The following is a 57,671-nucleotide window of genomic DNA, read 5'->3' on the forward strand; positions in this document are numbered from 1 at the left end:
ATGTCAACAATCGCATTGATGTAGAAGAAAAATAGCGAAATATGCCCGAACCACGCCCTGAAAACTCAGGGCGTGGTTCACTATTTCTGCAAGAACCTATATATTCGATTCAATTCCCCATCGGTTAACGAGAATAAACGTGGCGAAACAAATTCAAGCAATTCGAGGCATGAACGACTGCCTACCAACACAATCACCGCTTTGGCACAAAGTGGAAAATACCATTAAGCAAGTAGTTAGCGCATACGGCTATAATGAAATCCGTATGCCAATCGTTGAGTCTACGCATTTGTTCAAGCGTGCTATCGGTGAAGTAACGGATGTCGTCGAGAAGGAAATGTACACCTTTGACGATCGTAACGGTGACAGCCTGACCCTGCGTCCGGAAGGTACTGCTGGTTGCGTACGTGCCGGGATCCAGAATGGTCTGCTGTACAACCAGGAACAGCGCCTGTGGTATACGGGTCCTATGTTCCGCCACGAACGTCCGCAGAAAGGCCGCTACCGTCAGTTCCACCAGTTTGGTGTCGAAGTCTTCGGTCTTAACGGCCCGGATGTTGATGCCGAGCTGATTATGATGATGGCACGCTTCTGGCGCGAGCTGGGTATTTTTGAGCATGTGCGCCTGGAGCTGAACTCGATTGGTTCTCTGGAAGCGCGTGCAAGCTACCGTACTGCCTTGGTGGCGTTCCTTGAGCAGCATATGGATGTGTTGGATGATGACTGCAAGCGCCGTTTGCACAGCAATCCACTTCGTATTCTTGATACCAAGAACCCTGCGGTGCAGGAAATTTTGGTTGATGCACCTAAACTGTCTGAGTACTTAGATGAAGAATCTAAGCAACATTTTGCTGGTTTATGTGAACTATTAGACGCTGCTGGTATCGAATATCAAGTAAATGAACGTCTTGTACGTGGTTTGGATTATTATAACCGCACTGTTTTTGAGTGGATCACCGAAAGCCTGGGTGCCCAGGGCACCGTATGTGCTGGTGGTCGTTACGACGGTCTGGTTGAGCAGCTAGGCGGCAAAGCTACCCCGGCGGTTGGCTTTGCGATGGGTCTGGAGCGTCTGGTCCTGATGATGGAGACGCTGGAGCTGACAGACGTACGTCGTCCGGTAGATGTCTACATGGTGACAGCCGGCGAAGGGACTATGCTGGCCGGGATGAAACTGGCCGAGAAACTTCGCGAGGATGTACCGGGCCTGCGTGTAATGAACCACTTCGGTGGTGGCAATTTCAAGAAACAGTTTAAACGTGCCGACAATGTTGGCGCTGCTATTGCGCTTGTTCTTGGTGAGAACGAGATTGCCGAGAACACGGTGGTTGTGAAAGACCTGCGTGGTGGCGAGCAAACGACCATGGCACAGGACGACGTAGCAGCGAAGCTTGCAGAATTGATTTAAGAGAGGACAGGAAGTGGACGTCAACATCACAGAAGAGCAACAGGTTGAACAGATTAAGGCTTGGTGGAAAGAGAACGGTAAAGCCGTTGTTCTTGGCGCTGTGATTGGTCTGGGTGGCCTGTACGGCTGGCGTTATTACCAGGGTGAAGTACAGGCAGCCAAAGAGCAGGCATCCGATGCTTATACTCAGGTGATAAACCGTCTGGAAAGCGGCAGCGCTGATGCTGTAGCGGATGTTCAGGCTTTCATCTCTGCCCATGAAAGCAGCCAGTATTCGGTACTGGCGGCATTGCAGCTGGCCAAGGCTCAGGTAACACAAGGTGAGCTGGATGCAGCTGCCGAGCAACTGAGCTGGGCAATTGGCAATACCCAGGACGCCGCAATCCTACCGATTGCGCAAACGCGTCTGGCACGTATCTATGCTGAGCAGCAAAAGTTTGACCAGGCAATGGCGGAACTGGACAAGGTCACTGCCGAAAGCTGGCAGGCCAAGGTTGCTGAGCTGCGCGGTGATATGCTGTTGCAAAAAGGCGATGCAGTCGCAGCCCGTGAAGCATATGTTCAGGCTCAGCAGCTGGGTGCCTCGCCTGCGCTGAAGATCAAACTTGACGATCTGGCGCAGTAAGGTTGATACGTATGCAGAAGGTGTTGAAGCAAGCCGTATCCGTGGCACTGGCCGTTGGCATTCTTGCTGGCTGTGCCGGAGAAGAAGATACTATCCAGATGGCCCCGCTGCCGCAGGTTGACAGTGCTTTTTCTCCCCAGCAGAGCTGGTCTCAGACTGTGGGTGATGGCGTAGGGCATTACTTTTCCAAGTTGAGCCCGGCCGTGGGTTACGGCAAGATTTTTGTCGCTGACCGTAACGGTGTCGTCAAAGCGTTGGATCCGGAAACAGGCGAGACGCTCTGGGAACAGAATTTGGAAACCGAGGTCACTGCAAAGCTGGCCGGTGGAATTGCGCTATCGTACGGTAAGCTATTTATCGGTTCCGAGAATGCTGAGGTTATTGCCCTTGACGAGGAGACAGGCGAAGAAGCCTGGCGTACGACTGTCGAAGGCGAAGTGCTTGCCAAACCTCTTGTAGACGAAGGCCTGGTTGTCGTGAATACCAGCCGCGGTATCCTGCAGGCGCTGGATGCCGATAGCGGTGAAGCCAAATGGCAGCTAAGCAGTGAAGTGCCGAATCTGACACTACGCGGTGACAGCTCGCCGGTTTCGATCTCTGGCGGTATTTTCTGGGGGCAGGCCAATGGTAGACTTGCCGGGGCATTGATGAACAATGGTCAGGTGTTATGGCAACAGTCTGTCGGCTCGCCAAAAGGCGGGACAGAGATTGATCGTCTGGTGGATGTGGACGCGACACCGGTGATTGCCGGCGAGCGCCTGTATGCAATTGGCTATAATGGCAGCTTGGTATCAATCGAACTGCGTACTGGCCAGGCAGCCTGGAAGCGTAGTTACTCATCAGCCACAGACTTTGTTATTGATGGCAGTCAGCTATATTTAGTAACAGATAAAGATCATGTGGTTGCTGTTGATATCCGCAGCGGCACCGAGTTGTGGCAGAACCAGTCTCTGGAGCACCGTTTGCTCAGTGCGCCGTCAGTCATTAATGGCTATGTCGTACTTGGAGACAGTGAAGGCTATCTGCACTGGCTCGATCCGGTTAGCGGTGACTTCGTGGCCCAGCAGGAAACGGATGGTAGCGGAATAGCGATTCCACCTCAGCCGTTGAATGATGGTTATCTGCTAGTAACACGGGACGGCCGTATTAACAAAATGCAAATGCCGTAAATTGTCGGTATAATGCGCCCGTATTAAATTTGTCGGCTCCTGCTGTGTTATACAGTCAGGAGCCGTTATCGTTATATCCATTCCCTATATTATTGTCGGATGAAGGACGCCCACGGAGGCTTCTGGAGGCAAGAATGAATGGAAAGTATGTCATTAAGACTATGAAAAGTAAGAGGTAGTTATGATTCCTGTTGTTGCCCTTGTCGGGCGCCCGAACGTGGGTAAATCGACGTTATTCAACCGTCTTACCCGTACGAGGGATGCGCTGGTTGCAGATTTTCCTGGCCTAACAAGGGATCGTAAGTACGGTAAAGCTGAGCTCGAAGAGCACGAATTTATTGTTATCGATACCGGTGGTATTGATGGCACCGAGGAAGGTGTGGAAACCAAGATGGCCGAGCAGTCACTGGCTGCCATCGAGGAGGCGGACGTTGTTCTGTTCCTGGTTGATGGTCGTGCAGGCCTGACTGCGGCGGATGAAGGTATTGCCAAACACCTGCGCAGTCGTGAAAAACCGACCTTCCTTGTCGTTAACAAAATTGACGGTATTGATGCCGACAGTGCCTGTGCTGAATTCTGGCAGTTAGGTGTGGATGCGATGTATCAGATCGCTGCGGCGCAGAACCGTGGTGTAACCGCCCTGATGGAGCGAGCGCTGGCTCCGTTTGCCGAGACGCTGAAAGAATCTGAAGAAGGCGAAGAGGGTGAGCTGGTCGATCTGAGCTCGGTTGAAGATATCGAGAAAGCCAACTTGTCAGAAGCTGATGCAGAAGCCGCCTACAAGCGCCTGCAGGAGCAGCCAATCAAGCTGGCAATTATTGGTCGTCCCAATGTCGGCAAATCGACCCTGACCAACCGGATCCTGGGTGAAGAGCGTGTTGTGGTTTACGATATGCCGGGAACAACGCGTGACTCTATCTATATTCCGATGGAGCGTGACGGTCAGGAGTATGTCCTGATTGATACCGCCGGTATTCGTCGTCGTAAGAACATGCACCAGGCGGTCGAAAAATTCTCGGTGATCCAGACCCTGAAAGCGGTTGAAGATGCCAACGTGGTACTGCTGGTCATTGATGCCCGCGAAAATATTTCGGATCAGGATTTGAGCCTGTTGGGCTTTGCCCTCAATGCCGGTCGTTCGCTGGTGATTGCCGTCAACAAGTGGGACGGTCTGGACAACGAAGTGAAAGAGCGTGTTAAGTCCGAGCTGGACCGCCGTCTTGGTTTTGTTGATTTTGCGCGTATCCACTTTATTTCAGCCCTGCACGGTACAGGCGTTGGCCACCTTTACGAGTCTGTACAGGAAGCCTATCAGTCGGCGACCAAGCGTATCAGTACCTCGATGCTGACCCGTATTATGCAGATGGCACAGGATGACCACCAGCCACCTATGGTTCGCGGTCGTCGCGTTAAGCTGAAATATGCTCACGCCGGTGGTTACAACCCGCCGATCATTGTGATCCACGGTAACCTGGTGAACGAGCTACCTGGCTCTTACAAGCGCTACCTGATGAACTACTACCGCAAGTCACTGGAGATGATGGGGACGCCGATCCGCATTCAGTTCCAGAGCAGCGACAACCCGTTCGAAGGCAAGAAGCAGAAGTTGACCGTGTCTCAGGAGCGTCAGCGCAAGCGACTGACCAGCGCCATCAAGAACCGGGACAAGTAAGTCCGGCCCGTTGCCAAGAAGCGATCGTTATTGCTGATAAGATTGACAAACCCAGCCTGAGGCTGGGTTTTTTTATGTGTTTGCATATTGGTACAATGCCAGCATCAATGTCGTTGCAAAGGAAAGAAGATGTCAGTTGTTACCCCGACCCAGGTGTTGTTTGCCCAGCCACAATGGCAAGCCAAGGCTGAAATCCAGCTATGTCTCCCGGCCGAATGTGGAGGAAGTTGGCTGGTAACGGATCGGACGCCTTTTCATCCGGTCAGCCATATTTGGCCGGATCATCCCGCCGATCAGGGTGAAGTCATAATTGACGGCCGTCGCTATGCTGTTGCCGGTTGTTATACCGGCGCCGTCGAGTTGGCAAGCGGCAACCTGTTTGTCGGTAAGGATATTCCTGTAAAGCGTGATACCGACGGCTGGGCTTTTGTTGTAGTGCATCATACCGAACATGCTCTGGAGCTGGCTGCCGGTGCACTTGTTGAGCTGGATGTCGATAAAGTTCGCCAACAGGCCCTGAGCCGGGGCCACAGTGGTGGCCACCTGTCGTCACTGGCACTCAACAAGGTGCTGCATCATGATTTCTGGCGCAAAGATGCCTCGCGCAAGGATGAGATGGGTCATTACGACTTTCATAGCTATGCGCAAACCGAGAGCCAGGTGTCGGAAGACTGCAGTACAGATACCTATCGGTTGGGCAAAACGCTGCGTAAACGTGGATTGAACAGTGCAGATCTACTGCAACGCCTGGATGAAGTCGAGGCCAGGATCAATCAGCAGCTGGAAGCCTGGCGTATGGCCGGGGCTGCCGTGGTAATGCGTTGCGAAGGAAAGGCGCTGACCGATTCACGATACTGGCAGTGTGAGCTTGAAAACGACGTACTGATTGAAATTCCCTGCGGCGGAACACACATTGGCTCACTGGCCGATTACAGTAAAATTACTGTTGAATTTCAGATTGTTAGCGACCAAGAGTTAGTAATGATAACGCGAACAGCAGCTTAAATGACCGCAGGGCGTGTATCAGGCAGCACATTGTTGATGCCCCGTTGCCTGATACCGTCAATTGTCAGCCAAACGATAGTAAGTGGTTTTATTTTTTGCTTGATCTTCCCGTGTACAGCGAAACGATAAGATGTATATATCGTTTAAAATCCAAAAACAGAGCATGTAACTTATGCTTTCGGGATGTGTATTGATAAATGTTCTTTTGATACCTGATCGCTGATCACGATGGCTTTTGAGGTTGATCAACAGATTCACGCACGATCAAGCTGCCTGAAAATAACTCGGTAGCGCTGATCTTTTCACCTTTTAACAGTAACAGCGTCTGTTCGACCGCAGCTTGCGCCATGGCCTCTACCGGAAGCATGACGCTAGAGAGGCTAGGGATTAAGAACGGGCCGGCTGGATCGTTGTCAAAGCCCATCACAGAAACCTCTTCCGGCACCTTAATGCCAGCTTCGTGCAGTGCACGGATAGCGCCCATTGCCATACTGTCGTTGGCAGTAAATATTGCGCTGAAAGCGTGCCCACGGGCTAGCAAGTCCTGACAGGCACGATAGCCGCTCTCGGTGTAATAGTCGCCGTGGTAAATTCCGCAATGGTCTAACTGATGTGTTGCCAGTGTATCTTTGAAGCCCTGTAATCGCAGGCTGGAGTTAACCGAGTCTTCGGGGCCGCTGATACAGGCAATATTGCGGTGGGCTTTGGCGATCAGGAACTCCGTTGCCTGGCAGGCGGCCTTGTACTGGTCAAAACAAATACAGCGTTCTTTGAAGCCATCAACCATCTGGTTGATGACAATCAGGGGAACCGGTAGCTTCTCCATCAGCGATTTCAGTGTGGCGGTTGGCATTTTCCGGGTGTAGAGAATAATCGCATCAACCTTGCGTTCCACCAAGCTGTTGATCGCAAGCTCTTCGGATTCGGCGCTGTGGCCGCCGTCCATGATCAGCAGCTGTTTCCCGGCACAGGCGCTGGTTTCCGATGCTGTGCGCATCAGGCCGCTGAAATAGGCTCCCTCGAACGCAGAAACCACCAGTCCCAATGTATTGGTGCAGTTTGTTGCCAATGCCCGGGCCAGGCTGTTGGGTTTGTAGCCTAGGGTGTCCATAGCGTGATATACGGCGTCTGCGGTGGATTTTTTGACTTGTCCGGTGTTGTTAAGCACACGGGAAACCGTGGCCTTGGAGACACCGGCAAGTTTACATACATCGTTAATCGTTGCCATGGGGGAATCGATTCCTGAAAATAATGCCAAACTGAAAAGGTAAAAGCCCGAGCAATGCGCGAGAGGCGTATTGTCGGGCATGATCCCTCTTTGGATCAACAAGGAATTATTGTCGTTGTATGCCGTTAGCGCGTGGCACCGTTCGACTCAATCACCCCCTGATACCAGAAGAAGGACTTCTTGCGTTTACGGGCCAGGCCATTCTCGCGGTCGACATAGACGAAGCCATACTGTTTCTGGTAACCGTTCAGCCAGCTGAGCAGGTCAATAAAAGACCACGGATAGTAACCGCGAACATCGATACCTTGTTTGATGGCGTCTTCAGCGGCGGCAATATGGCCTGAAAGGTAATCGATACGCGGATCATCGACGACCTCGCCGTCAGTGATAGGATCTTTGGCACCCAGGCCGTTTTCGGTGATATAAAATGGGATATCGCCATAGCGCTCTTTTAGTCGCATCATTCCGATGCACAGTCCTTGCGGATAAATTTCCCAATCCCAGTCGGTATAGGTTGACTCGGGATTACGGACAAACTTGAACAGTCCTTTGAAGCCGAACGCCTGTCCCGAGCCTTTTTGGCCTGTGGTATTGATCTTGGTGTTGTCGGTATCTGGGTTGGCTGCCACCCATTCGCGTTTGTAGTAATTGACCCCGATAAAGTCGCAGATATTGTCCTTGAGTAGGTCTTCATCTTCGGGGGCAAACTCGGGAACGCCCCAGGTCAGCTGTGCCATGTTCAGGATGTGCGGCGGATACTCTCCCTTGAGCACAGGATCATAGAGCCAGTGGGTTAGCAGATCATCGGCCATCTTGCAGGCGGCGACGTCTTCCGGGCTATCGGTGATCGGGTCATGGGGTTGCATGACGTTAACAAAGCCAATTTGGCCGCTGGTCGGCACGCGGCCCTGTGCCTGATAGTGGCGGAATAACCTGACGGCCTTGGCATGGGCAATAAACACGTGATGGCAGGCCTGGATACCGCGCTTGGGATCGGTCAGGCCCGGAGGGTGCGCACCGGTAAAATAGCCCATACCGATAAAGATCAGGGTCTCGTTGAAGGTTGACCACAGCTCGACGCGGTCACCAAACGCCTCGTAACACAAACGGGCATAGTGCTCGAAAGCCTCAATGGTCTCGCGATTTTCCCAGCCGCCGATATCTTGCAGAGCCTGCGGCAGGTCCCAGTGATAGAGGGTGATCATGGGTTTGATGCCATGCTTGAGTAGCTCATCAATCAGCTCACTGTAAAACTGAATACCGGCCGGGTTGGCTTCGCCGCGGCCTTCGGGAAGCAGGCGTGGCCAGCTGATAGAGAAACGGTAGCTTTTCAGGCCTGCTTCAGCCATCAGGGCAACATCTTCTTTGAAACGGTGGTAATGATCGGCCGCAATATCGCCGTTGGTACCTTCATGGGTGGTTCCGGGCTGGTGAGAAAAAATATCCCAGATTGACGGTCCTTTGCCGTCGGCGTCATGGGCTCCCTCGACTTGGTAGGCCGCAGAGGCTGCGCCCCACAAGAAGCTCTCAGGAAAGGCTGATGCTCTTTTTTCGCTCGTCATAGCTGGATTACCTTAGTGTTTGGTGAACAGGACCCAGTCACTGTAATAGAAAAATGAAACCGGTTACAGTAACCGGTTTCATTCTTGATGGGTAACGTGATCTGGATCGAAAGGATCCAGAAACTGAGGTGGATCAAAGGATATTTTGAAGCGTGTGTTTTTTCATTGCGCCAGGCTGATGGATCGCAGATGATTTGGTCATTGAAGTGATAATGGAAGAATAGTTATGAGCGAGAATCGATGTCCCGCCTGTCAGGACGAACTGAACTGGAAGGACGGTCAGTACTATTGTGATACCTGCCAGCATCCGGTCAGGAAGCGGGCGTTTTGTCCCGACTGTGATAGTGAGCTGGAAAAGCTACAGGCATGCGGTTCGGCAAGTTATTTCTGTAATAGTTGCAACGAGTTGAAGTCCAAGTCGCGGGTCAGAGTGGTCTTTGAGAAAGCCTGAGTTAATACTTAACAGTGGTAAATCTTGTTTAATCACGGTAATCTTCATTGATAATAATTATCATTACGATATTTGTATTCACTGATAGGGATTATTGGTATGACATCAGCTTCTCCACTTTTGCAGGTCAGCAACCTTTCTGTTTCATTCCGCATGGAAGATGAAACCGTCGAGGCGGTGAAGAATATTTCATTTCAGCTCGAAAAGGGGCAGACGCTGGCGCTGGTCGGTGAGTCCGGCTCAGGCAAGTCTGTATCCTCCAGCAGTATTATGGGTCTGTTGCCACCCAATGCGGTTATCTCGCCTGACAGCTCAGTGCGCTTTCAGCAACAGGAAATTCTGTCGATGTCTGAAAAGGCATTGCGGAGTGTCCGTGGCGATCGGATTGCCATGATATTTCAGGAGCCGATGACCTCGCTTAACCCCTACATGCCGGTGGGGGAGCAAGTTGCTGAAGCGATAGTGTGCCACCGTAAGGTGTCGCGCAAGGAAGCGGTAGCCCAAACGCTAGCGCTGTTTCATAAGGTGCAACTGCCCGAGCCGGAAAAGCGGCTCAATCACTACCCTCATGAGTTCTCGGGCGGTCAGCTGCAGCGGATCATGATTGCGATGGCGTTATCCAATAAGCCCGATATTTTGGTGGCCGACGAGCCTACCACGGCACTGGACGTGACGGTACAGGCTGAAGTGCTCAGATTGCTGAAAGATATCCAGGCCGAGATGGGGATGGCAATTTTATTCATTACCCATGACTTGGGGGTGGTAAAACACTTTGCCGATGATGTTGTGGTGATGTGCAAAGGGGAAGTGGTCGAAACGGGGAGTGTTCATCAGATATTTGAACAGCCTCGTCACAGCTATACCAAAATGCTGTTGGATGCCGAACCTAAGGCCCATGGACCTTCCGAGGAAGCGCACTCGTCATATGTACTGGAAGCCGAAGATGTCAGGGTGAAGTATGTCCTCAAAACCAACTGGCTCGGTGTCGATACAGAATACCTTGAGGCTGTTAAAGGGATCAGCCTGGCGGTACGTCCGGGTCAGACGGTCGGTATCGTTGGCGAGTCAGGCTCCGGTAAATCGACCTTGGGTCGAGCATTGATGCAGTTGCTCCCGTCTACCGGCAATATCCTGTTTGAGGGTCAGAGCATTCGTTCGATGACGGATCGGCAGCGCTACGAGCTGAAGCGGAACATGCAGATGGTGTTTCAGGATCCCTATGGGTCACTGTCACCAAGGATGACGGTTGGTGAAATTATAACTGAGCCACTTACCGTATTTTCCGAATTGAGCAAGCAAGAGCGTATGCAGCGGGCACGCAAGGCGTTGGAAGAAGTGCGTCTCGAGCCGAGCTGTATTAACCGTTATCCCCATGAGTTTTCGGGTGGACAGCGGCAGCGAATCGCGATTGCCCGGGCCTTGATTATGGAGCCGCAGTTTATCCTGCTTGACGAGCCGACGTCGGCGCTTGACCGGTCGGTACAGCTGACGGTGCTGGAGCTGCTGAAGGATATTCAGAAGCGACACAATATCGGCTACCTGTTCATCAGCCATGATCTGTCGGTAATACGGGCGATTTCAGATGAAGTGATCGTGATGCAGCGCGGTGAAGTGGTAGAGCGGGGGACTGCCCAGCAAGTGTTTGAAGCACCGCAACAGGCTTATACCCAGCGCTTGATTGATGCCTGTATGCTGGTTGATGATGTGGCCTGATAGCCGAATTTAGTCTGTATATTCAAGGTATAAAATAAAAAAACGCCGCTATTGCGGCGTTTTTTTATTCTGGCGCGGCCATCTAGTCGCTGACGACGGAGCGAATTTCCCCGTCAGCCACTTTGGTATTCAGGATATCTCCGGCGCTGACCTGATCGGCTCGGCGGATCACCTTGCCCTTGTCATTGCGGGTGATGGAGTAACCGCGCCCCAGTGTGGCCAGCGGGCTGACCGTTTCCAGTTTCTCTGCGGCCATGGCCAGTTTGTGGCTGGCATTGAGCAGGCGGCGATCCATGGCATCGAGCAGGCGATGTTGGGCTTTTTCCAGTCGGTTGCTCTGCTGTTTGAGCGTCTGGGCCGGCGAGTGCAGTGCCAACTTGTATTCGGCACGGTTGATATGCTGCTGGTGGTGGTTAAGCAGCTGGCGCATCGCCCGCTCCATCCGGCTCGACAGCTCGTCGAGGTGTTGCTGCTGTTGGTTCAGACGCACTTGCGGGTGCTGGCGGTCCAGCCTGTGCTGAAGCTTGATCACTGTCGCCTGACGACCTGCCAGGTAGTGGCGCATTGCATGGTGGAGCTGCTGGGTTTTCTGGCTGATTTTCTGGATCTGATGGGTCATATCACGGCTGATCAGCTCGGCTGCTGCCGACGGCGTCGGTGCCCTGACATCTGCTACAAAATCGGCAATTGTTACGTCGACTTCATGGCCGACGGCGCTGACCACTGGGATCTGGCTGGCAACGATAGTACGGGCGACGATTTCTTCGTTAAAGGCCCACAAGTCTTCCAGTGAGCCGCCGCCGCGACCAACAATCAGAACATCACACTCCTGGCGGGCATTGGCCCGGCCGATAGCCTGAGCGATGGAGATTGCAGCCCCTTCGCCCTGTACCATGGTTGGGTAAATGACCACGGGCAAGCCGGGATCACGTCGTTGCAATACATTGAGAATGTCATGCAGGGCAGCGCCGGTTTTCGAGGTCACGATGCCGACCCGTTGTGGCTGCTCGGGCAGGGGCTTTTTCAGCGACTGGGCAAACAGGCCTTCAGCGGCGAGAGACATCTTGAGCTGCTCGAATTGCTGCTGCAGGCGACCGTCGCCTTCCGGCTGCATGCTCTCGATGATCAGCTGATAGTCACCACGCGGTTCATACAAGGAGAGCCTGGCTTTCACCAGCACCTGGGTACCGTTGGCCGGTTTGAAGGTCACCCGGCGGTTGCTGCCACGGAACATAGCGCACTTAACCTGCGCCCGTGAGTCCTTTAGCGTGAAATACCAATGACCGGAGACCGGCATGGACAGATTTGACAATTCCCCGACCAGCCAGACTACGCCCATTTCATTTTCGAGAATGAGACGGACCTGTGCATTGAGACTGGAAACGGTATAGATACGATCGTTGGATTGGGTCTGTTGAGCGAACATGGTCACAAGGCAAGACACCTGTTTTCGAGAGGCTAAGTAGTGCGCGATAACGTGTTGATAAATGAGTAGACAGATCGCTGGACAGATCTTGGTCGTTATCTTATGACCGCAGCACCGGAAACTTAACCGAAATATATTACGCATCAAGCAAAAAGTGTCAACAAAAAAAATTAATTTTTTTGTGGCTAAACGTTTGCTCTCCCCGTATAATTCGTTCGCAATATTTTATCCTCCTTTAAACCACAACTTGGTGTGAGATATTGCAATGTTACGAATCGCTAAAGAAGCTCTGACTTTTGACGACGTTCTACTCGTCCCTGCCCATTCAACTGTTTTACCTAACACTGCCGATCTGCGCACCCAGCTAACGAAGAAAATTACGCTGAACATTCCAATGGTTTCTGCTGCAATGGACACAGTAACCGAAGGCCGTTTCGCGATTGCGTTAGCTCAGGAAGGTGGCATCGGTTTCATCCACAAAAATATGTCTATCGAACAACAAGCGAATGAAGTTCGCATGGTTAAGAAGTTCGAGGCTGGCGTGGTATCCGAACCTGTGACCGTAAAACCAACAGCAACCATTGCTGATGTGAAACAACTGACAATTGAGAACGGTTTTGCTGGTTACCCGGTGGTAACAGACAACAACGAGCTGGTCGGTATTATTACTGGCCGTGATGTTCGTTTTGTTACCGACCTTTCACTCAAGGTTGAAGAGGTGATGACACCGAAGGGCAAGCTGGCAGCGGCCAAAGAAGGTGCCTCCCGTGAAGAAGTTGAAGCTATCATGCAAGAGCACCGTGTTGAGAAGGTGCTGCTGGTAAACGAAGAATTCCAGCTTAAAGGCATGATCACTGCAAAAGATTTCCAGAAAGCGGAGCGTAAGCCAAACGCATGTAAAGATGAGCTAGGTCGTCTGCGTGTCGGTGCGGCGGTGGGTGCCGGTGCCGGTAACGAAGAGCGTGTTAAGGCTCTGGTTGAGGCGGGTGTCGATGTGCTACTGATTGACTCGTCGCACGGTCACTCTGAAGGGGTTCTTCAGCGTATTCGTGAAACACGTGAAGCCTTCCCGGAACTACAAATCATAGGTGGTAACGTGGCAACAGGTGCCGGTGCCCGTGCACTGATTGAAGCCGGTGTTGATGCGGTTAAAGTCGGTATCGGCCCAGGCTCTATCTGTACTACCCGTATTGTTACCGGTGTAGGTGTGCCGCAAATTACCGCTATTTCTGATGCGGCAGACGCGGCAGCCGAGTTCGGCATTCCTGTTATTGCCGATGGCGGTATCCGCTTCTCGGGTGATATGTGTAAGGCAATCGTTGCCGGTGCATCATGTGTAATGGTGGGTTCTATGTTTGCCGGTACCGAAGAAGCACCGGGTGAAGTTGAGCTTTACCAGGGCCGTGCCTACAAGTCATACCGTGGTATGGGCTCGCTGGGTGCGATGTCTCAGGGCTCTTCTGACCGCTACTTCCAGTCTGACAATGCTGCTGACAAACTGGTACCGGAAGGTATCGAGGGTCGCGTTGCCTACAAAGGCCATATCAAGGAAATCGTTCACCAGCAGATGGGCGGCCTGCGCTCGAGCATGGGCCTGACCGGTTCGGCAACGATTGAAGCACTGCGTACAAAAGCTGAGTTTGTGCGTATCTCCGGTGCGGGTATGAAAGAGTCGCACGTGCATGATGTGACCATTACCAAGGAAGCACCAAACTACCGTATGGGGTAATTTTCACCAAGCGCACTTTTGCTTGAGGAAAACGTTTGCCTAAACGGGAAACTTGTATAAGATCGGGGGCGTTTCTAGGCCCCCAAATTTCACTTTTTTTTTGAGACTGCTCGATAATGACCACGACCACAAACATTCATGACCAACGTATCCTGATCCTGGATTTTGGTTCTCAGTATACTCAGCTAATCGCCCGTCGAATCCGTGAAATCGGTGTGTATTGTGAGCTTTGGAGCTGGGATGTTGATGAAGCCGATATCCGCGACTTCAACCCTAACGGTATCATTCTTTCTGGTGGTCCGGAGAGTGTTACCGAGGAGGGTTCTCCGCGTGCGCCGCAATATGTATTCGAAGCGGGTGTACCTGTTTTTGGTGTGTGCTACGGCATGCAGACCATGGCTGAGCAGCTGGGCGGCAAGGTCGCTGGTTCAACACTGCGTGAGTTTGGCTACGCGCAGGTTAAAGTGGTTGAGCCGACAGATTTCTTCAAAAATATCGAAGATGCCATTGCTGAAGACGGCACGGCGCTACTTGACGTATGGATGAGCCACGGTGACAAAGTGGTTGAGATCCCGTCTGATTTTGTGAAAGTGGCTGAAACTGACACTTGTCCGTACGCTGCAATGGCCAATGAAGAGAAGCACTTTTACGGCGTTCAGTTCCACCCTGAAGTCACGCACACTCGTCAGGGAATGCGTATTATCGAAAACTTCGTGCTGAACATCTGTGGCTGTGAAAAGCTTTGGACGTCGGCCAATATTATTGAAGATGCGGTTGCCCGCATCAAAGAGCAGGTCGGTGACGACGAGGTTATCCTTGGTCTGTCTGGTGGTGTTGACTCATCGGTGGTGGCGATGCTTATCCACCGTGCCATCGGCGACAAGCTAACTTGTGTATTTGTTGATAACGGTCTGCTTCGCCTGAACGAAGGTGAGCAGGTGATGGAGATGTTTGGCGATCACTTCGGCCTTAACATTGTTCACGTGAACGCTGAAAACCGTTTCCTTGACGCACTGGCTGGCGAAGCGGATCCGGAAGCCAAGCGTAAGATCATCGGCCACGTCTTTGTTGATGTGTTCGACGAAGAGTCGAAGAAGCTTGAGAATGCGAAGTGGCTGGCACAAGGTACTATCTACCCAGATGTGATTGAGTCGGCGGCGTCTAAAACCGGTAAAGCACACGTGATCAAGTCTCACCATAACGTAGGTGGTTTGCCTGATGATATGGAAATGGGCCTGGTTGAACCGCTCAAAGAGCTGTTTAAAGATGAAGTTCGCAAGATTGGTCTGGAACTAGGTCTGCCATACAACATGCTTTACCGCCACCCGTTCCCGGGACCAGGCCTTGGTGTCCGCGTACTGGGTGAAGTGAAGAAAGAGTACTGTGATCTACTGCGCCGTGCTGATGCAATCTTCATTGAAGAGCTGCACAATGCGGACCTGTATAATAAGGTTTCTCAGGCATTCACCGTATTCCTGCCGGTACGTTCGGTTGGTGTAATGGGCGATGGCCGTAAGTATGACTGGGTTGTATCGTTACGTGCCGTCGAGACAATCGACTTTATGACAGCGCACTGGGCTCACCTGCCATATGATTTCCTTGGCAAGGTATCGAACCGTATTATTAACGAAGTCGATGGGATCTCCCGCGTGGTTTATGATGTATCCGGTAAACCGCCAGCGACTATCGAGTGGGAATAAGTTTACTGCGTTGACAGAAGCTTTGATGCTTCGCCCATTGACTGGGCGAAGCTGTTGAAAAAGGCACCTTCTGGTGCCTTTTTTCGTTTTGATCCTAATGAGCTAGAAGACAGATGCTAATGGGCAATAAAAACGAAGTGCCGGTTTTCTTGTAAGTATTGTTGTTGAGTGAATGATTCCATCCTGTTGCCTGATTGTTGGTGGTATGTTCTATATTAATACTTTTTTACAATATATCCTTGTGGGTTTTGGTTGTTTGCTGGGTTAGTGTGCGTTTTATTTGCCGTCTTTCATTACAATCATCTGATAGCCCGAGAAGGGTATTCATTTGGCGACAAAAATATAAATGCAGCGCCGCAACTATACACATCATCAACAGCCATGGAGTTCCCATGAGTAATGAAGCAGTACAGAAAGCACCCGATGCCCCATCGAGTGCGATGGATAAGTTCTTAAACTTCATAGAACGCGCAGGTAATAAGATTCCCGATCCTGCCCTACTTTTTTTCTGGGGACTCGTCATCGTCTGGGCCTTGTCAGCACTACTTTCTCAGTTCGAATTTGGACTGATCCACCCTGTTACAGGACAAGCCATCGAGATCAACAACCTTCTGACAGGGCAGTCCCTGGCAGGGTTCCTGTCTGGTATGGTTAAAACCTTTACCGGATTTGCACCGCTTGGCATTGTATTGGTAGCGATGCTGGGTGTCGGTGTCGCAGAAGCGTCCGGTTTCATTAACACCGGCCTGAAGAAAATGCTGAACTTCACGCCAGCCAAGCTGCTTACACCAATGCTTATCCTGGTGGCGATCGTTTCCCACACTGCTGCAGATGCCGGTTACGTTCTGGTTATTCCTCTTGGCGGTATTATTTTCCATGCCGCAGGCCGTCACCCGCTAGCGGGTATCGCAGCGGCATTCGCTGGTGTCTCGGGCGGCTTCTCGGCTAACTTTATTCCTTCTGGCATTGACCCGCTATTGGCTGGTTTTACTCAGTCTGCAGCGCAAATTCTTGACCCTGAGTATGTCGTCAACCCACTGTCTAACTTACTGTTTACGGGTCTGTCTTCAATTATCGTTGTTGCGATCGGCTGGTATGTTACTGAGAAAATCATCGAGCCACGCCTGAGCAAGACACCAATTGATGACGATGCGGAAGAAGCGCCGGATCTGGGCTCATTTACCGACATTGAATCAAAGGCTTTCAACCGCGCTGGTTGGGCTATGGTTATCGGTATCGTGGCATTGGTGGCGGCCGTTTTCCCTGAAACCTCACCACTGCGATCGCCGGAAGGGGAAATAACTGCCTTTACCGCACCTTTGATGCAGTCAATTGTGCCGCTGATCTTCATCCTGTTCATTATCCCGGGTGTGGTTTACGGCCGCGTATCAGGTACGTTTAAATCAAGTGACGATATTATCAAGGCGATGTCGGCGACTATGGGGACCATGGGCGGCTATATTGTCATGGCTTTCTTCTGTGCCCAGTTCCTGGCAGCATTCAGCCAGTCTAACCTTGGCACATTGCTGGCGCTATCGGGAGCAGATTTACTAAAAGCAATGAACTTGCCTGGCCAGATCACCATCGTTGGTATGATCCTGCTGACAGCTTTCGTTAACCTGCTAGTGGGCTCGGCATCGGCGAAGTGGGCCTTGATTGGTCCAATCTTGGTGCCAATGCTGATGGCAGTTGGTATTTCTCCTGAACTGACTCAGGCGGCGTACCGTGTGGGTGATTCTGTATCCAATATCATTTCACCACTGATGGTGTTCTTCCCGCTGGTGGTGGTCTATACCCAGCGTTATGTGAAGAGTTCAGGTATTGGTACGCTGGCTTCACTGATGATGCCGTACTCGATTGCCATGCTGATTGGCTGGACAATCTTCCTGTTGGCCTACTGGGCGATTGGTATCCCGCTGGGTATTCAGGCACCGTACACATACAGCATGTAACCAATACTGTTACTGGTTGTTATCAAGCCCCGCACTGCGGGGCTTTTTATTGGTGGGAATGATAATAAATACCCAAAACGTATAAAATTCTAATTAATTGCATTTTTGTAAATTTTTGTTCTAAAAATTATTATTTTGGTAGTTTGTTTTGTGTTGGTTTTTAATGCCAATTTTACGCTGATACTCTTTCCCTATTCTCTGAAATTTAAGTTTTTGGTGGTTTATTAATCTTGCTTGTTGCCTTTTTGTGAGTTTTACGTGTTGCGAGTGATTTGTTACTTTCACCCTCCAAACACAACATATAACTCAATCGAAGTAGTAAGGAAGTACGATTATGAGTGAGACCATTACACCGGCTCCCGCCCAAAAGGGAGTGATAGCGTTTATCGAGCGCGCAGGAAAGAAAATTCCTGATCCTGTTATTATTTTTATGTTCTTGTTTACATTTTCGCTGTTGCTGACCGGGCTGATTGGTGGTTTGCAGTTTGAGACCACCGGGGCTGATGGTGGCGCTGTTACCCATACCATTAAAAACATGATGGCGACTGAAAGTGTCCGCTGGATGTTTGATAATGCGCTGCTGACTAACTGGCTGTCGTTTGGCGGTGGTGTACTGGGGGTGATCCTGATTGTGATGCTGGGTGTCGGTATTGCTGAAAACTCAGGTTTGCTATCGGCGGTGATCAAGAAAGTTGGTTTACGTATCAATGATCGCTGGCTGCCATTAATGGTGGTTTTTCTGGGTATCATGAGCTCAATTGCTACGGATGCCGGCTACCTTATTCTTATCCCGCTGGCAGGTCTGTTGTATGCCGGTTTAGGTAAAAACCCGCTGATTGGTATGGCCGCGGCATTTGCTGGGGTATCTGCCGGGTTTTCTGCCAACCTGATCCCGGCAACACCGGTTGATGTCATTTTGGGGGCGAACGCCCGTATTTTTGCTGAATCTCAGGGTATCCCGTTTGAGACGGCAAGCGGTGAGGCCATTAACCCGGCAACCATGCATTACTTCTTTATCTTTATCTCAACTTTCATTCTGGCGGGACTGGGCGCCTGGGTAACCAGCCGTTTCGTGGCACCGCGCCTTGAGAAGATGTCCTATGAGCTGCCGGAAGATCTGAACCTGAACGATTTTCAGGTTTCGGATGCCGACAATAAAGGTCTGCGTGCTGCTGGTATCGGCCTGGTGCTGGCTCTGTTGGCGGTTGCTGGCTTGGCGATGGGGCCGCTTGCTACGTACACCAATGAGGCTGGTCGCGAAGTAACGCCATTCCTTGATAACGTTATCTTGCTGATTGCGATGGTATTTGCCGTTGTAGGGATTTTCTTCGGTGTCGCTACCGGGAAGTTCAAGTCTTTGCAGGACGTGGTCAAGGCGATGGTAAAGCAGATGAACACCATGGGCTACATTCTGGTGCTGACATTCTTCTGTTATAACTTTCTGGCGCTATTAGGCTTTTCCGGGCTGGGTACGTATGTTACCTACCTTGGTGCCTCTTTCCTCGGCTCGCTGGGATTGCAGGATTATCCAATTTTGCTGATCATCGGCTTTATCATGACAACAGCGGTGATCAACCTGTTTGTCGGTGGCCTGACGTCTAAATGGATGCTGCTGGGACCGATCTTTGTTCCTATGTTATATCAGGTTAACCCGAACATGACGCCGGATCTGGTGACAGCGGCCTACCGTATCGCGGATTCATCAACCAATATCATCACCCCGATGATGACCTATGCAGGTGTTATTCTGGCGTTTATGCGTAAGTATAAGCCTGAGCTGAGTTTTGGTGATGTGATTGCAATGATGGTGCCGTACTCGCTGACGTTCCTGAGCGTGTGGACTGCTGTTCTGGTTGGCTTCTTTGCGTTTAATATTCCGCTAGGTTTCTAATCTAAAGGTTGAAGCTTTAAATAGACATCAAGCCCGGCAATTGCCGGGCTTGTTGGTTTAGTCTGTTTCGCGGGTTACGCTTCGAAGTGTCTGGCATGAAAGCGAAGATGCTCTTCGATAAAGCTGGCAATGAAATAGTAGCTATGGTCATAGCCTTCCTGCATCCGTAATTCGAGCGGGTAGCTGCTGTGCTTGGCGGCTGCCTGCAACATTTCGGGTTTTAGCTGTTCGGTCAGGAAGTCATCTTTGCTGCCCTGATCAACCAGCGCAGGCACATGCTTGCTCGCCTGTTTCATCAGCTCGCTGCTGTCATAGTGTTTCCAGTCATCCTGGTTGTTTCCCAGGTAACCGGTAAAGGCTTTTTTGCCCCATGGGCAGTTGACCGGGTTGGTGATCGGACTGAAAGCCGAGACCGAGGTAAAACGCTCCGGGTTGCGTAGGGCAATCATCAGGGCACCATGCCCGCCCATTGAGTGGCCGCTGATCGCGCGTTGCTGGCTGACCTGGAAGTTGTTTTCGATAAGCTCTGGCAATTCTTTGACCACATAGTCATACATACGATAGTGGCGATTCCACGGTGCTTGGGTCGCGTTAATATAGAACCCGGCACCTAAACCGAAGTCGTAGCTGCCTTCCGGATCATCGCTGACGTCTTCACCACGCGGGCTGGTGTCAGGGGCGACAATGGCGATACCGAGCTCGGCTGCCATGCGCTGGGCTCCGGCTTTCTGCATGAAGTTCTCATCGGTACAGGTGAGGCCGGATAGCCAGTAGAGGACTGGCACCTTAACACCTTTGGCGGCTTGTGGCGGCAGGTAGATCGCAAAGCGCATATCGCAGTTCAGGGTGGTTGAGTGGTGGCTGTATTGTTTATGCCAGCCGCCGAAACTTTTGTTGGCACTTATATTTTCTAAAGTCATAAGATGGTTTGTCTCTGATATGTCAAAAAGCGCTGCCGGAGCAGCGCTGATTTATCTTTACGCCGATAGATGCTATTGGCGATTGGACTACTTGTCGAAGTGGATAACGCTGCGAATACTCTTGCCTTCGTGCATAAGGTCAAACGCGTGGTTAAGATCTTCCAGCCCCATGGTGTGGGTGATGAAGTCATCCAGTGCGAATTCGCCCGCCATGTAACGTTCAACAATCTCTGGTAGCTCAGAGCGGCCCTTAACACCACCGAATGCAGAACCACGCCATACCCGGCCGGTAACCAGCTGGAACGGACGGGTAGAGATTTCCTGACCTGCGCCGGCCACACCAATGATCACAGACTCGCCCCAGCCTTTATGACAGCACTCAAGCGCTGAGCGCATGACGTTGACGTTACCGATACATTCGAAAGAGTAATCGACGCCGCCATCGGTCATATCGACAATCACTTCCTGAATTGGCTTGTCGTAGTCATTTGGATTGATGCAGTCTGTTGCGCCCAGCTTCTTGGCCAGCTCGTATTTGCTTTCATTGATATCGACACCAATGATGCGGCTTGCGCCGGCCATGGTCGCGCCAATGATGGCTGACAGGCCGATACCGCCAAGACCGAAGATAGCAACCGTATCACCTTTCTCAACTTTAGCTGTGTTAAGCACGGCACCCATACCAGTTGTGACCCCACAGCCCAGCAGACAAACTTCTTCTAGTGGCGCGTCTTTGTTGACTTTGGCCAGTGAAATCTCCGGCAGTACCGTGTACTCGGAAAACGTTGAGCAGCCCATGTAATGGAAGATCGGCTTACCGTCTTTATAGAAGCGGGTAGTGCCGTCAGGCATCAGGCCTTTGCCCTGTGTTTCACGCACGGCCTGGCATAGGTTGGTTTTGCCAGACTTACAGAATTTACACTCGCCGCACTCAGCGGTGTAGAGCGGAATGACATGATCGCCAACCTGGACACTGGTTACGCCTTCGCCGACCTGCTCGACAATACCGCCGCCTTCGTGGCCGAGGATAGACGGGAAGATGCCTTCAGGATCTTCGCCAGAAAGCGTGAAGGCATCGGTATGGCAAACACCGGTTGCGACGATGCGTACAAGCACTTCTCCCGCTCTTGGTAGCATGACATCGACTTCTTCGATTGATAGTGGCTGATTAGGGCCCCAGGCAACAGCAGCTTTGGATTTGATAAATTGATCAGTCATTCTGCACTCTCTTCTCTAAGGATTAGGTATCTACAGTGCTCCGTCTTATCGCGCATTGTCCGGTTGAACGAACCAAAATATCGCGGGCGGTATCAATACACTGTAGAAAAGAAATTCGCTATCGACGATAGTGATTGCCATCTAACGTCGCTCGTTGTGATGGCGAGTATTATATTTGTTTCAAAATTAATAATAATTACCATGTTGGGTAAATTACTTTTACCAGCTGGTAATAATGTTATTTGAAGGAGGCGGACAAGGTGTTGATATTTCTGATGGCGTTAACTCATCGGACGCCGGTGGTTGGAGCCAGCTGTGCTTGGCATTATAATGCGCCTCCTGATACTGAAAGTATGATTTGAGAGACCCCGTGACCGATCAGAGCCAAGACGAATTGTTTATGCGCCGCGCCATTGAACTGGCGGCTAAAGCCGAGGAAGAGGGTGAGGTGCCTGTCGGGGCGGTCGTAGTGTATGACGGCCAGGTGATTGGTGAGGGCTGGAATCGCTCCATCGGCCAGCATGATGCAACGGCCCATGCTGAAATTATGGCACTTCGCCAGGCTGGCAAAGTGATCCAGAATTACCGTCTGCTAGATGCTACCTTGTATGTGACGCTGGAACCCTGTCCGATGTGTGCCGGTGCGATGGTACACAGCCGGGTGGGAAAAGTGATCTATGGAGCCTGTGATTTGAAAACCGGAGCGGCCGGCAGCGTGATGAATCTGCTGAGCTATGATCAGGTAAATCACCATGTGGCCTGCGAATCAGGTTTACTGGCTGATGAGTGCCGTGCCCAGTTGCAGGCCTTCTTCAAGCGTCGCCGGGCAGAGAAAAAAGCGGAAAAGAAGGCTCGCCAAGCAGCACTTAACGAACTTCCTGCCAAGGCCTAACGGCAACTACTGCCTATAATCACAACAAAGCCCGGCGATGCCGGGCTTTGTTGTTTAGCTGTGGAGTAATGAAGTGAAACCAGCCTGCAGTTAGCTGACAATGCTGGCTGCAACCACATAGCTGCGCTGGCGCCAGAGGATCTTTTTGCGAATATTGGCATTCAAGCGTTTACGTCGGGTTGCGATCGAGGTCATTCGCTGTTTTAGGCTTTTTACCGCCTTTTTTTGTCTGGAAAATCGCATCGGTTCTTCCCATAAAGCAATGGCATTAGCTGCCGGATATAGAAGGGGATAGGCTTTTTAGGCGAGCCTGATTAATGGTTCGATTGTTACCTAAATAGCGCGGATTATGAATGATCAAAGTCGCAGATTTGCACTTGCTCTTGCATCAAGAGACGCTGTAGGTGCGACTCATAAGCCCTACCGAAGTAGGGCTGTTGGGGAGAGATCGGGATGTTAGTTGTTGGCAGTTTTAGTCGGTTTGGCTTGATCGACAATGTCGGCTTCCGCGTTGCTTCCTGCCTCCTGAGGGGCTACCTCAGGTGTTTTTGGCGGGGTGATGGTGTGGAGATCATCGATCACCGCAATGTCCTGCTGCTGTGGCGGCTGATTATGCGCCTGTTCGTAGCCGATAATACTTTGATAGTAGCGACGAATATTCTCGACATAGTTGAGCGCTTCATCACCGCGGGCATAGCCGTAGCGTGTTTGGGTGTAGTATTTACGCTGGCGTAGCAATGGCAGGCGTTGTTTTACATCGCTCCAGGCATCCGGGTTGCCACCTTGTGTTTTGGTCAGGCGCCGGGCATCCATCAGGTGACCAAAACCAACATTGTAGGAGGCCAGGGCAAACCAGACTTTTTCATGCTCGGCGATGCTGTCCGGGATCCGGTTGATCATCTTCCGCAGGTATTCGGTCCCTCCGCGGATACTCTGCTCGGGATCCAGACGATTGTTCACTCCGACAGACTTCGCGGTCGGCAGGGTAAGCATCATCATACCGCGGACGCCGGTTGGAGAAACGGCTTTGGGGTTCCAGTGCGACTCCTGGTAGGACAGGGCGGCAATCAGGCGCCAGTCAAATTCTTCGGCATATTTCTTGAAAAGTGATTCCCAGCGCGGCAGTTTTTTCTCAATGGCGCGCAGGAAGGCACGGGTGTCGACATAGTCGAAGGTGGCAACATGGCCGAAATACTTTTCCTCCAGCTTGGCCAGTTCGCCGTTTTGCTGCATGTCGCCGAAGAACTCGATGAGCAGCGCATACAGGCTGTCATCTGTGGTTTTGTTGACAAACCAGGCGATAGGTTCGTCTTCGGTCAGTTCCAGGGCGGTGGCGATGTCTGGGTGAATGCGCTGGCTGAGGGCGACATCGACCGAGTCGGCGATGGTGTAGTCCAGCTCGCCTTTGGCAACCATCCGCAACAGGTCGTCGCTGTCGGTTTCCTCAACGGCTTGCCATTTCAGATCCGGGTAGAGCACTTTCAGCGTATTGAGGCTTTTCTCATGGCTGGAGCCTTTAACGACAGTCAGCGAGCCTTTGTTCTGCGAAAGATCCTCGGTATCACGAGGGCGCCACTGGCCTTTTTTATAGACCACAATCTGGCTGGCGTAGTAATAGGCCGGTGCAGCCCGGAAACTTTCCAGCCGATCATCGGTCATGGTCAGCCCGGCTGCGATGATATCCACATCACCCCGCTCAAGGGAGGGAAAGAGACCGGCCAGGGTAAACATCGGCTGCATTTCCAGTTTTACCCCCAGCTTGTCGGCAAATCGCTGGGCAAGCTCGTAATCCAGCCCGGTCGGTCCGTCGGCACCGATAAAATAAGCTAGCTGGTTGTTCAGGGTACCGACACGTAATACGCCGCTCTCGCGGATCTTCTCCAGATCACTGCGCGCAGGAGGTTCTAGCCATTTGCATCCGCTAAGCAGCAACAGGCTCAGCATGATAGCAATCGCGTATCGGGGGGAAGGGATTAATCGAATATTGTTCAACAACATGTGCTCATAATTATAATTAGGTGTTCTTTATACCAAAGCTAGTCATATCAGCAAAGTCGCTCAGTAGCCCACTGTGAGGAATTTTCCGTTTTGAAATACAACTAAGTGTATCTGCTCGATGCTGGTTTTGCGTTGCTATCTTGGAAAGTATCGCCCTCCCGGCGACTTCCTTGAGCAAAAGTTGGCTTTCTTCCTCTTGATTTACACCTGAATGAAAAAAAAACACGCAAACGGTTGCGTCAGGTGTTACGTCACAAAAAAAATTCCCTTATACTACGCTCCATCGTGAGTTACTCGCCTCGGGTCAATTCGGTGAAAAAGGTGGCATTGACGTAATTAGCCCAGTGATTGAGCTGGGTGTTAGGCCAATATCACCTTCATTCAACTGCTAATCGAGAGACGTACGCACATGGAAATTTTGCGTGGTTCACCCGCACTGTCTGAGTTTCGCGTTAACAAGCTATTAGAGCGTTGCCGCGAGTTAGATCTGCCTGTGTCAGGCATTTACGCCGAGTTTATGCATTTCGCTGATGTATCTGCTCCCCTGAATGCTGATGAGCAAAGCAAGCTGGAAAGCCTGCTAACCTACGGTCCAACGATTGCAGAGCACGAGCCGACAGGCACCTTGCTACTGGTTACCCCTCGTCCCGGAACTATCTCTCCATGGTCTTCAAAATCAACGGATATTGCCCATAACTGTGCCCTGGAGACGATTAAGCGTCTGGAGCGCGGTACGGCTTATTATGTTGAAACAAAGACGGCTCTGACCGAGGCTCAGTTTGCGGAGCTGAAGAGCCTGATCCACGACCGTATGATGGAAGTGGTTTTCACCGAGATGGAAGCGGCCAGTGCGCTATTTAAGCAGGCGGAGCCTGCGCCGGTACAAAGTGTCGATATCCTGGTCGGTGGCCGCAAGGCACTCGAAGAGGCCAATGTTAGCCTCGGTCTGGCACTGGCCGAGGATGAGATTGATTATCTGGTTGAAAACTTCACCAAACTCGGCCGCAACCCGAATGACATCGAGCTAATGATGTTTGCCCAGGCCAACTCGGAGCACTGCCGCCATAAAATCTTTAATGCTGACTGGACGATCGACGGTGTTGATCAGGAAAAGTCACTGTTCAAGATGATCAAGAACACCTACGAGCAGAACCACGACTATGTGCTGTCTGCCTATAAAGACAATGCTGCGGTGATGGAAGGCTCCCATGTCGGCCGTTTCTTCCCTAACCCGGACTCGCGTCAATATAACTACCATCAGGAAGCGGCACATATCCTGATGAAAGTGGAAACCCACAACCACCCAACGGCGATTTCGCCTTGGCCGGGCGCTTCAACCGGGTCCGGCGGTGAAATCCGTGACGAAGGCGCAACCGGTATTGGTGGCAAGCCAAAAGCAGGCCTGGTCGGCTTTACCGTCTCTAACCTTCGTGTTCCAGGTTTCGAGCAGCCATGGGAGACGGATTTTGGCAAACCGGGCCGAATCGTCAATGCCCTGGATATCATGCTGGAAGGCCCGTTGGGCGGCGCGGCATTCAACAATGAGTTCGGTCGTCCGAACCTGCTGGGCTACTTCCGTACCTATGAAGAGAAGGTGGACTCGCACAATGGCGAGGAGATCCGTGGTTACCATAAGCCGATCATGATTGCCGGTGGTATGGGTAATATCCGCGACGAACATGTGCAGAAGAAAGAGATCCCGGTAGGGGCCAAGCTCATTGTGCTGGGCGGCCCGGCGATGAATATCGGCCTTGGTGGCGGGGCGGCATCATCGATGGCATCAGGTCAGTCGGCAGAAGATCTGGATTTTGCCTCGGTGCAGCGTGAAAACCCGGAAATGGAGCGCCGTTGTCAGGAAGTGATCGATCGCTGCTGGCAGATGGGCGAAGCCAACCCGATTGCCTTTATCCACGATGTGGGTGCCGGTGGCATCTCCAATGCCTTGCCGGAGCTGGTGGATGATGGCGAGCGCGGCGGCAAATTCCAGCTGCGTGATGTACCCAATGATGAGCCGGGCATGAGTCCGCTGGAGATCTGGTGTAACGAGTCACAAGAGCGTTATGTAATGGCGGTGGCGCCTGAGAATATGGCTGTGTTTGATGCCATTTGTCAGCGTGAGCGTGCACCTTATGCCGTGGTGGGCGAAGCGACCGAAGAGCGTCATCTGACACTCGAAGACAGTCATTTCGACAATACGCCTATCGATATGCCGATGGATATTTTGCTCGGCAAGCCGCCGAAAATGCATCGTGATGTGAAAACCCAGAAAGCGCAAGGCCAAGCCATTGATCGCGCTGGGATCGAGCTAGAAGACGCGACTCACCGTGTTCTGCGTCTGCCGGCAGTTGCCGAGAAAACGTTCCTGATCACCATCGGTGACCGTACGGTAACCGGCTTGGTGGCTCGCGATCAGATGGTGGGCCCTTGGCAGGTGCCGGTAGCAAACTGTGCCGTTACGGCTGCCAGCTACGACACTTACCATGGCGAGGCGATGTCGATGGGTGAGCGCACCCCTGTCGCGCTTCTTGACTTCGGTGCGTCGGCTCGACTGGCTGTCGGTGAGGCGATCACTAATATTGCCAGTGCGGATATCGGTGACATGAAGCGGATTAACCTGTCGGCCAACTGGATGTCGCCTGCCGGTCACCCGGGAGAAGATGCGGGTCTATACGAAGCCGTTAAAGCTGTGGGTGAAGAGTTGTGTCCGGCCCTTGGTTTGACCATTCCTGTCGGCAAAGATTCGATGTCGATGAAGACCAAGTGGGAAGAGAACGGCGAGCAGAAAGAAGTGACTTCGCCGCTGTCTCTGATCATTACCGCCTTCGGCCGTGTTGAAGATGTCCGCAAAACCGTCACGCCTCAGCTGCGCACCGATAAAGGTGAATCGACACTCCTGTTGGTTGATTTGGGTTGTGGCAAGAATCGCCTGGGCGCGACGGCGCTGGCGCAGGTTTACAAGCAGCTGGGCGACAAACCGGCTGATGTCGATAGCCCTGAGCTGCTGAAAGGCTTCTTTACTGCCGTACAGACTTTGGTTCGTGATGAAAAAGTGCTGGCTTACCATGACCGTGGTGACGGTGGCTTGTATGTGACGCTGGCCGAGATGGCATTTGCCGGCCACACCGGGGTTGAAGTTGATATCAATACAACCGATGCCGATGAGTGTGACGATGTTCTTGCTGCGCTGTTTAACGAAGAGCTCGGTGCTGTGCTTCAGGTTCGCACTGACGATCTTGACGACGTACAGTCAGTACTGGCGGCCAATGGCCTCGAGGTGTGCAGCCATGTGATTGGTACTGTGGTTGACGAAGATGTTGTCCGTATCTGGAACGGCAATGATCGCGTCCTGGAGCAGAGCCGTACTGAGCTGCGTACCATCTGGGCCGAAACGACCTACCAGATGCAGGCAATGCGTGACAACCCTGCTGGCGCCCTGCAAGAATTCGAAGCCAAGAAGGACAGCCAGGATCCTGGCCTGACAACCAAGCTGAGCTTTGACATTAACGAGGATGTGGCTGCTCCGTTTATCTCGACAGGTGCTAAGCCGCAGATGGCTATTCTGCGTGAGCAGGGTGTGAACTCCCATGTTGAAATGGCGGCGGCATTTGACCGCGCTGGCTTTGATGCCAAAGATGTCCACATGAGCGACATCCTGTCGGGCAATGTCAAACTGGATGGTTTCAACGGCTTGGTTGCCTGCGGCGGCTTCTCCTACGGTGACGTTCTGGGTGCCGGTGAAGGTTGGGCGAAATCTGTGCTGTTCAATAACATGGCCCGTGAGCAGTTCGAGCGCTTCTTCCATCGCAACGACACCTTCGCTCTTGGTGTCTGTAACGGCTGTCAGATGATGTCGAATTTGCGTGACTTGATTCCGGGCGCCGACTTGTGGCCTCGTTTTGTCCGCAATGAGTCAGAACGCTTCGAAGCCCGCTTTAGCCTGGTAGAAGTCCAGCAGAGTGATTCACTGTTCTTCAATGGTATGGCTGGCTCTCGGATGCCGATTGCAGTCTCTCACGGCGAAGGACGGGTCGAGGTGCGAAATGGCGAACACCTGAACGCGATTGAGCAGTCGGGCACTGTGGCTCTGCGTTATCTGGACAATTATGGCAACGTGACCCAGAACTATCCGGCTAACCCGAATGGTTCCCCGAACGGGATCACGGGCCTGACGACTCAGGATGGTCGCGTTACGATCATGATGCCTCACCCTGAACGTGTATTCCGTACCGTAGCAAACTCCTGGCACCCGGATGACTGGAACGAGAACAGCCCGTGGATGCGTATGTTCCGTAATGCCCGCGTCAATATCGGCTAACCGCAGTCTAAACTCTGTGAGAACTGAAAACCGCTCTTCGGAGCGGTTTTTTATTTTCAGGTTTTCGTCCCGAGGTTGTCTAAACATTAGACATGTCAGTAGTAAAGTTTGTATTGGCTAACCTTTTTCGCTGAATTTACTCGCCTTTGTGGATAAAGTGTGATTAAGCTGAGGGTAGGGTGTTCACAGGAGGGGGTATGATTTTTTTTGATCTTGATAATACCTTGCTTGATCACGACGGTGCCGAACAGGATGCAATCCGAAGCTTTGTTGCCCGTTATCGTGCTGACGTCGTCCCGTTTGAGGGCAAACCGGAGGATATTTGGCGTGAGATCACCGATCGGCACCGGGCACGCTGGCGTGCCGGAGAGCTTACCTTTGAAGGACAGCGACGGGCCCGGATCAGCGAGTTGTTTGAACGGCCGTTAACGGTGGCGGAAGCGGATCAGCTGTTTGCCGAGTTTTACGCAATTTATCGCCAGCATTGGCGGCTGTTTCCTGACGTCAAACCGGCACTGGAACAGCTGAGCAAGGTCTCTCCCCTCGCGGTGATCTCAAACGGCCTGAACAGGCAGCAGCAAGCCAAGCTTACCGAGACCGGTATTGCTGATTATTTTAGTTTTATCATGACTTCAGAGCAGGCCGGTGCCGCCAAGCCCGATCCGCGTATCTTTCAGGCGGCGCTTAAGTTTGCCGACAAGAGTGCCGATGAATGCTGGTACATAGGTAACCACCCCGTAAATGACGCCCAGGCGGCTCAGGAGGTGGGTATGAAAACGGTCTGGCTCAATCGCCGCGGGCTGAGGGAAAAGGTCCATACCCGCGTAGTGCGTTCTATGGCCGGATTTGTGGACTTGGTACACATACAACACTGACAAAGTTGACAGCTACTGAACTTTTCAGGCAGGGAATGTCTAAAAAAAACAGTAGTCAAAATAAAATTCAAGTGCCTGGAGAGCTATTGTTCGGGTTGAGCTAAACATCAATACCACATAAACTATGCGGCTATTGTGAACAGGTGGCTCCTGGTACTACAACATCATGGAAGAGAGAAGGGAATGGAAGACCCTAAAAGCAATGGAAAAGTAAGTGCCGCCCAGGGGTTGGCAGCGCTCGTGATTATCTGTTTGCTCCGCTACTTTGATACCTTTGCGGTAATCTTCAGTATTAAGCAAGTGGGTATAGTGCCAAGTATCATCGCCATGCTGGTGCTGCTCTCCGGTCTGTTTGCCATAGCAGGCTTGCTGCGTGGCTATAAGTGGGGCTTTATCCCGCTGTATTTCTTTATTCCGGCAGCCACGATGTTCTTCGGTTTCAGCCTGATCCCCTATCTCCCCTTGCTGATAGAACCCGAATACCGTAGTTTGATGGTCATTGCTATAAATAGCAGTGTGCTTGTCTATGCCGTTTTCCTGCTGCTCAGAATGATGGACTCCAATGTCATATTGCCCACTGAAAAGCATTGAATCGCACAACTACACATTGAGCTTACTGACTCAGATCTGTGATAATACCTCCAAGACTAATCAGGCAGTTGGTGCAAGCACCAGCGACCTCTGCTCAGCAAAGGACGATGAAAGATGAAAAAAATTGAAGCCGTTATTAAGCCGTTTAAGCTTGATGATGTTCGTGAAGCCCTGGCAGAAGTGGGCATCACAGGGATGACAGTATCGGAAGTGAAAGGCTTCGGCCGCCAGAAGGGTCACACCGAGCTATACCGCGGAGCAGAATACATGGTCGATTTCCTGCCGAAAGTGAAGCTGGAAATCGTCGTAGCAGACGACGTTGCCGAGCAATGCATTGATACCATCATCGAGACCGCGCAGACCGGTAAGATCGGTGACGGTAAAATCTTCATGTTCGATGTTGAGCGCGTGGTGCGTATCCGCACAGGCGAGGAAGACGAAGACGCCATCTAAAAATCCCTTTTGCTTTGCTGTTTCATCCTCTAGCTGTATCGGAAGTGCTCATTTATGCTTATAAACTCCGCGCTTCCTCTTTGCTACAGAATGAAACAGCTTTGCCAAAGAGATTTTATCAGTAGCGTAATACTCAATAGCTGCATCAGGGGTGCTCATTTATGCTTATAAACTCCGCGCCCCTTTTTTGTTCTTGAGCGAAATTCCTTCGCACTAATGCAAATTACTGCCCTGAGCGCTTCCTCTTTGCTACAGAATGAAACAGCTTCGCCAAAGAGATTTTACCAGTAGCGTAATGCTCAATAACTGCATCAGGGGTGCTCATTTATGCGTATAAACTCCGCGCCCCTTTTTTGTTCTTGAGCGAAATCCCTTCGCACTAATGCAAATTACTGCCCTGAGTGCCTCCTCTTTGCTACAGAATGAAACTGCTTTGCCAAAGAGATTTTATCAGTAGTGTAATGCTCAATAACTGCATCAGGGTGTTATGTAGAGAACAAAAAAGGCTTGCCGGATGGCAAGCCTTTTTCTTGAGTAGCTGATTGTGTTAGTTGCAGCTGGTAAGTGCCTGGCCGCTATAGCGTCCCGGTTTGTGGTTCATAGCCAGCACCAGGTTCAGCAGGACAGCACCGAGTACGGACAGGACCAAGACCATTGGACTGACCAGGAAAAAAGAAGCGACCAGGATGCAGGTATCAATCCCCATTTGCAGTTTGCCTGCAGACAGGCCAAATTTTTCCTGTAAAAACAGCACCAGTACATTAAAACCGCCCAGGCTGGTCTGGTGGCGAAACAGGATCAGCATGCCCAGTCCCATGAGCAGGCCACCGATAGCGGCACAATAGAGCGGTTCAAGTCGGCTGATCTCAAGGGCATGGTGAAGGTTATCGGTGATCACCGAGACTAAGCCGCCAGAAATGATACTGGTTACAGCAAAACTCTTACCCATTCTAAACCAGGCCATCAGATAGAATGGTGTATTCAACAGGAAATACAGCTGGCCGAAAGAAAGGTCGACAAACTGGCTAAGGAGAAGTGCCAGTCCCGTTGTGCCGCCTGTCAGTAAGTCAGCCTGCTGGAGAAAGAAAACCCCCTGGGAAACGATGAACGTACCGGTCAGGATAGCAATAATGTTTTCTTTCAGTGAATGATGATAACCGCTCAAATGTACACTCCTTATATCAGAAGCGCGCAATAATAAGGGGGAACCCGGGGAAAACGAAATTGTTGCCGCAAACAGTCAATATATGGCTGTAAGAAATATTTTACGCGATCGTAAAATATTAATTTTCATGTTCACTTGTAATATGATGCATTTAGCATGAATTGTAATGGTGATTGATTCATCAAGATGAAAACAATTCATGCAGCCATCGAAAATAAACATGCAGAATGACTAAGAAAAAGTGCCTTGAGGACTATCTGATTTAGATCAAATTCTGTAAGATGGCGCAATATATACAGGTGTAACGAAAACGTTTGCGTCTAGGCGGGGCCTAGGTTTGTGTTTTTCGAATTGCACCGAAGATTTATGATTACCACCGATTCACACAAGGATCTGAATTTTTCAGGTACTTCTGTCAATTTGTATGAGAACAATCTGAGTCAGGAGATACAGATGCTAAAACGCGACATGAATATTGCCGATTATGACGCAGAACTTTTTGCAGCCATTCAGGAAGAAACTGCGCGTCAGGAAGAGCACATCGAGTTAATTGCCTCTGAAAACTACACCAGCCCACGTGTAATGGAAGCGCAAGGTTCTCAGCTGACGAATAAGTATGCCGAAGGTTATCCGGGCAAGCGCTACTATGGCGGTTGTGAGTATGTCGACAAGGCTGAGCAGCTCGCCATCGAGCGCGCCTGTCAGCTATTCGGCGCCGAATATGCGAACGTTCAGCCGCACTCTGGCTCACAGGCCAACAACGCGGTTTACATGGCACTGCTGAATGCCGGCGATACGGTATTGGGTATGAGCCTGGCACACGGTGGCCACCTGACTCACGGCTCACCGGTAAACTTCTCGGGCAAGCTATACAACATCATTCCTTACGGCATTGATGAAAGTGGTCAGATTGACTACGAAGAGATGGAAGCCCTTGCTCTGGAGCACAAGCCGAAGATGATCATCGGTGGCTTCTCTGCCTACTCTCAGGTTGTTGACTGGAAACGTATGCGTGAAATCGCTGACAAAGTAGGCGCGTACTTCTTTGTTGATATGGCGCACGTAGCTGGCCTGATTGCTGCCGGTGTGTACCCGAACCCTGTACCGCATGCCCATGTCGTTACTACTACAACGCACAAGACACTGGCTGGCCCTCGCGGTGGCCTGATCCTGTCAAGCGAAGGTGAAGAGCTGTACAAGAAGCTGAACTCAGCGGTATTCCCTGGTGGCCAGGGTGGTCCTCTGATGCACGTGATTGCCGCTAAAGCGGTGGCCTTCAAAGAAGCAATGGAACCAGAGTTCAAAGCCTATCAGGCACGTGTGGTTGAAAATGCCAAAGCGATGGTTGCCGAGTTTACCGAGCGTGGCTACAAGATTGTCTCTGGCGGTACCGAAAACCACTTGTTCTTGGTTGATCTGATTGATAAAGGCATTACAGGTAAAGAGGCCGATGCGGCACTGGGTGAAGCCAACATCACAGTGAACAAGAACAGTGTACCGAACGATCCTCGTAGCCCGTTTGTGACTTCGGGTATCCGTCTGGGTACGCCTGCTATCACCCGTCGTGGTTTCTCGGCAGATGAAGCTAAACAGCTTGCTGGCTGGATCTGTGATGTTCTGGACAACATTGACAAGCCTGAAGTGATTGAAGCGACCAAGGCGAAGGTACTGGAGATCTGCAAGCGTCTACCTGTTTACGCTTAATAGCGCCTCACCTCTTTGCTATTTAGTCCAATACCAGCATCGGAAGTGCTCATTTATACTTATAAACTGCGCGCTTCCTTTTTGCTCTTGAACGAAATAGCGTCGAGCTGAAGGACTATATGATTAAGTGGCAGATACGAAATGTAGTTTGAAGCTAGTACTTTGAATCTGATAAAACGGCACCTGCTTAAGGTGCCGTTTTGCTTTGGTAAGCCAGAATAATAAGAAAAACCATTCTTATATTCTCAATAACTGATTGAAATGAGTTACACTGAGTCGACGAATTTTAGGAGGCAAGATGCATTGTCCTTTTTGTGGTGCAAATGACACCAAAGTAATCGATTCCCGTCTGGTTGCAGACGGCCATCAAGTCCGTCGTCGCCGTCAGTGTCTGGCGTGTAATGAGCGCTACACGACGTTTGAAACCGCTGAGTTAGTCATGCCTCGGGTGATTAAAACCAACGGTAACCGCGATCCGTTCAACGAAGATAAGCTTCGTGGTGGGATCCAGCGTGCGCTGGAAAAACGACCGGTGAGTGCTGATGACATCGAACGTGCCATCAACACCATTAAGTCTCGTCTTCGTGCGACGGGCGAGCGTGAAGTACCGTCAGAGATGATAGGAAACTTGGTAATGGAAGCGCTGAAGGAACTGGATAAGGTTGCCTATATCCGGTTTGCCTCTGTTTACCGTAGTTTTGAAGATATTCGTGAATTTGGCGAAGAAATCGCCAAGTTAGAGAAGTAAGCGGCGTTAGCGGCAGTTACCTGCCAGTTAATGCCTTCAAATGTATGCAAAGCCAGATGTTCTCACCCATAGATCATGCCATGATGCTACGTGCCATTGAGTTGGCAAAACGTGGTCGTTTTACAACTGCTCCGAACCCCAACGTTGGTTGTGTGATAGCCCATGGCGATAACATTGTCGGAGAAGGCTACCATTACCAGGCTGGCCAGCCGCATGCCGAAGTGTTTGCGTTACGTGCCGCGGGCGATAAGGCCCGGGGAGCCACTGCCTATGTCACGCTTGAGCCTTGCTCTCACTATGGACGCACTCCGCCGTGTGCCGAAGCGCTTGTCAAGGCTAAGGTGTCACGGGTTGTGTGCGCGATGGTTGATCCCAATCCGCAAGTGGCAGGGCGCGGTATCGAGATGTTGCAGGTGGCCGGAATCGAAGTCCAGACCGGTCTGTTTGAAGCTGATGCCCAGGCGCTGAATCCCGGTTTTATCAAACGGATGAAAACCGGGTTGCCTTATGTGCAGCTAAAGCTGGCATCAAGCCTTGATGGCCGTACGGCGTTATCGAATGGCCAGAGCAAGTGGATCACAGGGGCTGCGGCTCGCGCGGATGTCCAGAGATTTAGGGCCAGGGCCGGTGCGATCCTTTCAACCAGTGCGACCGTACTGGCCGATGATCCTTCGCTGAATATTCGTTGGGACGAGTTGGGTGACGTGGTACAGCAAGAGTATCCGCAGTCGGCCGTTCGCCAGCCGTGTCGGGTCGTTATTGATAGCCGGAATCGGGTGACACCGGACCATAAGCTTGTACATTTGCCTGGGCGGACTATATTGGCCCGCCGCGAACAGGGTCACGAAGCATGGCCGCAGTCAGTTGAGCAGTTACTGGTACCGGCAACCGAAGCCGGAGGCCCGCTCGATTTGCCAGCGCTGATGAAGGCACTGTCTGAACAGGATATCAACCATGTCTGGGTGGAGGCTGGTGCCGGACTTGCCGGTGCATTGCTCTCGGCGGGACTGGTTGACGAGCTGATTATTTACCAGGCACCTAAACTGATGGGAAGTGACAGCCGCGGGCTGGTTGATCTGCAGGGGGTGACGGAGATGTCCCAGGTACCTGAACTGGCTATCAGTGATGTTCGGATGGTCGGACCGGATATCCGGATTACCGCCCGAGTCAAACAAGTTTAACGAGCAACTCAAGGAATTTTAATTCATGTTTACTGGCATTATCGAAGCTGTAGGTACGATTACGGCCCTGACACCGAAAGGTGCTGATATTTCTGTCACGGTCGATTCCGGCAAGCTCGATTTATCTGATGTTAAATTGGGTGACAGTATTGCAACCAATGGGGTATGCCTGACCGTCGTTGAGTTGACCGGTAGCGGTTATATTGCCGATCTGTCGCTGGAAACCCTAAAGCGTACCGCCTTTGCTGGTTACAAGGCCGGGCAGAAGGCCAACCTGGAAAAAGCGATGTTGCCGACGACCCGTTTCGGCGGCCATATGGTTTCCGGTCATGTTGATGACGTAGCTGAAATTATTGAACGTACCCATACCGGGCGAGCGATCGAGTTCTGGGTGAGAGCACCTGAGCATCTGGCAAAATATATTTCGGAGAAAGGTTCGGTATCCGTCGATGGTATCAGCCTGACCGTCAACGCGATCCGAGGCAATGAGTTCAAACTGACAATTGTGCCGCATACCGCGGCGGAAACGACAATGGAATCTTTTAAAGCGGGACGTAAAGTCAACCTTGAGGTTGATGTGATTGCCCGCTACCTAGAGCGTTTGATGCTAGGTGAGAAAGCAGCAGATAAAAAGTCTGAAGTTACCATGGACCTACTGGCTAAAACTGGGTTCTTAGGATAGAGCATTAGGATAAGGGTATTGTTATGGCGTTAAGCAGTGCAAAAGAAATAATCGAAGATATCCGCCTGGGTAAGATGGTTATCCTCATGGATGATGAAGATCGCGAGAATGAAGGCGATCTGATCATGGCATCAGAGAAAATCACGCCTGAAGCGGTGAACTTTATGGCGACCAACGGCCGGGGCCTGATTTGCCTGACCTTGACCCAGACGCGCTGCAAGCAGCTTAACCTGCCGCTGATGGTGCAGGATAATACCGAGCAGTTCAGTACCAATTTTACAGTATCGATTGAGGCGGCCGAGGGAGTGACTACCGGGATCTCTGCGGCAGACCGTGCCCGTACCGTTCAGGCGGCGGTGGCTGAAAATGCCACGGCGGCTGATATTGTCATGCCGGGACACATCTTTCCGCTAATGGCTCAGGAAGGCGGTGTGCTTGCACGCGCCGGCCATACCGAAGCCGGTTGTGATGTTGCCCGCCTGGCGGGCTTGGAGCCATCGAGTGTTATCGTTGAGATCCTCAATGAAGACGGCACGATGGCTCGTCGTCCTGACTTGGAAGTGTTTGCCGAAAAACACGGTCTGAAACTGGGTACCATTGCCGATCTTATCGAATACCGTAACAACAACGAAACGACGATTGAACGTGTGGCGGAATGCCGACTGCCGACAGAGTTTGGCGAGTTCGACATGATCACCTACCGTGATACGATCGACAATGAAATTCATTATGCACTGCGCAAGGGTGATGTAGTACCCGAGTCATCGACATTGGTTCGTGTTCACCTGCAAGATACGTTCAAAGATATTCTTCACTCGGGCGCGTCGCAGTGGACCTTGCCTGCAGCCATGAAGCGTATTGCTGACGAGGGCGGTGTGCTGGTGGTACTGAGCAAGCATGAGCCGCAAGAAGCGGTGATCACCAAGCTGAAACAGCTGGCTGCACAGGAAGAGGGCAAACCGGTGGTGAAGCTGAATCCGAAAGATCAGTCTCGTCAGGTGGGCGTGGGCTCTCAGATCCTATCGGACCTGGGTGTGTCGAAAATGCGGCTGCTGTCGTCTTCTACCCAGCGTTACCATTCACTGTCAGGCTTTGGCTTGGAAGTCGTTGAGTATATCTGCGAGTAAATCAGTAGACGGGCCAGTATCGACTGGCCTGTTTTTTCTTTCTCCTGTTGCTGCTTAGTTGCAGGACAGGAGGTTATTTTGATAATACCGGCGAGAAATACGCGCTTATCACCTGCTATGACCGATTATTCATTCACCCTGAGCTGGTGAGATGTCAATTGGTATAACTTTTAAAGTGTGATAGACTCCCGCGGTTTCTCAAACCGGAAAGACATAGTCACAGGAAGGCCCATGAAGGTAATTGAAGGCGCCATCGCGGCACCAAACGCAAAAGTTGCTATCGTAATCGCACGCTTCAACAGCTTTATCAACGAAAGCCTGCTTTCAGGTGCGTTGGACGCACTGAAACGTCAAGGTCAGGTAAGCGATGACAATATCACTGTTGTTCGTTGCCCTGGTGCATACGAGCTTCCACTGGTTGCCCAGCAGGTTGCCAAGAGCGATCGTTACGATGCTATCGTGGCGCTAGGCTCTGTGATCCGTGGCGGTACGCCACACTTTGATTATGTTGCCGGTGAGTGTAATAAAGGTCTGGCGCAGATCGCTCTTGAGTTCAATACTCCGGTAGCGTTCGGTGTTCTGACTGTAGATTCAATCGAACAAGCCATTGAGCGTGCCGGTACCAAGGCTGGTAATAAAGGGGCAGAGGCTGCACTAAGCGCGCTTGAAATGGTTAATGTCCTGTCCCAAATCGAATCCTAATGGGGGTTACTGTGAAACCAGCCGCACGTCGAAATGCACGTCACTTTGCTATCCAAGCTATTTATTCTTGGCAGATCACTAAGGGTAATGTTGCCGATATCGAGCAACACTTCCTTTCTGGCGATAAATTTGAAGAAGAAGAGCACCAGGCTGAAGCGCCTGAGCTGGCAGCACCGCATACTGACGTTGCTTACTTCCGTGACCTGTTTACAGGTGTGGTTCTGAACCATCAGGAACTGGACAGCAAAATGCGTCCGTACCTGTCTCGTCCGCTACAGGACCTGGATCAGATGGAACTTGCGCTGCTTCGTCTTGCTATGTATGAGATGACCAAGCGTGATGATGTACCATACAAAGTGGTGATCAACGAAGCTATCGAATTGGCCAAGGCCTTCGGTGCGGAAGATAGCCATAAGTTTGTAAACGGTGTGCTGGATAAAGCGGCACCGACACTTCGCAAGAAGTAATCGAATACGATTCTAGAGGGCCAGCTTAGCTGGCCTTTTTTCTGTCTTTAATTTGAAAAACAGTATGGCTAGTAACGAATTTGACCTTATTGCTCGGTATTTTGAGCACCAGAAAGTAAACCGCCGTGATGTCGCCTTGTCCATCGGTGATGATTGTGCCCTGCTGGAGGTGCCGGACGGCAGCCAGCTGGCTGTCAGCACAGACTCACTGGTAGCAGGTACTCACTTTTTGGCTGATGCTGATCCGGCGCTGGTAGCCCATAAAGCTTTGGCCTCGAACCTGAGCGATCTGGCAGCCATGGGGGCAACGCCGGCCTGGGTTTCTCTGGCATTGACCTTGCCTTCCCCGGATGAAAGTTGGCTACGCCAGTTTTGCCAGGGCTTTTTTGCACTGGCTGACTATTACAATGTTCAGCTGGTGGGTGGCGATACCACTAAAGGTCCGTTGAGCATTACGATTACCGTGCATGGCTTTGTTCCCAAGGGGAAAGCGCTCACCCGCAGTGGGGCAAGCTCAGGTGACTGGGTCTATGTCACCGGTAATTTGGGGGATAGCGCCGCCGGGCTTGCCTTGCTGCTTGGCGAGAAGACGGTGAGTGACCCGCAGTTACAAAAAACTTTGCTTGATCGCCATTACAAGGCGCAACCCCGGATTTTGGCCGGACAGGCACTGCGCGGGATAGCCTCGGCAGCCTTGGATATTTCCGACGGCTTGATTTCTGATCTCGGCCACATACTGAAGCGCTCCGGGCTGGCAGCCAGCATTGAGGTTGATAAACTGCCGCTGTCACCAGAGCTGTGCTTGTTTGAGTCTGACAGGGACAAGGCTCTGCAGCTGGCGCTGGGCAGTGGCGAAGAATACGAGCTCTGCTTTACGGTTCCCGAGCAGAACCGTGGAGCAATCGATACGACTCTGGCACACTGTGGCGTCAAGGCGACCTGTATCGGTCAGTTGCGCCCGGGCCGGGGGGTCACGCTGATCAGGGCTGATCAGCCGCTTGACTGGCAGTTGTATGGCTATGATCATTTTGCGGAGTAGTAAGTGGGAAATCCTAAAGAGAATATCAACCTGACAAACCCTTGGCATTTGCTGGCAACAGGGTTCGGTAGTGGCTTGTCACCAGTTATACCGGGAACCATGGGCACTGTGGCGGCCATCCCTTTTTATCTATTGATGGTTAAGCTCCCTTTTGTGGCTTATTTGGTTATCACGGTAGTCGCGGCGTTGGTCGGTATTATCATTTGTCAGAAAACTTCGGATGATATGGGGGTTCACGACCACGGCAGTATCGTCTGGGATGAGTTTGTCGGTTTCTGGATCACCATGGCCGTCGCCCCGGTAGCGAGCTGGGAATGGATACTGACAGGTTTTGTCCTGTTCCGTTTCTTTGACATGGTCAAGCCGTGGCCGATTAGCTGGTTGGATAAACATGTCCATGGCGGTCTGGGGATTATGGTAGATGATATCCTGGCAGGCTTTATGGCAATGATTGCCCTGTGGGGAGTCGGTTACTGGATGGGCTGGTAGAACAAGCCTGGATCCTGATAACAGAAATTTTAGCCGCGCAATAGCGCGGCTTTTTTGTAGATAAACCGGCTTTAAATCAACCCGCTAAAAATTGTTCGTCTAGGCTTTATTAAGGTTTTCAGAACAACTGAGTGGTGAGCTATGCTGTGGCACGGGTTGGGGTTAGTTGCAGGCTTATTGTTGGCCTATCAGGCCTATGCGCAAATTTATCCCTCGACAGGGGCAGCCTGGGTGTTGCCGGGAAGCTGGGATGAGCCGTTGGCTACATCGTTCTTCAACACGACCCAGGACGTGAAAGACTGGGAGGCAAGCCATGCTGATATTATCTTTGGCGGTATGCAGGATGTTGATGTTAACCGGCAGACCATTGCAGTGGGTTATATCTATAGCCAGAAGCTGGACTGCCGGCCGGGAAAACAGTCAGCATGGCTAAACAAGCAGGCGGCTTTGTCCGGGGTTGATATGGAAGACGGTTTCATGCATTTTGCCGAAGATACTTTGCTGGCGGTTGATAATCCAAGCTCCGGTATGGATTATCTGCTCAAAGGCCAGCCCTATCACTTGCTGCTGGTACGCAATAATCAGTTTTCTACTGCGCGTTTGCCGCTGACTCTTCAGCCCGGCGACGAGGTGATCCTCTTCTCTTCCTACCCGCTTGATGCCCTTGAGCTTGTTGCTGACGGCTCTCCTTTGCTAAAACGCAACCTGACCGATGAGAATGGAAATGTGGCTGGCTGGAAAAAAATGAAGGTTGACTGGTCGCATTCCGATTTGGGGGCAGCTTCTGAGCAGTTGCCAATCTTTGATGGAGGAGATTCTCAGGGTGAAAGCCTTCTAGGACAAAAAATACTGACTGGCAATCTTGAGTATAAAAAAGCTTGGCACAGTGCATGGCCGTATTATCAGCAACGTAAACTCAATAGCGGAAATATTGGCTTGGATAACGGCTTAAAGACATGGATGGTTAAGCTCGCCTGGCCGGATGAGACTCGGCTCAGCGCGCTACGTATTAAGCCGTGGCTGCGGCTCGATGCCAAACAGTTGCGGATCCCCGGTTGGGACAGAGCCAATGATCAGGACGGTGACGGATATGTGAGTGATGTCGAGTTTAGCGAGCGTCCCAATACCAAGGCCAGTGCTCGCTTCAGGCATCAGGCACGCCTGATACCGGCCAGCAATATGTGGCCGGGTACCTGCTGGTACCGAGTGAGTTTTGTTAATGATGCTTTTAATGAGGTGCATGCCAATTGGTATCGTCATGACTGGCTGCGGCAGGGGTTAAGCGGGGCATACAATGATGATATGGCCAAGCTGCTCGACAGCAATCAGTTCAGCGTCCACGAGGGTGGACAGCTCAGCGAGCTGCCATTCAAGGCAGGTACGACAGATGCGGCAACAGAGTATGCCAAGCAACTGGCCGATTTTTTGCTCCGGGTGAAAAAGAAAACGCAAACCACTTGGTTGGCTGCGAATATCTCGGAGATCAACCTCTGGCATTATTCGGTATGGCCGGTGCAGTTGCGTGATGTCATTGATCTCTGGTTGCGGGAACATTATCTCACCCCGGCGATGGGTTTGCAGAAGATGCAGCGTGCCTGGGAGACTTTTGCGTTGGCCAAGGCTGGTGACAAGAGTGTCATCATGGCGTCGGTGAAAGGGGGACGCAGCGAGCTGGCCCCTTCTTCTGATCTTGCCTGGCAGCGGGATATAGAAACCGGGCTGGCCCAATACTACTTTTTTAACCTGCCCGGCTATACCTTTTTCCACAGTTGGAACCAAACCTATTTTTATGGCAGTGGCAATACGACGTTGCGAAACTGGTACCGGCAGGGAGTACCGAAAAACTGGGTATACCAGCCGACGGGAATGCTGGAAATTGATATCGGCCGGCCAGTTAATATCCCTAAAGGGCACAAGGCGGTGATCTGGGAAAACAAGGGCGATAAGGCAAAAACATCGGCATCGATGATATCGGATATTGCGCTGAAACCGGCAAACTGGTTCTGGCTTTACCGCTCCGGCTGGTTTGGAGATTTTCCCCGGGAAGGAGTGATTGCACGCCGTTACAGCGAAGGCTTGGTTGTTTACCGGGCCGTTAAGGAAAGAAACCAGAAAGGTTTTTTGCTGGCCAAACCCATGCGGATATCCCTGCCGGGAGAGTATCAGCGTATAAACTATGACGGTTCGCTGGGGGAGCCTATGCGCTATATCGAGCTGGGGGGGTACGAGGGGGCGGTACTGAAAAAGGTTCCCTGGCCCAATGTGACGGTGGTCGGGGAGAGCTTCTAACACCCGAACCCGGCTGCCAAGAAAGCTACCGGGCCAGGGCGTTATCTTTGTTAGTCGATGTAGGCTTTTACCTGCTTCTCGATGCCCGGACCATCAATGCCGAGCTGGGCATGGAGTTCCGCCTGAGTGCCTTGTTCGATAAAGCGATCCGGCAGGCCGATGTTCAGTACCGGCTTGAGCACTTTTCGCTTCATCAGGAACTCGTTCACACCGCTCCCGGCACCACCGGCAATGGCATTCTCCTCGACGGTGACCAAGGTGTCGTGGGTTGCCGCCAGCTCCAGGATCAACGCCTCGTCGAGAGGCTTGACGAAACGCATATCAGCCACGGTCGCGTTAAGATTTTCAGCCGCTTCCAGCGCATAGCTCAGGGTGGTTCCGAAGTTGAGGATAGCGATTTTCTCACCTTGACGGCGAACAATCCCTTTCCCTATCTCCATGGCGGTCATTTCGCGATTCGGCACGACGCCGGTACCGCTGCCGCGCGGGTAGCGTACCGCACTCGGCCCCTGATGCTGGTGGCCGGTATAGAGCATCTGGCGACATTCGTTTTCGTCACTTGGCGCCATGATCACCATATTGGGGATACAGCGCATGAAGCTCAGGTCAAACGAACCTTGGTGCGTCTGCCCGTCGGCACCGACCAGGCCGCCGCGGTCAATGGCAAACATAACCGGTAAATCCATGATCGCGATATCGTGGATCAGCTGATCATAGCCGCGCTGCAAGAAGGTTGAATAGATGGCAACAACCGGGTGGTAGCCACCGATAGCCATGCCTGTTGCCAGAGTCACTGCATGTTGCTCGGCAATGGCAACATCAAAGTACTGCTCGGGGAACGCTTTCGAGAACCGAACCATGCCAGAGCCTTCGCGCATGGCCGGGGTAATCGCCATTAGCTTGCTGTCTTGCTCGGCCATGTCGCATAGCCAGTCGCCAAAGATATTGGAGAACGTTGGTTGGCTCTTGGTTTTCGGAATCGGGTTCTGGGTCAGATCAAACTTCGGTACGGCGTGATAGTTAATCGGATCCGCTTCGGCCGGGGCATAGCCCTTGCCTTTCTTGGTCATGATATGAAGGAACTGCGGCCCTTTGAGGTTACGCATGTTCTTCAGGGTATTGACCAGTTCATCGACGTCATGGCCATCGACAGGGCCGATATAATTAAAACCAAGCTCCTCGAACATGGTGCCGGGAACAACCATGCCTTTGATATGCTCTTCAGCGCGCTTGACCAGTTCCTTGATCGGCGGCGCACCAGACAGTACTTTCTTTCCGCCTTCACGAATGGTGGTATATAGGCTACCGGACAACAAGCGCGCAAGGTGGTTATTCATTGCACCCACGTTTTCTGAAATCGACATCTCGTTGTCGTTCAGGATCACTAGCATATCCGAGTGGACATCACCGGCATGGTTCATCGCTTCAAATGCCATCCCGGCAGTGATAGCGCCATCGCCGATCACGCTGACTACTTTGCGGCCGAGGCCTTCTTTTTCCGCGGCAATCGCCATCCCCAGTCCGGCACTGATTGATGTTGACGAGTGGCCGACGGATAGAACGTCATATTCGCTCTCTTCACGCCACGGGAATGGGTGGATTCCGTCTTTCTGACGGATCGTCGACATCGCCTCGCGGCGGCCGGTAAGTATTTTGTGCGGGTATGCCTGGTGTCCGACGTCCCAGATGAGGTGATCGAACGGTGTGTTGTAGACATAGTGCAGGGCAACCGTCAGCTCGACGGCACCAAGGCCGGAGGCAAAGTGACCGCTGCTTTGGCTTACTGACTTCAGTAAGTAGGTACGTAGCTCGTCGCAGACAGCTGGTAGACTGTCGACTGGCAACAAGCGGAGTTCATCTGGAGTGTTTGCCAGAGCCAGATGAGGGTATTTTGAAATATCCAGTGTCATAACATTTCGGCGCTTTTACTGTTTTTTAGTTATTGCGCTCGATGACGTATCGGGCAAAAACTTCTAATTGGTCTGTATTGTAGGGTATTGCGTCCAATGCTTGTAGCGCTTCTTGATAAAGTTGCTGAGCTTTTTGCTTCGCACCTTCCAATCCGAGTAAGGCCGGGTAGGTACTTTTTTCCAGTTCGAGATCTGAACCTTGCGGTTTGCCCAAGGTTTCCGTGTCGCTGATAACGTCCAGAATATCGTCCTGAACCTGGAAGGCCAGGCCGATAGCATCCGCATATTGATTGAGCTGCGGCAGTATCTCGGCACCTTTGTTACCGGCGGCAAGTGCCCCGAGGCGAATCGCACAGCGGATCAAGGCACCGGTTTTATGTTTGTGGATGGTTTCCAGTTCCTGCAGCGTGACATCCTGTCCCTCTGCCGCCAGATCCAGCGCCTGTCCCATACACATGCCGGCCGCGCCTGATGCCTGTGCCAGTTCTCTTATCATCTGGATACGGTAGGTCTCCCCGTCTGCGCTCAAGGGACCGGTTGCCAGAATTTCAAAAGCCAGCGTCTGCAGCGAGTCGCCAGCCAAAATGGCTGTCGCCTCGTCAAAGGCAATATGGCAGGTTGGCTGACCACGGCGCAAGTCATCGTTGTCCATTGCCGGTAGATCGTCATGAATTAACGAATACGCATGAATGCATTCCACTGCCGCCGCCGGAGTATCAAGATTAGCACAATCGGCACCAAGCATCTGGCCTGTTACATAGGTCAGGAAAGGGCGAGCACGTTTGCCACCCAGCAATGTACCGTGCTTCATGGCCTCGATGAGAGGCTGTTCAGCGTACGGCTGAGCCGAGATCCATTGTGCCAGCTGCTGGTTATTACGCTGCTGGTAATACTGCAGAGACTGTGACAGGGAAGTGTTTTTATTCATTATCGGCATCAAATTCAGTCAGGGGGGCTTCATCATCTGCCTGAAGCAGAATCTCTACTCGCTGCTCGGCCTGAGTCAGTTTTTGCTGGCTGCTACGGGCAAGCGCAATGCCACGCTCAAATTTTTTCAGCGCATCTTCTAGCGCAATGTCACCGGATTCCAGCTCATTTACGATGCTGTCTAGTTCATCCAGTGCGGCTTCAAACGCCATATTTTCAGGTTTTTTAGCTGCCATAAAGGGTTCACTATGATTTAAGTGCAGGAAAAATAACGTAGAGAGTTTACAGCGTCAAATTATGTCACAGGATTCTGTGTCACCAACAGTTATTTTCGAGTTTTGCTGTCAAGAAAGCTAAATCAAAATTCAATGGTGCCGATATAGTCTGAGTTGGTTAGAATAGCCACAGAAATCATTTTGGCTACGTGTCGCAAGTTGGAGAATTACCGGTGGATTTGGCTACCCTCATAGGTTTAATCGGGTCATTTGCCTTCGTTATTATGGCGATGGTACTGGGCGGTAGTATCAGTATGTTCATTGATACGCAGTCGATTTTGATCGTATTTTGTGGCTCGATGTTTGTTGCATTGATGCAATACAGCGTCGGGCAGTTTTTCGGTGCAGCGAAAATTGCCGCCAAGGCCTTTATGTTCAAGACGGACAATCCTGAGGACTTGATTGCCAAGGTGGTTGAGATGGCTGATGCGGCCCGTAAGGGCGGTTTTCTAGCGCTGGAAGAAATGGAAGTGGAAAACTCTTTTTTGCGCAAAGGCATAGACTTGCTGGTTGACGGTCATGACGCCGATGTTGTCCGGGCAACCCTGCAAAAAGATATCGCCCTGACCAATGAGCGCCACGAGCTGGGGGCGGGTATTTTCAAGGCTCTCGGCGATGTAGCACCGGCGATGGGGATGATCGGTACGCTGATCGGTCTGGTTGCGATGCTGTCCAACATGGATGACCCCAAATCGATTGGCCCTGCGATGGCCGTTGCTCTTTTGACCACGCTTTACGGTGCGGTTCTGGCGAACATGGTGATGCTGCCAATTGCTGCCAAATTACAGCTGCGCAAGGACGAAGAAAAATTGAATCGTCGCCTTATCCTCGACGGGGTGCTGGCTATTCAGGACGGCCAGAACCCGCGGGTGATTGACGGCTATCTGAAAAATTATCTGAACGAGAAGAAACGTAGCATCGACGGCGACGAGTAACAGGAGGGACGATGGAAGAAGAATGCAAATGTCCCCCCCCGGGGCTACCGGCCTGGATGGGTACCTTCGCCGATTTGATGTCATTGCTGATGTGTTTCTTTGTACTTCTGCTGTCCTTCTCAGAGATGGATGTACTGAAGTTTAAGCAAATTGCCGGTTCGATGAAGTTTGCTTTCGGTGTTCAAAATATGCTGGAAGTGAAAGATATTCCGAAAGGAACCAGCGTGATTGCCCAGGAGTTTCGTCCCGGGCGTCCGGAGCCGACGCCGATTGAAGTCATCATGCAGCAGACGATTGATATGACCCAGCGTTCGCTGGATTTTCATGAGGGCGAATCCGACAGGGCCGGCGGTACCCAGCGAGACGCCGGCAAGATGACGGGCGGACAGAGTGCTGACTTGTCGACCGAGCAGAAGCAGAATAGTGATTCTGAACTGTCGGAATCACAGGAGCAGTTGATGGAAATTCTGCAGAAGGCGCTTGATCGTGAGATCCAGGACGGGGCAGTTGAAGTGGAAAGTTTCGGTCAGCAGGTCGTTATCCGGATCAAGGAGAAAGGATCGTTCCCTGCAGGTTCAGCTTTCTTGCAGCCCAAGTTCAGGCCGTTGGTGAGGCAGGTTGCCGACTTGGTCAAGGATGTACCCGGCGTGATCCGTGTCTCCGGCCATACTGATAACCAGAAATTGGATTCAGAGCTCTACCGCTCAAACTGGGACTTGTCGGCACAACGCGCCGTGTCGGTTGCCCAGGAGATGGAAAAAGTGGATGGCTTCGAACACAAGCGTCTGCGGGTGGTCGGGTTGGCCGATACGGCACCGCTGAACAACAACAAGACTGAGGCGCTGCGCAAAGAAAACCGCCGGGTCGAGATTTCCATCATGCAGGGTGAACCGTATTATTCGGATGAAGTGCCTAGCGCTGAAAATTAAGCCTACACTAAACCTAATAGTGGAATGATATACAGGGAAGGGGACCCTCTCTGTATATCATTGTTTCAGCAACAGCCTGCTTGCTGTATAATCCGCGCCTTTGATCCCTTTTAGGATTAATCCTTTTGGTATTGTTTGGCCCAGTGTAGCGAAGCGTGTTATGAAATTTATCGTTAAACCCCATCCTGAGATTTTTGTAAAGAGTGATTCTGTCCGAAAGCGCTTCACCAAAATCCTGGAAAGCAACATCCGCATTATTGTTCAGCGTTTGTCCGATTCAGTAGCGGTACAAAATCGCCGTAGTCACATCGAAGTGTCATCAAAAGATGACAGCATTCGTGATCAGGTTCTGGCGGTATTAACGCAAACGCCTGGTATTCACCATTCGCTGGAAGTGAAGCAAAGTGACTTCACTGACATGCACGATATCTACGAGCAGACTCTAGAACACGTCCGCGACCAGATTGAAGGCAAGACGTTCTGTGTACGCGCCAAGCGAACTGGCAAACATGACTTCACCTCGATTGAACTGGAGCGCTACGTAGGTGGCGGCCTGAATCAGGCGATTGAATCTGCTTCTGTCAAACTGAAAAATCCGGACGTTACCGTAAAAATCGAAGTTGCTCAGGACAAGCTGAATCAAGTGCTGGCGCGTCATAAAGGTCTGGGTGGTTTCCCTCTGGGGACTCAGGAAGATGTGCTGAGTCTGATCTCCGGTGGCTTTGACTCGGGTGTATCGAGCTATTTGCATATCAAGCGCGGTAGCAAGGTGCACTACTGTTTCTTCAACCTTGGCGGCCCGGCTCATGAAATCGGTGTTAAGCAGGTTTCGCACTTCCTTTGGAAAAAATACGGCTCATCAGCCAAAGTTAAATTTATTGCGATTGACTTCGAACCGGTAGTTGCCGAAATCCTGGAAAATGTGGCCGATGGTCAGATGGGGGTTGTGCTTAAGCGTATGTTTATGCGTGCTGCCGGCCAGGTTGCCGAACGCTTGGGTCTTCAGGCGCTGGTTACTGGTGAAGCTCTCGGTCAGGTTTCAAGCCAGACATTGACCAACCTGCGCCATATCGATAACGTGACTGATACTTTGATCCTGCGTCCGCTTATTAACTGGGACAAAGAAGACATCATTAATGTCGCGCGTGATATTGGTACCGAAGATTTCGCCAAAACCATGCCGGAATTCTGTGGTGTCATCTCCAAGAGCCCGACAGTGAAAGCAGTAAAAGAAAAGCTGGAAACTGAAGAGGCGAAATTTGATTTTGCAGTGCTTGATCGTGTGGTTCAAGAGGCCCGTGTGATTGATATTCGTGACATCGAAAAAGAAAGCCAGGAGCAGGCGCCGGAGATTGAGCTAGTTGATCAGATCGACAATGGTGCCATTGTCCTCGATATTCGCAGCCCGGACGAAGAAGATGAAAACCCGCTGGAAATTGAAAACGTCGAGGTTAAGCATCTGCCGTTCTACAAACTGGCGACACAGTTTGGCGATTTGCCGCATGACAACACCTATCTGCTGTACTGTGACCGTGGTGTGATGAGCCGCCTTCAGGCACTGTACCTGAAAGAAAACGGTTTTGATAACGTTAAGGTGTATCGTCCGTAAAAGGGATAGGCCTTAAACGCACTCAATAATAACGAGAGCCAAATGGCTCTCGTTTTGTTATTGGGGCCTGCTAACCCCCTCCCGTCCTCCCACTTGAAAAGTGGGAGGAGCATTCTTTGTTCTCTCCTCTTTTTAGGGGAGGGCTAGGGGTAAGTAAAACAGCCTACACCCTCGGCAGCACGTCGTAGTGCATGTTCGGCCATACCACCATTGGCTTGGCCACTTCTGCGGCCTTCTCCTTGCCTGCCAGACGAACGACAATTTCCAGGGCGAACTCCTGCGAGGTGCCCGGCCCTTGGCTGGTCAGCAGGTTGCCGTTGACATCAAAGACGACACGCTTGGTACGGCGACGATCTTCCGGGATCTGCTCCATGAAGGCCGGGTGCGCCGTCATAATAGCCTTCGGATACATTTGATGGTGCTCAAGCACTACGGCCGGTGAGGCACAAATCGCTGCCACCAGTTTGCCGTCATATTTATGCTGGTTGACGAACTCGATCAGTAACGGGCTGTCGCGGAAGCACTCTGCACCGCCAAGGCCACCGGGCAGGACAACACAGTCAAAAGGGTCGTCGGCAATCGACACCAGCGCGACATCAGCCACCAGCTTGATCCCGCGTGAGCCCTCGACGATTAATGCGCCGTCAGAGGCTGCGCTGGCTGTGGTGACCTCAAAGCCGGCTCGGATCAGGATATCGATAGTGTTGATCGCTTCCATTTCTTCGGTGCCAGGGGCGATACAGACCGCCACTTTGATTGGACGTTGCTGAGCGTCATTGGTCATTATTGTGTTGCTCCAGTTGTTTAATTTGTTGCCATAGCCGGGTATTGACCGGAACGGTGATCCCGTGTGCTTTAGCCCGGACAATCAGATAGCCAGTAATATAGTCGATTTCAGTGGGTCTATGCTGGCAAATATCTTGATTCATAGAAGAAAAGTTCTGGCTGGTGGCTTTAATCACCTTGTCGGCCAGTTGCTTCAGCTCATCGCTGTTTATTGGATAGCCCTCAGCGGTCATAACCTGGGCGACTTCGTGGCAGATATCTGTGAGCTGCTGGCTGTAGTTTTGATTGGCCAGTTCACCGTTACGGCACTGGTGAATCGCTGTCAGTGGGTTGATGGCACAGTTGATAGCCAGTTTTTGCCACAGCGGGTAGGCGATATCATCATGCCACTGACAGGGGGGAAGGGCATAGTCCAGTTCATCAGCCAGCGCTTTATGCTTTTTGCCTGTCGTGTTCAGGGCGCCTAGCCAGGTTTGCCCGATGCCGGTATGACTGACCTGCTGCTCATCGGGGCGAAAAGCTGCCTGCGCCGTAGTGGCGTAGAGTAACGGGTTTTTCGGTAACAGTTTACGGGCTATGTCCTGACTTCCCATCCCGTTGTGCATAATAATGACCGGTGTTTCCGGTCTTAGGTGACGGCGGATGTCCTTAAGAGCCTGCGTGACCTGAAACGCTTTGACGATGACGAGAATGCAGTCCGCATCGGTTAGCACAGGGGGCTGGTTAGCTGAAAAGTGGCAGATTGTCGACTTATCATTGGCCGCTAACGGATTGAGCTGCACTGTCAGGCTCGGGGCGTTATCCCGGGTCCAAAAATGAACATCGTGCTGCAGCGATAGTTTGCATCCCCATAAACGGCCGACGGCACCGGCACCGACAACGGTTAATTTCACCTGAACCCTCCTTTTTGTGTTTATTTCAATTGGCGCCAGTATTTTAACGTTACTTATACTGAGAGCTATACGAGGAAAGCAGGATAGCATTTTCTGCTGGAGAGGGAGAACAGGCAAAAGAAGGCGCATTCATATTGCTATGGATGCGCCACTGAAAGCCAGAAAAGAGTAGAATCCGTCTGGTCAGAATTTGTAGTTGATCGAGAAGTAGTGACCCCAGCCTGTGGTGTCGCCGGCAAAACCACCGTCTTTGAACAGCGCCATATTGTGGTAGTACTTAGCACCATAGCCAAAAGCCCACTGCGGGGTGTGATAGTAAATACCGTTGAACCATTCAACCGCTGTTGTTGTCCGGTTGACATCATCTGATATCTTCGAGGCACCGAATTTATAATCCAGGTACCCCTGATAGGTGATGAAATCGCCGCTGCTGAGGGTATACCAAGGCTTGAACCAGTTGGTGGAAATCATGTAGCCATCCCACTCACTTTCGTTGTCTGCCCCGAAATTTTCTCGGACATAGCGGGCATAGGTATTGAGCCCCATTTTCCCGAACCAGGGAACCTCAACATCCGAACCTATTCCAATGTAGTGTTCGAACAGGGCATTATCACCCACATTGGTAACTGTAGAAATATAGAGTTCCTGAACCGGCCCGAAGGAAAGATCCTTGCCCGTTAGTGCATCTAATGACGCTCTTGGTGCAAACTTGAAGAAGAAGTTATCTGCAAAGTCATTGCTGCCTTCAGGCTTGTTTCGGTCCGAGTTACTGGAGTTAAGCACATCGAAGACGTCCAGATACCCGTAGAGATCCAGCCAACCGGAACGGCCGCCAAACTCCATCTCGAAGTAGGTATCATCCTGGAACCCGAAAGGGATACGGTTGTTGATACTTTGCATCAGGTTTAAAGTGAACCACTTATAGTCATTTTTTCTGATGTCGTCGGAATAGTCGACGGCGAAGCTCGCACCGGAAAGAGCGAGGGCGGAACTGATACTAAGAGCTGCCAGAGTTTTATACATGATGACTTCCCGCTAACCATTTGCCATTGCTTGTTGTTCTTCTCGTCAGTTTGCTTTTCTAGGTTATAGCCACAGTCTGGAAAGGCATGACAAGAAGTATGCCGTGAGCGTGTTGTAGGAGTGAAAATATACTTCGCGCTCATACAGCAAAGGCTAGCGCATATTCTCAGCGCTGTGCTTCTGTCTTATTACTAAGTCGTATTTCTCAGTTGTAGGGAAAGAAGTCGGGAAAAATATGGAAGAAAATGAACTAGAAAGCCGGGGTGTCTCGTAAGTAATTTCAATCTTATTTTCGAGATATATACGTCGTAAATAACAAAAAGGCGCCCAAGGCGCCTTTCATCTCGCTATGTACAAATTAACTTAGAACTTGTAGGTAACAGCAATGTAGTGGCCAACGCCAGATGTTTTACCTGCAAAGCCACCATCTTTCAAACCGTAGATATCTTTGTATGCTTTCAGGCCGTAACCTACAGCGTAGCGCTCAGAGTGCCAGTACAGGCCGTTGAACATAGCGCCGCCGTTTGAAGTTGTTAGGCCTGGAACATCATTGTTCAAACCGAATTGGTAATCGATGTAACCCTGGTAAGACAGGAAGCTGCCGTTGTCGAAGAAGTGGAATGGTTTGAACCAGTTGGTAGAAACTTGATAACCGTTCCAGTCTTTGTTGTTGATGTCGTATAGGGCATATGCGTTCAGGCCAATTTTACCTAGCCATGGCACTTCTACGTCAGAACCCAGACCAACGAATGCTTGGTTTACGCCGTTTGCCTGATATTGAAGCTTGCCATTTTCATCAAGCTTTGGCGTACCATCGTTGTTCATCTGGATGCCAGTGTTACCGGCATTACCTGACCACTGGAATAGACCAGCTATGTAAAGTTCTTTAACAGGGCCGAAAGACAGGTCTTTGCCAGTTACCGCATCAAGAGACATACGAGGTGCGAACTTCATGAAGATTTTTTCTGCACCGTTTTTGTCGCTGCTGCTGTCGTTGGTTAGATTGAATACATCAACGTAACCGTATAGGTCGAAGATACCAGAGCGGCCGCCGAATTCCATTTCCAGGTAGTCGTGGCTTGATTCGCCTGGTAGCTCGTCAAAAGCATACATCAGGTTGAACTGAGACCAGCTGTAGTCATTCTTGTGGATGTCGTCAGAGTAATCTGCTGCATTAACTGCGGCAGGTAGAGCTGTTGCAGCTAGAACGCTAAGTGCTACTAGTGATTTACGCATGGTGAAGCCTCGCTAATTGTGTTTTATCTTTCGGACTTATTTATACGTTGTCCGTATTTATGGCGGTGATTCTATTGTTTTATGTCACTCTTGTGAATGTAACGATTGCGCAATCCTTTCCCAAACGTGACCGGGATCCTTTGTAATCGATTGCAAATGATGGTAATGGTGATCTCGATCGTTGTTTTTAGTGCTTTAAATGAAATTTTTCTGAACTAAATGATAAAGCGCTTATCTAACCGCTGTTTTGAGGGGGGGACCGGCAGAGAAAAGTGAGATGAATGAAGGGCGGAAGTATTCTTCATCAACAGAATACTTCCGGTTGGAGATGATGCTTAATGATGCTGTGAAATTGGTTGCTCAGCCAGCTTCAGAGCTGGCTTCCGAGGAGGAGCTCGAGGTCTTGTCTACAGCGTAGATCAGTAGCAAAACCGGCAAGCCGATCAGCGCGGTTGTTAAGAAGAAAATGTTATATCCGAAAGTATCGACATAAAGGCCTGAAAAACCAGCAATAAACTTAGGGAATAAGAGCATAATTGAGCTAAATAGTGCATATTGCGTGGCTGAAAAGGCCACATTGGTCAGGCTTGACATATAGGTAATGAAAGCCGCTGTTGCAATACCAGCGCTCAGGTTGTCAACTGATATCACCAGCGTCAGCATAGGCAGGCTGTTTCCCATATAGGTAAACACCATGAACAGAATATTGGTGCCGGCGGAAAGTATGGCCCCCAACGCCAGAATACCAAGTGTCTTGAATCGGCTGACAAGAATGCCGCCCAGCCCGGCGCCAAGCAAGGTCATGATCACGCCGTAGACTTTTGATACCGAAGCAACTTCTGTTTTGGTAAAGCCCATATCGACATAGAAAGCGTTGGCCATCACCCCCATGACAACATCTGAAATCCGGTAGCAGCCAATCAGTACCAGAATGAGCAGGGCATCACGGCCATACCGGGAGAAAAAGTCTTTGAACGGCATGACGGCAGCAGTATAGAACCAGGCGATGATTCTGGCCAGTTGCGGCATCATACCGTTGTCTGTGAGCTGATGGCGGAATTCTCGTTCTACATTGTCAATTTCCGAGTTGTCGATGTTGGGCTCGTGGATACAAAGTGCCGTGATCAAGCCGACAAGCATGAGTGATGCCATGATGAAGTAGGCTTGCTTCCAGCCATTGGCATCATAGCCACTGTCGGATCCAAGCCAAGCTGCAAAAGCGAGGGCTCCTGCACCGGCCATGATCATAGCCAACCGGTAGCCTGTCATATAGGCAGCGGCAAGGGCAGCCTGGAGGCGTTCTGTGGCTAACTCGATACGGTAGGCATCAATGACGATATCCTGCGAGGCCGATGAAAAGGCAACAATGACGGCAAAAACAGCCAACTGTACCAAATCGACCTGCGGGTTACTAAAGGCCATACCGCATAGCGAGACGATGATTAAGAGCTGGGAAAATACCATCCAGCCGCGGCGGCGGCCTAATAGCCGCGAGAGTACAGGAACGGGAAAACGGTCAATCAGGGGAGACCAGATCCACTTAAAGCCATAGGCCAAAGCGACCCAGCTAAAAAAGCCGATATCGGTTCGACTAACTTCTGCTTCCCGGAGCCAGAATGACAAGGTGCCGAAAACCAGCAACAGAGGCAGGCCGGAAGAAAAGCCCAGTGCCAGCATGATCAGCACTTTCTTTTCGAAATAGACGCGCCAGCCTAGTTTGTTTTCCTTGATAGATTGTTCCATTACTTCCCCTGAATCATCGCAATGTTGCCGTTTTCCCTCGATTATAAATCTAAGCTACTGGGAACTTCAGTAAAATGACAGTAAAAGATTGAGGGGTGAAATCCCAGAGTTAAGGAGAGGGGGAAGAGTTGGCTCTTGTTCCCTCCCTTTTTGAAGGGGAGGGCTAGGGTGGGGGGCTGCGGAATTCTGTTCCTTATTACGGCCTAATCCCTTGCATTTTTTTCTGGTGTTCGCCCAACCCGAGCAAAAACTGGGCCGTCGTTGTCACTTTAAACTGAATGAAGTTGTTACCCAGTAATTCGTGCTCTTCCAGTGACTCAAGCAGGTGGAGCAAGTACCAATAGGCCGATTCATAACTGTCGGCTGGCGTTCCCGATGCGACTGAGAGCTTCCACCAATCACGGAGATGTTCAGAACAGGTTTTACTCATGGAGTCGTAGCTGACATCGCCACTCAATGTACCTAAGGCGCTTAATGCCAGGGCGGGGGCGTAGTCAGCGATATGCTGATTGACCAATTCAGAAGACACATCTGGCCGGGATGAGATCAGTGTTAGCATAGCAGTCACCTGGTCGTAGGCTAACGGCCAGGTGACGTTAGCCTACTCTTTGATAATAGTAATAGCTTTAATAACTATAGGCTGCTGCGGGACATCTTTCATACCCATAGATCGGATAGTTGTAGTAGGAATTTCAGCCATTTTTTCAATAACTGAGAAGCCCTTCACAACTTTGCCGAATACGGCATAACCAGGACGGCTGCCCTGAGCGTCCAAAAACGAGTTGTTCTGGTAGTTGATATAGAACTGGCGAGTTGCCGAGTCAGGATCTTGAGTGCGTGCCATTGCAATGGTTGCGCGGGCATTGCTCAGGCCGTTGGTTGACTCGTTTTTGATCGGCGGATAGGTTGGCCGGCGCTGCAAATCTTTGTCAAAGCCACCGCCCTGGGCCATAAAGCCCGGGATCACGCGGTGAAAAATGGTACCGACGTAGCTACCGTCTTCGACGTAGCGCAGAAAGTTCTGGCTCGATAGCGGGGCTTTTTTCTCATCCAGTTGAATGGTGAGTTCGCCAAGGTTCGTCGTCATCAATACTTGCGTGGCACTGACGGGCAACGCAAAGCTCAATAGCAAAGCGACAAGGTAGCGACGCATTACAGGTTCTCCTGCATGTAGTTGTTCAGTTCAGGATCTGAATGGATGTCTTTTAGTACTGCTGTGATCAGGCTGTTCATTGCTTCTTCCATATCTCCCATTGACGCACTCATCGCACCGTTACGTTCGGACTTGCCGGAGTAGCGCTTGACGAACTTGCCGGTCGGGGACTCGATAACCAACTGAAGCTGAAGTTTGCTGTTAAGCTCATGGCTCATCATGCTGTGCTTGACGTTGATCATTGCTTCAAGGATGTCCAGGCGCATGGTTCCCTGACTATCTTGCGTAATGGCGTAACCTTGTGATCTCAGCTGGCGAGACAGGGCTTGTTCTAGCGTGACGCGTAAGTTTTGTGTCGCGTGCAGAGGCTGAACGTTCTGGCGGCCGCTGTCGACAACCGCTATAAACTGAGCCGTTCTCAGGTCGCGGCTTTCCAGACTCAGGGACTTACCCTGGGCGTTAGCCTGGGTACTAACAACTGGCGTCGGCGCAATGGTTAGCTGTGGTTCAGATGGTGCCGTACAGGCAGTAAGTGCCAAGACAGTGGCGGCAACAAAGAGCTTCTTCATATTTATTTCTATCCTTAACAAAAGCTGTTGTGAGCAGACAACGGCTCAATAGTAAAACATTGGGTTATTTTCCTGAACGGTAAACCACAAACTTATTATTCTGGGCGATGACCGACACATTACCAAATAAGCGTCTAAGTTTCCCATCGTAGCCCAGGTGGCGGTTACCAATGACAATTAACTGGCCTTTAGCTCTGAGAACTTGCTTTGAGTCACAAAACATTTGCCAGGCAATATGATCGGTGATGGCGGTTTGCTGGTGGAACGGTGGGTTGCATAGAATGAGATCGGCACTGTCGTGCTCAAGCCCATCCAGGCAGTTGGTCACTTTGGCTGTCAGCTGATCCGGTGCGTGCAGGTTAAGTTTCGCGTTGGCCTGGCATGAGGCGACAGCCATATAGCTTTCGTCGACACAGGTGACGGATGCATGGGGATTCAGCCGAGCGGCTTTAAGGCCGATAACACCGTTGCCGCAACCTAGATCGATAATGTCGCGATATTTGTCGTTTTGCGGGATATGTTCCAGCAGCAGGCGGGCGCCAATATCCAGGCTGTCACTAGAGAAGACATTGGCATGGTTGGTGATTGTCAGTTCATGCTCAGGAACTTCCCACTGCTGCGGAGCCGGAAGTGGTTTCGCCATCACCGGCTTAGGCCGGCAGAAAATCAGGCGGGCTTTTTTGACCGCCAGGGATGTTTTGGTTTCACCCAGATGCTTCTCAAACAGCTTCAGCGTCGAGGTATGGATATCTTTGGCCTTTGCAGCACCTATGACAGTACAGTCCTCTGGTAACAGGTTACAAAGCTGCTGTAGCTGCCAGGTAAGCAGGCGATTGTTTTTTGGCAGCTTAATTAACACCAGCTGCGGATTTTCCGGTAGTTCAGCCAGGCAGTCGACGATATTGACATGCGGTAGCTGGTTGGCATCGAGATTGGCGAGGCAGCCTTGCCGGGCGATAAACGAGTCAGTGACGCTGGTGACGCAGCCTTTGTGAGTGAACCAGCAGCTTAGCGCACCGAAACTGTCATTCATGATGAGAATTGGTCGCTGAGGATCCAGGGCCATCTCCTGGGTATGGTTGATGAGATATTCATCCGCGGCATCCCATGCTTGCAGGGTTTCGTTTTTTCTTACAGGGTAGCGCTTGAGTGTCAGCGTACGCTCGTGCAGGGTTAGCTCTGGTTTCATTACCGGTTACTTTAGGGTATGTTTACAGTGAATTGAGTTGTCCATTTTCGCAGAACATGCCTGCGCTGCAAACTAAAACCCGGCTTTTGGGACTGATTAATTACGGTC

At 51.3% G+C, this 57,671-nt stretch carries 50 protein-coding genes (1 of these 50 only partly in view); 30 read left to right on the plus strand and 20 right to left on the minus strand.

Annotated features, from left to right (window positions below; genetic code table 11):
• From ispG to BIT28_RS11335, 6 genes are all read left to right on the plus strand, one after another.
• Positions 1-35, plus strand: the end of a protein-coding gene (gene ispG, locus BIT28_RS11310; protein ID WP_075763654.1) for a flavodoxin-dependent (E)-4-hydroxy-3-methylbut-2-enyl-diphosphate synthase. 1,081 nt of this gene lie to the left of the window's left edge; 35 of the gene's 1,116 nt are visible here — the last part of the coding sequence; the start codon falls outside the window, past its left edge; the stop codon is at positions 33-35.
• A gap of 104 nt (positions 36-139) precedes the next feature.
• Positions 140-1,408: a histidine--tRNA ligase gene (gene hisS / locus BIT28_RS11315; RefSeq protein ID WP_075763655.1), complete on the plus strand. Its 1,269-nt coding sequence runs from the start codon at positions 140-142 to the stop codon at positions 1,406-1,408.
• 13 nt (positions 1,409-1,421) lie between these two features.
• The gene (locus BIT28_RS11320) at positions 1,422-2,033 is read left to right on the plus strand and encodes a YfgM family protein (RefSeq protein WP_075763657.1); all 612 of its coding nucleotides are present in this window, start codon (positions 1,422-1,424) and stop codon (positions 2,031-2,033) included.
• Between the two features lie 11 nt (positions 2,034-2,044).
• Positions 2,045-3,202 carry an outer membrane protein assembly factor BamB gene (gene bamB / locus BIT28_RS11325; RefSeq protein ID WP_075763659.1) on the plus strand — a complete coding sequence of 386 codons (1,158 nt, stop codon included), beginning with the start codon at positions 2,045-2,047 and terminating at the stop codon, positions 3,200-3,202.
• Between the two features lie 181 nt (positions 3,203-3,383).
• On the plus strand, positions 3,384-4,874 hold the full coding sequence (gene der / locus BIT28_RS11330) for a ribosome biogenesis GTPase Der (protein ID WP_075763661.1): 1,491 nt from the start codon (positions 3,384-3,386) through the stop codon (positions 4,872-4,874).
• A 129-nt stretch (positions 4,875-5,003) separates the two neighbouring features.
• Positions 5,004-5,879, plus strand: a complete 876-nt coding sequence (locus tag BIT28_RS11335) for an alanyl-tRNA editing protein (protein ID WP_075763663.1) — start codon at positions 5,004-5,006, stop codon at positions 5,877-5,879.
• 223 nt (positions 5,880-6,102) lie between these two features.
• Here the strand turns inward: BIT28_RS11335 and BIT28_RS11340 are convergent, their stop codons facing one another.
• Both BIT28_RS11340 and BIT28_RS11345 read right to left on the minus strand, forming a co-directional pair.
• Complete coding sequence (locus BIT28_RS11340) at positions 6,103-7,107, minus strand: LacI family DNA-binding transcriptional regulator (RefSeq protein WP_075763665.1); 1,005 nt, start codon at positions 7,105-7,107, stop codon at positions 6,103-6,105.
• Between the two features lie 125 nt (positions 7,108-7,232).
• Complete coding sequence (locus tag BIT28_RS11345; RefSeq protein ID WP_075763667.1) at positions 7,233-8,669, minus strand: GH1 family beta-glucosidase; 1,437 nt, start codon at positions 8,667-8,669, stop codon at positions 7,233-7,235.
• Between the two features lie 226 nt (positions 8,670-8,895).
• Here BIT28_RS11345 and BIT28_RS11350 point away from each other — a divergent pair, with 226 nt between their 5' ends.
• Positions 8,896-9,120 carry a zinc ribbon domain-containing protein gene (locus BIT28_RS11350; protein WP_075763669.1) on the plus strand — a complete coding sequence of 75 codons (225 nt, stop codon included), beginning with the start codon at positions 8,896-8,898 and terminating at the stop codon, positions 9,118-9,120.
• 99 nt (positions 9,121-9,219) lie between these two features.
• The gene (locus BIT28_RS11355; RefSeq protein WP_075763671.1) at positions 9,220-10,833 is read left to right on the plus strand and encodes an ABC transporter ATP-binding protein; all 1,614 of its coding nucleotides are present in this window, start codon (positions 9,220-9,222) and stop codon (positions 10,831-10,833) included.
• A gap of 82 nt (positions 10,834-10,915) precedes the next feature.
• Here BIT28_RS11355 and xseA read toward each other — a convergent pair whose 3' ends face one another.
• On the minus strand, positions 10,916-12,265 hold the full coding sequence (gene xseA, locus BIT28_RS11360) for an exodeoxyribonuclease VII large subunit (protein WP_075763673.1): 1,350 nt from the start codon (positions 12,263-12,265) through the stop codon (positions 10,916-10,918).
• A 259-nt stretch (positions 12,266-12,524) separates the two neighbouring features.
• On the opposite strand from xseA, the gene guaB reads away from it, so the two are divergent.
• From guaB to BIT28_RS11380, 4 genes are all read left to right on the plus strand, one after another.
• A complete protein-coding gene (gene guaB / locus BIT28_RS11365) occupies positions 12,525-13,988 on the plus strand; it encodes an IMP dehydrogenase (protein ID WP_075763675.1) in 1,464 nt (487 codons plus the stop codon).
• Between the two features lie 116 nt (positions 13,989-14,104).
• Positions 14,105-15,688 carry a glutamine-hydrolyzing GMP synthase gene (gene guaA / locus BIT28_RS11370; protein WP_075763677.1) on the plus strand — a complete coding sequence of 528 codons (1,584 nt, stop codon included), beginning with the start codon at positions 14,105-14,107 and terminating at the stop codon, positions 15,686-15,688.
• A gap of 392 nt (positions 15,689-16,080) precedes the next feature.
• Positions 16,081-17,640: an AbgT family transporter gene (locus BIT28_RS11375; RefSeq protein WP_075763679.1), complete on the plus strand. Its 1,560-nt coding sequence runs from the start codon at positions 16,081-16,083 to the stop codon at positions 17,638-17,640.
• A 334-nt stretch (positions 17,641-17,974) separates the two neighbouring features.
• Positions 17,975-19,531 carry an AbgT family transporter gene (locus tag BIT28_RS11380; protein ID WP_075763681.1) on the plus strand — a complete coding sequence of 519 codons (1,557 nt, stop codon included), beginning with the start codon at positions 17,975-17,977 and terminating at the stop codon, positions 19,529-19,531.
• A 74-nt stretch (positions 19,532-19,605) separates the two neighbouring features.
• Here the strand turns inward: BIT28_RS11380 and fghA are convergent, their stop codons facing one another.
• On the minus strand, positions 19,606-20,451 hold the full coding sequence (fghA, locus tag BIT28_RS11385) for an S-formylglutathione hydrolase (RefSeq protein WP_075763683.1): 846 nt from the start codon (positions 20,449-20,451) through the stop codon (positions 19,606-19,608).
• Between the two features lie 87 nt (positions 20,452-20,538).
• Positions 20,539-21,669, minus strand: coding sequence for an S-(hydroxymethyl)glutathione dehydrogenase/class III alcohol dehydrogenase (locus BIT28_RS11390; protein WP_075763685.1), 1,131 nt, complete (start codon positions 21,667-21,669; stop codon positions 20,539-20,541).
• A gap of 370 nt (positions 21,670-22,039) precedes the next feature.
• Here BIT28_RS11390 and tadA point away from each other — a divergent pair, with 370 nt between their 5' ends.
• The gene (tadA, locus tag BIT28_RS11395) at positions 22,040-22,561 is read left to right on the plus strand and encodes a tRNA adenosine(34) deaminase TadA (RefSeq protein ID WP_075763687.1); all 522 of its coding nucleotides are present in this window, start codon (positions 22,040-22,042) and stop codon (positions 22,559-22,561) included.
• A 90-nt stretch (positions 22,562-22,651) separates the two neighbouring features.
• Here tadA and BIT28_RS29520 read toward each other — a convergent pair whose 3' ends face one another.
• Both BIT28_RS29520 and mltF read right to left on the minus strand, forming a co-directional pair.
• Positions 22,652-22,804 (minus strand): hypothetical protein, encoded by a 153-nt coding sequence (locus BIT28_RS29520; RefSeq protein WP_160654465.1) that lies wholly within the window; start codon positions 22,802-22,804, stop codon positions 22,652-22,654.
• 213 nt (positions 22,805-23,017) lie between these two features.
• Entirely contained in the window at positions 23,018-24,559 is a 1,542-nt protein-coding gene (gene mltF / locus BIT28_RS11400) for a membrane-bound lytic murein transglycosylase MltF (RefSeq protein ID WP_083651789.1), read from the minus strand.
• 409 nt (positions 24,560-24,968) lie between these two features.
• Here mltF and purL point away from each other — a divergent pair, with 409 nt between their 5' ends.
• The 4 genes from purL (at position 24,969) to glnB (ending at position 30,793) form a co-directional block, all read left to right on the plus strand.
• Positions 24,969-28,874, plus strand: coding sequence for a phosphoribosylformylglycinamidine synthase (gene purL, locus BIT28_RS11405; RefSeq protein ID WP_075763689.1), 3,906 nt, complete (start codon positions 24,969-24,971; stop codon positions 28,872-28,874).
• A gap of 197 nt (positions 28,875-29,071) precedes the next feature.
• Entirely contained in the window at positions 29,072-29,749 is a 678-nt protein-coding gene (locus BIT28_RS11410) for an HAD family hydrolase (RefSeq protein ID WP_075763691.1), read from the plus strand.
• Between the two features lie 183 nt (positions 29,750-29,932).
• Positions 29,933-30,340, plus strand: coding sequence for a hypothetical protein (locus tag BIT28_RS11415; RefSeq protein WP_075763693.1), 408 nt, complete (start codon positions 29,933-29,935; stop codon positions 30,338-30,340).
• A 114-nt stretch (positions 30,341-30,454) separates the two neighbouring features.
• Positions 30,455-30,793 (plus strand): nitrogen regulatory protein P-II, encoded by a 339-nt coding sequence (glnB, locus tag BIT28_RS11420; protein ID WP_075763695.1) that lies wholly within the window; start codon positions 30,455-30,457, stop codon positions 30,791-30,793.
• Between the two features lie 547 nt (positions 30,794-31,340).
• Here the strand turns inward: glnB and BIT28_RS11425 are convergent.
• Positions 31,341-31,958 carry a YitT family protein gene (locus tag BIT28_RS11425; RefSeq protein ID WP_075763697.1) on the minus strand — a complete coding sequence of 206 codons (618 nt, stop codon included), beginning with the start codon at positions 31,956-31,958 and terminating at the stop codon, positions 31,341-31,343.
• Between the two features lie 453 nt (positions 31,959-32,411).
• On the opposite strand from BIT28_RS11425, the gene glyA reads away from it, so the two are divergent.
• The 10 genes from glyA to BIT28_RS11475 all read left to right on the plus strand — a co-directional run bounded on the left by glyA (position 32,412) and on the right by BIT28_RS11475 (position 42,386).
• The gene (glyA, locus tag BIT28_RS11430; protein WP_075763699.1) at positions 32,412-33,662 is read left to right on the plus strand and encodes a serine hydroxymethyltransferase; all 1,251 of its coding nucleotides are present in this window, start codon (positions 32,412-32,414) and stop codon (positions 33,660-33,662) included.
• A 298-nt stretch (positions 33,663-33,960) separates the two neighbouring features.
• The gene (gene nrdR / locus BIT28_RS11435; protein ID WP_075763701.1) at positions 33,961-34,410 is read left to right on the plus strand and encodes a transcriptional regulator NrdR; all 450 of its coding nucleotides are present in this window, start codon (positions 33,961-33,963) and stop codon (positions 34,408-34,410) included.
• A gap of 56 nt (positions 34,411-34,466) precedes the next feature.
• Entirely contained in the window at positions 34,467-35,591 is a 1,125-nt protein-coding gene (ribD, locus tag BIT28_RS11440) for a bifunctional diaminohydroxyphosphoribosylaminopyrimidine deaminase/5-amino-6-(5-phosphoribosylamino)uracil reductase RibD (protein ID WP_075763703.1), read from the plus strand.
• A 25-nt stretch (positions 35,592-35,616) separates the two neighbouring features.
• On the plus strand, positions 35,617-36,273 hold the full coding sequence (locus tag BIT28_RS11445) for a riboflavin synthase (protein WP_075763705.1): 657 nt from the start codon (positions 35,617-35,619) through the stop codon (positions 36,271-36,273).
• A gap of 23 nt (positions 36,274-36,296) precedes the next feature.
• Entirely contained in the window at positions 36,297-37,400 is a 1,104-nt protein-coding gene (ribBA, locus tag BIT28_RS11450; protein ID WP_075763707.1) for a bifunctional 3,4-dihydroxy-2-butanone-4-phosphate synthase/GTP cyclohydrolase II, read from the plus strand.
• Between the two features lie 231 nt (positions 37,401-37,631).
• On the plus strand, positions 37,632-38,102 hold the full coding sequence (ribH, locus tag BIT28_RS11455; RefSeq protein ID WP_075763709.1) for a 6,7-dimethyl-8-ribityllumazine synthase: 471 nt from the start codon (positions 37,632-37,634) through the stop codon (positions 38,100-38,102).
• The gene (nusB, locus tag BIT28_RS11460; protein ID WP_075763711.1) at positions 38,102-38,569 is read left to right on the plus strand and encodes a transcription antitermination factor NusB; all 468 of its coding nucleotides are present in this window, start codon (positions 38,102-38,104) and stop codon (positions 38,567-38,569) included. The genes ribH and nusB overlap by 1 nt, the downstream gene beginning before the upstream one ends.
• A 64-nt stretch (positions 38,570-38,633) precedes the next feature.
• Complete coding sequence (gene thiL / locus BIT28_RS11465) at positions 38,634-39,608, plus strand: thiamine-phosphate kinase (RefSeq protein ID WP_075763713.1); 975 nt, start codon at positions 38,634-38,636, stop codon at positions 39,606-39,608.
• 3 nt (positions 39,609-39,611) lie between these two features.
• Entirely contained in the window at positions 39,612-40,097 is a 486-nt protein-coding gene (gene pgpA / locus BIT28_RS11470; RefSeq protein WP_075763715.1) for a phosphatidylglycerophosphatase A, read from the plus strand.
• Between the two features lie 141 nt (positions 40,098-40,238).
• Entirely contained in the window at positions 40,239-42,386 is a 2,148-nt protein-coding gene (locus tag BIT28_RS11475) for a hypothetical protein (protein WP_075763717.1), read from the plus strand.
• Between the two features lie 50 nt (positions 42,387-42,436).
• Here the strand turns inward: BIT28_RS11475 and dxs are convergent, their stop codons facing one another.
• From dxs to xseB, 3 genes are read right to left on the minus strand one after another with little or no spacing between them, the layout of a single operon-like run.
• The gene (dxs, locus tag BIT28_RS11480; protein WP_075763719.1) at positions 42,437-44,296 is read right to left on the minus strand and encodes a 1-deoxy-D-xylulose-5-phosphate synthase; all 1,860 of its coding nucleotides are present in this window, start codon (positions 44,294-44,296) and stop codon (positions 42,437-42,439) included.
• Positions 44,297-44,321: 25 nt separating this feature from the next.
• Positions 44,322-45,224 carry a (2E,6E)-farnesyl diphosphate synthase gene (gene ispA / locus BIT28_RS11485; RefSeq protein WP_075764213.1) on the minus strand — a complete coding sequence of 301 codons (903 nt, stop codon included), beginning with the start codon at positions 45,222-45,224 and terminating at the stop codon, positions 44,322-44,324.
• The gene (xseB, locus tag BIT28_RS11490) at positions 45,217-45,459 is read right to left on the minus strand and encodes an exodeoxyribonuclease VII small subunit (protein WP_075763721.1); all 243 of its coding nucleotides are present in this window, start codon (positions 45,457-45,459) and stop codon (positions 45,217-45,219) included. The genes ispA and xseB overlap by 8 nt, the downstream gene beginning before the upstream one ends.
• A gap of 212 nt (positions 45,460-45,671) precedes the next feature.
• Here xseB and pomA point away from each other — a divergent pair, with 212 nt between their 5' ends.
• From pomA to thiI, 3 genes are all read left to right on the plus strand, one after another.
• A complete protein-coding gene (pomA, locus tag BIT28_RS11495) occupies positions 45,672-46,433 on the plus strand; it encodes a flagellar motor protein PomA (protein ID WP_075763723.1) in 762 nt (253 codons plus the stop codon).
• Between the two features lie 11 nt (positions 46,434-46,444).
• On the plus strand, positions 46,445-47,362 hold the full coding sequence (locus tag BIT28_RS11500) for a flagellar motor protein MotB (RefSeq protein WP_075763725.1): 918 nt from the start codon (positions 46,445-46,447) through the stop codon (positions 47,360-47,362).
• 160 nt (positions 47,363-47,522) lie between these two features.
• On the plus strand, positions 47,523-48,971 hold the full coding sequence (gene thiI / locus BIT28_RS11505; protein ID WP_075763726.1) for a tRNA uracil 4-sulfurtransferase ThiI: 1,449 nt from the start codon (positions 47,523-47,525) through the stop codon (positions 48,969-48,971).
• A gap of 163 nt (positions 48,972-49,134) precedes the next feature.
• Here the strand turns inward: thiI and yajL are convergent, their stop codons facing one another.
• From yajL to BIT28_RS11550, 9 genes are all read right to left on the minus strand, one after another.
• Positions 49,135-49,755, minus strand: a complete 621-nt coding sequence (gene yajL, locus BIT28_RS11510) for a protein deglycase YajL (RefSeq protein WP_075763728.1) — start codon at positions 49,753-49,755, stop codon at positions 49,135-49,137.
• Entirely contained in the window at positions 49,745-50,650 is a 906-nt protein-coding gene (gene panE / locus BIT28_RS11515; protein ID WP_075763730.1) for a 2-dehydropantoate 2-reductase, read from the minus strand. The genes yajL and panE overlap by 11 nt, the downstream gene beginning before the upstream one ends.
• Before the next feature lie 183 nt (positions 50,651-50,833).
• The gene (locus tag BIT28_RS11520) at positions 50,834-51,673 is read right to left on the minus strand and encodes a nucleoside-specific channel-forming Tsx family protein (RefSeq protein ID WP_075763732.1); all 840 of its coding nucleotides are present in this window, start codon (positions 51,671-51,673) and stop codon (positions 50,834-50,836) included.
• Positions 51,674-52,036: 363 nt separating this feature from the next.
• Positions 52,037-52,909, minus strand: coding sequence for a nucleoside-specific channel-forming Tsx family protein (locus tag BIT28_RS11525; RefSeq protein WP_075763734.1), 873 nt, complete (start codon positions 52,907-52,909; stop codon positions 52,037-52,039).
• Positions 52,910-53,269: 360 nt separating this feature from the next.
• Positions 53,270-54,652, minus strand: a complete 1,383-nt coding sequence (locus tag BIT28_RS11530) for an AmpG family muropeptide MFS transporter (RefSeq protein ID WP_075763736.1) — start codon at positions 54,650-54,652, stop codon at positions 53,270-53,272.
• Positions 54,653-54,848: 196 nt separating this feature from the next.
• A complete protein-coding gene (locus BIT28_RS11535; protein ID WP_075763738.1) occupies positions 54,849-55,211 on the minus strand; it encodes a hypothetical protein in 363 nt (120 codons plus the stop codon).
• A 42-nt stretch (positions 55,212-55,253) separates the two neighbouring features.
• On the minus strand, positions 55,254-55,805 hold the full coding sequence (locus BIT28_RS11540; RefSeq protein ID WP_075763740.1) for a peptidylprolyl isomerase: 552 nt from the start codon (positions 55,803-55,805) through the stop codon (positions 55,254-55,256).
• Positions 55,805-56,374: a YajG family lipoprotein gene (locus BIT28_RS11545; RefSeq protein ID WP_075763742.1), complete on the minus strand. Its 570-nt coding sequence runs from the start codon at positions 56,372-56,374 to the stop codon at positions 55,805-55,807. The genes BIT28_RS11540 and BIT28_RS11545 overlap by 1 nt, the downstream gene beginning before the upstream one ends.
• A 64-nt stretch (positions 56,375-56,438) precedes the next feature.
• Positions 56,439-57,563, minus strand: coding sequence for a methyltransferase (locus BIT28_RS11550; protein WP_075763744.1), 1,125 nt, complete (start codon positions 57,561-57,563; stop codon positions 56,439-56,441).
• Positions 57,564-57,671 lie beyond the last annotated feature (108 nt).

The organism is Photobacterium proteolyticum (genome assembly GCF_001939735.1).
GTDB classification, from domain to species: Bacteria; Pseudomonadota; Gammaproteobacteria; order Enterobacterales; family Vibrionaceae; genus Photobacterium; species Photobacterium proteolyticum.

Bases quoted from the DNA above. Each gene is read 5' to 3' on its own strand.
- bamB (WP_075763659.1), top strand. From the start codon at position 2,045: ATGCAGAAGGTGTTGAAGCAAGCCGTATCCGTGGCACTGGCCGTTGGC.
- der (WP_075763661.1), top strand. From the start codon at position 3,384: ATGATTCCTGTTGTTGCCCTTGTCGGGCGCCCGAACGTGGGTAAATCG.
- BIT28_RS11335 (WP_075763663.1), top strand. From the start codon at position 5,004: ATGTCAGTTGTTACCCCGACCCAGGTGTTGTTTGCCCAGCCACAATGG.
- BIT28_RS11340 (WP_075763665.1), bottom strand. From the start codon at position 7,107: ATGGCAACGATTAACGATGTATGTAAACTTGCCGGTGTCTCCAAGGCC.
- BIT28_RS11345 (WP_075763667.1), bottom strand. From the start codon at position 8,669: ATGACGAGCGAAAAAAGAGCATCAGCCTTTCCTGAGAGCTTCTTGTGG.
- BIT28_RS11350 (WP_075763669.1), top strand. From the start codon at position 8,896: ATGAGCGAGAATCGATGTCCCGCCTGTCAGGACGAACTGAACTGGAAG.
- BIT28_RS11355 (WP_075763671.1), top strand. From the start codon at position 9,220: ATGACATCAGCTTCTCCACTTTTGCAGGTCAGCAACCTTTCTGTTTCA.
- guaB (WP_075763675.1), top strand. From the start codon at position 12,525: ATGTTACGAATCGCTAAAGAAGCTCTGACTTTTGACGACGTTCTACTC.
- guaA (WP_075763677.1), top strand. From the start codon at position 14,105: ATGACCACGACCACAAACATTCATGACCAACGTATCCTGATCCTGGAT.
- BIT28_RS11375 (WP_075763679.1), top strand. From the start codon at position 16,081: ATGAGTAATGAAGCAGTACAGAAAGCACCCGATGCCCCATCGAGTGCG.
- BIT28_RS11380 (WP_075763681.1), top strand. From the start codon at position 17,975: ATGAGTGAGACCATTACACCGGCTCCCGCCCAAAAGGGAGTGATAGCG.
- fghA (WP_075763683.1), bottom strand. From the start codon at position 20,451: ATGACTTTAGAAAATATAAGTGCCAACAAAAGTTTCGGCGGCTGGCAT.
- BIT28_RS11390 (WP_075763685.1), bottom strand. From the start codon at position 21,669: ATGACTGATCAATTTATCAAATCCAAAGCTGCTGTTGCCTGGGGCCCT.
- BIT28_RS29520 (WP_160654465.1), bottom strand. From the start codon at position 22,804: ATGCGATTTTCCAGACAAAAAAAGGCGGTAAAAAGCCTAAAACAGCGA.
- mltF (WP_083651789.1), bottom strand. From the start codon at position 24,559: ATGTTGTTGAACAATATTCGATTAATCCCTTCCCCCCGATACGCGATT.
- purL (WP_075763689.1), top strand. From the start codon at position 24,969: ATGGAAATTTTGCGTGGTTCACCCGCACTGTCTGAGTTTCGCGTTAAC.
- BIT28_RS11410 (WP_075763691.1), top strand. From the start codon at position 29,072: ATGATTTTTTTTGATCTTGATAATACCTTGCTTGATCACGACGGTGCC.
- BIT28_RS11415 (WP_075763693.1), top strand. From the start codon at position 29,933: ATGGAAGACCCTAAAAGCAATGGAAAAGTAAGTGCCGCCCAGGGGTTG.
- glnB (WP_075763695.1), top strand. From the start codon at position 30,455: ATGAAAAAAATTGAAGCCGTTATTAAGCCGTTTAAGCTTGATGATGTT.
- glyA (WP_075763699.1), top strand. From the start codon at position 32,412: ATGCTAAAACGCGACATGAATATTGCCGATTATGACGCAGAACTTTTT.
- nrdR (WP_075763701.1), top strand. From the start codon at position 33,961: ATGCATTGTCCTTTTTGTGGTGCAAATGACACCAAAGTAATCGATTCC.
- ribD (WP_075763703.1), top strand. From the start codon at position 34,467: ATGTTCTCACCCATAGATCATGCCATGATGCTACGTGCCATTGAGTTG.
- BIT28_RS11445 (WP_075763705.1), top strand. From the start codon at position 35,617: ATGTTTACTGGCATTATCGAAGCTGTAGGTACGATTACGGCCCTGACA.
- ribBA (WP_075763707.1), top strand. From the start codon at position 36,297: ATGGCGTTAAGCAGTGCAAAAGAAATAATCGAAGATATCCGCCTGGGT.
- ribH (WP_075763709.1), top strand. From the start codon at position 37,632: ATGAAGGTAATTGAAGGCGCCATCGCGGCACCAAACGCAAAAGTTGCT.
- nusB (WP_075763711.1), top strand. From the start codon at position 38,102: ATGGGGGTTACTGTGAAACCAGCCGCACGTCGAAATGCACGTCACTTT.
- thiL (WP_075763713.1), top strand. From the start codon at position 38,634: ATGGCTAGTAACGAATTTGACCTTATTGCTCGGTATTTTGAGCACCAG.
- BIT28_RS11475 (WP_075763717.1), top strand. From the start codon at position 40,239: ATGCTGTGGCACGGGTTGGGGTTAGTTGCAGGCTTATTGTTGGCCTAT.
- dxs (WP_075763719.1), bottom strand. From the start codon at position 44,296: ATGACACTGGATATTTCAAAATACCCTCATCTGGCTCTGGCAAACACT.
- ispA (WP_075764213.1), bottom strand. From the start codon at position 45,224: ATGAATAAAAACACTTCCCTGTCACAGTCTCTGCAGTATTACCAGCAG.
- xseB (WP_075763721.1), bottom strand. From the start codon at position 45,459: ATGGCAGCTAAAAAACCTGAAAATATGGCGTTTGAAGCCGCACTGGAT.
- BIT28_RS11500 (WP_075763725.1), top strand. From the start codon at position 46,445: ATGGAAGAAGAATGCAAATGTCCCCCCCCGGGGCTACCGGCCTGGATG.
- thiI (WP_075763726.1), top strand. From the start codon at position 47,523: ATGAAATTTATCGTTAAACCCCATCCTGAGATTTTTGTAAAGAGTGAT.
- yajL (WP_075763728.1), bottom strand. From the start codon at position 49,755: ATGACCAATGACGCTCAGCAACGTCCAATCAAAGTGGCGGTCTGTATC.
- BIT28_RS11520 (WP_075763732.1), bottom strand. From the start codon at position 51,673: ATGTATAAAACTCTGGCAGCTCTTAGTATCAGTTCCGCCCTCGCTCTT.
- BIT28_RS11525 (WP_075763734.1), bottom strand. From the start codon at position 52,909: ATGCGTAAATCACTAGTAGCACTTAGCGTTCTAGCTGCAACAGCTCTA.
- BIT28_RS11530 (WP_075763736.1), bottom strand. From the start codon at position 54,652: ATGGAACAATCTATCAAGGAAAACAAACTAGGCTGGCGCGTCTATTTC.
- BIT28_RS11535 (WP_075763738.1), bottom strand. From the start codon at position 55,211: ATGCTAACACTGATCTCATCCCGGCCAGATGTGTCTTCTGAATTGGTC.
- BIT28_RS11540 (WP_075763740.1), bottom strand. From the start codon at position 55,805: ATGCGTCGCTACCTTGTCGCTTTGCTATTGAGCTTTGCGTTGCCCGTC.
- BIT28_RS11545 (WP_075763742.1), bottom strand. From the start codon at position 56,374: ATGAAGAAGCTCTTTGTTGCCGCCACTGTCTTGGCACTTACTGCCTGT.
- BIT28_RS11550 (WP_075763744.1), bottom strand. From the start codon at position 57,563: ATGAAACCAGAGCTAACCCTGCACGAGCGTACGCTGACACTCAAGCGC.